General features: G+C 72.0%; 47 protein-coding genes, 2 pseudogenes and 1 riboswitch (1 of these 50 cut by a window edge). Of the genes and pseudogenes, 16 read left to right on the plus strand and 33 right to left on the minus strand.

The window, feature by feature from the left end:
* The first annotated feature begins 23 nt into the window (after positions 1 to 23).
* The 6 genes from KHP12_RS23795 to KHP12_RS23820 all read left to right on the plus strand — a co-directional run bounded on the left by KHP12_RS23795 (position 24) and on the right by KHP12_RS23820 (position 5,669).
* Positions 24 to 596 (plus strand): 2-oxo-4-hydroxy-4-carboxy-5-ureidoimidazoline decarboxylase, encoded by a 573-nt coding sequence (locus KHP12_RS23795; protein WP_086881040.1) that lies wholly within the window; start codon positions 24 to 26, stop codon positions 594 to 596.
* A gap of 156 nt (positions 597 to 752) precedes the next feature.
* Positions 753 to 1,133: a succinate dehydrogenase, cytochrome b556 subunit gene (gene sdhC, locus KHP12_RS23800; protein ID WP_037953444.1), complete on the plus strand. Its 381-nt coding sequence runs from the start codon at positions 753 to 755 to the stop codon at positions 1,131 to 1,133.
* A 5-nt stretch (positions 1,134 to 1,138) separates the two neighbouring features.
* On the plus strand, positions 1,139 to 1,609 hold the full coding sequence (locus KHP12_RS23805) for a succinate dehydrogenase hydrophobic membrane anchor subunit (RefSeq protein ID WP_037953443.1): 471 nt from the start codon (positions 1,139 to 1,141) through the stop codon (positions 1,607 to 1,609).
* Between the two features lie 24 nt (positions 1,610 to 1,633).
* Positions 1,634 to 3,388, plus strand: a complete 1,755-nt coding sequence (gene sdhA / locus KHP12_RS23810) for a succinate dehydrogenase flavoprotein subunit (RefSeq protein ID WP_086881039.1) — start codon at positions 1,634 to 1,636, stop codon at positions 3,386 to 3,388.
* Positions 3,388 to 4,161, plus strand: coding sequence for a succinate dehydrogenase iron-sulfur subunit (locus tag KHP12_RS23815; RefSeq protein WP_037953437.1), 774 nt, complete (start codon positions 3,388 to 3,390; stop codon positions 4,159 to 4,161). Before sdhA ends, KHP12_RS23815 begins: the two co-directional genes overlap by 1 nt.
* 161 nt (positions 4,162 to 4,322) lie before the next feature.
* Positions 4,323 to 5,669 (plus strand): VanZ family protein, encoded by a 1,347-nt coding sequence (locus KHP12_RS23820; RefSeq protein WP_211833688.1) that lies wholly within the window; start codon positions 4,323 to 4,325, stop codon positions 5,667 to 5,669.
* Positions 5,670 to 5,699: 30 nt separating this feature from the next.
* On the opposite strand, the gene KHP12_RS23825 is transcribed toward KHP12_RS23820, so the two are convergent.
* Positions 5,700 to 7,283, minus strand: coding sequence for a metallophosphoesterase (locus KHP12_RS23825; protein WP_211833690.1), 1,584 nt, complete (start codon positions 7,281 to 7,283; stop codon positions 5,700 to 5,702).
* Between the two features lie 83 nt (positions 7,284 to 7,366).
* Positions 7,367 to 7,618, minus strand: coding sequence for an SCO4848 family membrane protein (locus tag KHP12_RS51255; protein ID WP_037953585.1), 252 nt, complete (start codon positions 7,616 to 7,618; stop codon positions 7,367 to 7,369).
* Between the two features lie 10 nt (positions 7,619 to 7,628).
* Here KHP12_RS51255 and KHP12_RS23830 point away from each other — a divergent pair, with 10 nt between their 5' ends.
* Positions 7,629 to 9,065: a D-alanyl-D-alanine carboxypeptidase family protein gene (locus KHP12_RS23830; RefSeq protein WP_372455220.1), complete on the plus strand. Its 1,437-nt coding sequence runs from the start codon at positions 7,629 to 7,631 to the stop codon at positions 9,063 to 9,065.
* Positions 9,066 to 9,157: 92 nt separating this feature from the next.
* Here the strand turns inward: KHP12_RS23830 and KHP12_RS23835 are convergent, their stop codons facing one another.
* Complete coding sequence (locus tag KHP12_RS23835; RefSeq protein WP_086881045.1) at positions 9,158 to 10,183, minus strand: YihY/virulence factor BrkB family protein; 1,026 nt, start codon at positions 10,181 to 10,183, stop codon at positions 9,158 to 9,160.
* 171 nt (positions 10,184 to 10,354) lie between these two features.
* Here KHP12_RS23835 and dprE2 point away from each other — a divergent pair.
* Positions 10,355 to 11,080, plus strand: a pseudogene (gene dprE2 / locus KHP12_RS23840) (decaprenylphospho-beta-D-erythro-pentofuranosid-2-ulose 2-reductase); the annotation flags it as partial.
* A 25-nt stretch (positions 11,081 to 11,105) separates the two neighbouring features.
* Here the strand turns inward: dprE2 and KHP12_RS23845 are convergent.
* A complete protein-coding gene (locus KHP12_RS23845; protein WP_086881035.1) occupies positions 11,106 to 11,705 on the minus strand; it encodes a 2'-5' RNA ligase family protein in 600 nt (199 codons plus the stop codon).
* Between the two features lie 251 nt (positions 11,706 to 11,956).
* Positions 11,957 to 12,970, minus strand: coding sequence for a tryptophan--tRNA ligase (trpS, locus tag KHP12_RS23850; RefSeq protein WP_086881034.1), 1,014 nt, complete (start codon positions 12,968 to 12,970; stop codon positions 11,957 to 11,959).
* 76 nt (positions 12,971 to 13,046) lie between these two features.
* Between trpS and KHP12_RS23855 the strand changes: the two are divergent.
* A pseudogene (locus KHP12_RS23855) lies at positions 13,047 to 13,601 on the plus strand (RNA polymerase sigma factor); the annotation flags it as partial.
* A gap of 338 nt (positions 13,602 to 13,939) precedes the next feature.
* Here the strand turns inward: KHP12_RS23855 and glyA are convergent.
* The gene (gene glyA / locus KHP12_RS23860) at positions 13,940 to 15,211 is read right to left on the minus strand and encodes a serine hydroxymethyltransferase (RefSeq protein WP_037953576.1); all 1,272 of its coding nucleotides are present in this window, start codon (positions 15,209 to 15,211) and stop codon (positions 13,940 to 13,942) included.
* A gap of 39 nt (positions 15,212 to 15,250) precedes the next feature.
* Positions 15,251 to 15,348: riboswitch (ZMP/ZTP riboswitch) on the minus strand.
* 32 nt (positions 15,349 to 15,380) lie between these two features.
* Here glyA and rocD point away from each other — a divergent pair.
* Positions 15,381 to 16,601, plus strand: a complete 1,221-nt coding sequence (rocD, locus tag KHP12_RS23865; protein ID WP_211833692.1) for an ornithine--oxo-acid transaminase — start codon at positions 15,381 to 15,383, stop codon at positions 16,599 to 16,601.
* 45 nt (positions 16,602 to 16,646) lie between these two features.
* Here the strand turns inward: rocD and KHP12_RS23870 are convergent, their stop codons facing one another.
* The 3 genes from KHP12_RS23870 to pdxR form a co-directional block, all read right to left on the minus strand.
* Complete coding sequence (locus KHP12_RS23870) at positions 16,647 to 17,834, minus strand: glutathionylspermidine synthase family protein (RefSeq protein ID WP_211833694.1); 1,188 nt, start codon at positions 17,832 to 17,834, stop codon at positions 16,647 to 16,649.
* Positions 17,835 to 17,849: 15 nt separating this feature from the next.
* Positions 17,850 to 18,200 (minus strand): hypothetical protein, encoded by a 351-nt coding sequence (locus tag KHP12_RS23875; RefSeq protein WP_086881031.1) that lies wholly within the window; start codon positions 18,198 to 18,200, stop codon positions 17,850 to 17,852.
* Positions 18,201 to 18,326: 126 nt separating this feature from the next.
* On the minus strand, positions 18,327 to 19,898 hold the full coding sequence (pdxR, locus tag KHP12_RS23880; RefSeq protein ID WP_211833696.1) for a MocR-like pyridoxine biosynthesis transcription factor PdxR: 1,572 nt from the start codon (positions 19,896 to 19,898) through the stop codon (positions 18,327 to 18,329).
* 46 nt (positions 19,899 to 19,944) lie between these two features.
* On the opposite strand from pdxR, the gene KHP12_RS23885 reads away from it, so the two are divergent.
* Positions 19,945 to 20,418, plus strand: a complete 474-nt coding sequence (locus KHP12_RS23885) for a carboxymuconolactone decarboxylase family protein (protein WP_086883192.1) — start codon at positions 19,945 to 19,947, stop codon at positions 20,416 to 20,418.
* A gap of 128 nt (positions 20,419 to 20,546) precedes the next feature.
* Here the strand turns inward: KHP12_RS23885 and KHP12_RS23890 are convergent, their stop codons facing one another.
* The 15 genes from KHP12_RS23890 to purN form a co-directional block, all read right to left on the minus strand.
* Positions 20,547 to 21,524 carry an ABC transporter substrate-binding protein gene (locus KHP12_RS23890; protein WP_086883193.1) on the minus strand — a complete coding sequence of 326 codons (978 nt, stop codon included), beginning with the start codon at positions 21,522 to 21,524 and terminating at the stop codon, positions 20,547 to 20,549.
* A gap of 1 nt (position 21,525) precedes the next feature.
* Positions 21,526 to 23,547: an ABC transporter permease gene (locus tag KHP12_RS23895; RefSeq protein ID WP_246643179.1), complete on the minus strand. Its 2,022-nt coding sequence runs from the start codon at positions 23,545 to 23,547 to the stop codon at positions 21,526 to 21,528.
* Between the two features lie 46 nt (positions 23,548 to 23,593).
* Positions 23,594 to 24,694, minus strand: a complete 1,101-nt coding sequence (locus KHP12_RS23900) for a quaternary amine ABC transporter ATP-binding protein (RefSeq protein ID WP_037953412.1) — start codon at positions 24,692 to 24,694, stop codon at positions 23,594 to 23,596.
* On the minus strand, positions 24,694 to 26,280 hold the full coding sequence (locus KHP12_RS23905; protein WP_211833697.1) for a GMC family oxidoreductase: 1,587 nt from the start codon (positions 26,278 to 26,280) through the stop codon (positions 24,694 to 24,696). Before KHP12_RS23905 ends, KHP12_RS23900 begins: the two co-directional genes overlap by 1 nt.
* 207 nt (positions 26,281 to 26,487) lie before the next feature.
* Positions 26,488 to 27,990: an aldehyde dehydrogenase family protein gene (locus KHP12_RS23910; protein WP_086883195.1), complete on the minus strand. Its 1,503-nt coding sequence runs from the start codon at positions 27,988 to 27,990 to the stop codon at positions 26,488 to 26,490.
* A 220-nt stretch (positions 27,991 to 28,210) separates the two neighbouring features.
* Positions 28,211 to 29,029, minus strand: coding sequence for a serine/threonine kinase C-terminal domain-containing protein (locus KHP12_RS23915; protein ID WP_244202996.1), 819 nt, complete (start codon positions 29,027 to 29,029; stop codon positions 28,211 to 28,213).
* 151 nt (positions 29,030 to 29,180) lie between these two features.
* Positions 29,181 to 29,972, minus strand: coding sequence for a serine/threonine kinase C-terminal domain-containing protein (locus tag KHP12_RS23920; protein ID WP_244202997.1), 792 nt, complete (start codon positions 29,970 to 29,972; stop codon positions 29,181 to 29,183).
* Position 29,973: 1 nt separating this feature from the next.
* Positions 29,974 to 30,435: a hypothetical protein gene (locus KHP12_RS23925; RefSeq protein WP_086883205.1), complete on the minus strand. Its 462-nt coding sequence runs from the start codon at positions 30,433 to 30,435 to the stop codon at positions 29,974 to 29,976.
* Entirely contained in the window at positions 30,422 to 32,080 is a 1,659-nt protein-coding gene (locus KHP12_RS23930) for an AbeC-like domain-containing protein (protein ID WP_244202998.1), read from the minus strand. Before KHP12_RS23930 ends, KHP12_RS23925 begins: the two co-directional genes overlap by 14 nt.
* A gap of 373 nt (positions 32,081 to 32,453) precedes the next feature.
* Complete coding sequence (locus KHP12_RS23935; protein WP_037953399.1) at positions 32,454 to 33,443, minus strand: malate dehydrogenase; 990 nt, start codon at positions 33,441 to 33,443, stop codon at positions 32,454 to 32,456.
* Between the two features lie 353 nt (positions 33,444 to 33,796).
* Positions 33,797 to 34,861, minus strand: coding sequence for a helix-turn-helix domain-containing protein (locus KHP12_RS23940; RefSeq protein WP_086883198.1), 1,065 nt, complete (start codon positions 34,859 to 34,861; stop codon positions 33,797 to 33,799).
* 401 nt (positions 34,862 to 35,262) lie between these two features.
* Entirely contained in the window at positions 35,263 to 35,733 is a 471-nt protein-coding gene (locus KHP12_RS23945; RefSeq protein ID WP_244202999.1) for a DUF3017 domain-containing protein, read from the minus strand.
* On the minus strand, positions 35,723 to 36,610 hold the full coding sequence (locus KHP12_RS23950) for a bifunctional methylenetetrahydrofolate dehydrogenase/methenyltetrahydrofolate cyclohydrolase (RefSeq protein ID WP_086883199.1): 888 nt from the start codon (positions 36,608 to 36,610) through the stop codon (positions 35,723 to 35,725). Before KHP12_RS23950 ends, KHP12_RS23945 begins: the two co-directional genes overlap by 11 nt.
* A 177-nt stretch (positions 36,611 to 36,787) precedes the next feature.
* Positions 36,788 to 38,353, minus strand: coding sequence for a bifunctional phosphoribosylaminoimidazolecarboxamide formyltransferase/IMP cyclohydrolase (gene purH, locus KHP12_RS23955; RefSeq protein ID WP_086883200.1), 1,566 nt, complete (start codon positions 38,351 to 38,353; stop codon positions 36,788 to 36,790).
* Positions 38,350 to 39,006: a phosphoribosylglycinamide formyltransferase gene (gene purN / locus KHP12_RS23960; protein ID WP_037953387.1), complete on the minus strand. Its 657-nt coding sequence runs from the start codon at positions 39,004 to 39,006 to the stop codon at positions 38,350 to 38,352. Before purN ends, purH begins: the two co-directional genes overlap by 4 nt.
* A gap of 401 nt (positions 39,007 to 39,407) precedes the next feature.
* Here purN and KHP12_RS23965 point away from each other — a divergent pair, with 401 nt between their 5' ends.
* Complete coding sequence (locus tag KHP12_RS23965) at positions 39,408 to 40,241, plus strand: hypothetical protein (protein ID WP_086883201.1); 834 nt, start codon at positions 39,408 to 39,410, stop codon at positions 40,239 to 40,241.
* A gap of 78 nt (positions 40,242 to 40,319) precedes the next feature.
* On the opposite strand, the gene KHP12_RS23970 is transcribed toward KHP12_RS23965, so the two are convergent.
* The 8 genes from KHP12_RS23970 to KHP12_RS24005 form a co-directional block, all read right to left on the minus strand.
* A complete protein-coding gene (locus KHP12_RS23970) occupies positions 40,320 to 42,182 on the minus strand; it encodes a cell division protein PerM (protein ID WP_086883202.1) in 1,863 nt (620 codons plus the stop codon).
* A 208-nt stretch (positions 42,183 to 42,390) separates the two neighbouring features.
* Positions 42,391 to 43,275: a succinate--CoA ligase subunit alpha gene (sucD, locus tag KHP12_RS23975; protein ID WP_037953384.1), complete on the minus strand. Its 885-nt coding sequence runs from the start codon at positions 43,273 to 43,275 to the stop codon at positions 42,391 to 42,393.
* Between the two features lie 21 nt (positions 43,276 to 43,296).
* A complete protein-coding gene (gene sucC, locus KHP12_RS23980; protein ID WP_037953381.1) occupies positions 43,297 to 44,469 on the minus strand; it encodes an ADP-forming succinate--CoA ligase subunit beta in 1,173 nt (390 codons plus the stop codon).
* 347 nt (positions 44,470 to 44,816) lie between these two features.
* The gene (locus tag KHP12_RS23985) at positions 44,817 to 46,136 is read right to left on the minus strand and encodes a hypothetical protein (RefSeq protein ID WP_211833699.1); all 1,320 of its coding nucleotides are present in this window, start codon (positions 46,134 to 46,136) and stop codon (positions 44,817 to 44,819) included.
* Positions 46,137 to 46,234: 98 nt separating this feature from the next.
* Positions 46,235 to 47,110, minus strand: a complete 876-nt coding sequence (locus tag KHP12_RS23990; RefSeq protein WP_143678371.1) for a hypothetical protein — start codon at positions 47,108 to 47,110, stop codon at positions 46,235 to 46,237.
* 168 nt (positions 47,111 to 47,278) lie between these two features.
* Positions 47,279 to 48,658, minus strand: a complete 1,380-nt coding sequence (locus KHP12_RS23995; RefSeq protein WP_244203281.1) for a VWA domain-containing protein — start codon at positions 48,656 to 48,658, stop codon at positions 47,279 to 47,281.
* Positions 48,655 to 51,213, minus strand: a complete 2,559-nt coding sequence (locus tag KHP12_RS24000; protein WP_086884979.1) for a DUF5682 family protein — start codon at positions 51,211 to 51,213, stop codon at positions 48,655 to 48,657. Before KHP12_RS24000 ends, KHP12_RS23995 begins: the two co-directional genes overlap by 4 nt.
* Positions 51,210 to 52,355, minus strand: a complete 1,146-nt coding sequence (locus KHP12_RS24005; protein WP_037953373.1) for an ATP-binding protein — start codon at positions 52,353 to 52,355, stop codon at positions 51,210 to 51,212. Before KHP12_RS24005 ends, KHP12_RS24000 begins: the two co-directional genes overlap by 4 nt.
* Positions 52,356 to 52,492: 137 nt before the next feature.
* Between KHP12_RS24005 and KHP12_RS24010 the strand changes: the two genes are divergently transcribed.
* Positions 52,493 to 53,959, plus strand: a complete 1,467-nt coding sequence (locus tag KHP12_RS24010; RefSeq protein ID WP_210609416.1) for an SWIM zinc finger family protein — start codon at positions 52,493 to 52,495, stop codon at positions 53,957 to 53,959.
* Entirely contained in the window at positions 53,956 to 55,767 is a 1,812-nt protein-coding gene (locus KHP12_RS24015; RefSeq protein ID WP_211833701.1) for a DUF5691 domain-containing protein, read from the plus strand. The genes KHP12_RS24010 and KHP12_RS24015 overlap by 4 nt, the downstream gene beginning before the upstream one ends.
* A gap of 34 nt (positions 55,768 to 55,801) precedes the next feature.
* On the opposite strand, the gene icmB is transcribed toward KHP12_RS24015, so the two are convergent.
* Complete coding sequence (gene icmB, locus KHP12_RS24020) at positions 55,802 to 56,212, minus strand: coenzyme B12-dependent isobutyryl CoA mutase small subunit (protein WP_037958269.1); 411 nt, start codon at positions 56,210 to 56,212, stop codon at positions 55,802 to 55,804.
* Positions 56,213 to 56,702: 490 nt separating this feature from the next.
* Here icmB and KHP12_RS53440 point away from each other — a divergent pair, with 490 nt between their 5' ends.
* Complete coding sequence (locus tag KHP12_RS53440) at positions 56,703 to 57,047, plus strand: hypothetical protein (RefSeq protein ID WP_372455221.1); 345 nt, start codon at positions 56,703 to 56,705, stop codon at positions 57,045 to 57,047.
* A gap of 31 nt (positions 57,048 to 57,078) precedes the next feature.
* On the plus strand, positions 57,079 to 57,671 hold the beginning of the coding sequence (locus tag KHP12_RS24030; RefSeq protein WP_425574592.1) for a M23 family metallopeptidase. Its footprint extends 1,120 nt past the window's final position; 593 of the gene's 1,713 nt are visible here — the first part of the coding sequence; its start codon is at positions 57,079 to 57,081; its stop codon lies off the right edge, out of view.

Genomic DNA, 57,671 nt, shown 5'->3' on the forward strand with positions numbered 1-57,671 from the left:
GTTTCTCCCGGGCGTCCGTTCCCATGCGCGCCTCATGCGTGTCCGAGGAGTCCACGCTGTCCAGGTCCAGGTCCCGCGCCGCCGCCTCCCGCCTCGACCGGCTCAACACCGCCCCCGCCGACGCGGCCGAGGCCGCGCTACTCGCCTGTTGCGGCAGCCGCCGCTGGGCCCGGCTGATCGCGGCCCACCGACCGTACCCGGACCTGGATGCGCTGCTCGCCGCCGGGGACGAGGCCAGCTATGACCTCACCCCCGCCGATCTGGACGAGGCGCTCGCGGACGAGTCGGTCGTCGGCCATGAGCTGCCGCCCGCGGACAGCCTGGGGGCGCTGGCCGCGCACACCGCGCTCCAGGCCGCCCACGACGCGTACGAGCGTCGATTCGGTCACGTTTTCGTCATCTGTCTGGATGGTCTGCTGCCCGAGGAGCGACTGGACCGGCTGCTGACCGGGATCCGGGACCGGCTGGGCAACGAGCGCGAGCGGGAGCGGGACAACACCGCCGAGGAGCTGCGGCGCATCGCCCGCGGCAGACTGGTCCGGCTGACCGGACATCGGTCCCGTTCACCGGAAGTGCCCGGGTTCCGGATCGCGTGATCGCCCGTCCGTGCTTGATCGATCACACTTGAGCCCCCCGGAGCAACCCTCCGACAACACGTCGGTACGATGGCCAGGGCCGGTGGACCGTACCCGGCCGGGCCCGACCGACCCCGAAGCCGGCAGGCCCCAATCCCGCTTCCGGAGGGTTTTTCCGTGCCGGCTGGAACGCTGTACCGCGGCCGGGAAGGCATGTGGTCCTGGGTGGCTCACCGAGTCACCGGCGTCCTCATCTTCTTCTTCCTGTTCGTACACGTGCTGGACACCTCGCTGGTCCGCGTCTCGCCCGAGGCGTACGACGACGTGGTCGCCACGTACAAGAATCCCGTCGTGAACCTGATGGAGTACGGCCTGGTGGCCGCCATCCTGTTTCACGCCCTCAACGGCCTTCGCGTCATCGCCGTCGACTTCTGGTCCAAGGGCGCGAGGTACCAGCGTCAGATGCTCTGGGGCGTCGTCGGTATCTGGGTCGTGCTGATGGCCGGTGCCTTCTACCCGGTCCTCCAGCACACGCTGCGCGAACTGTTCGGGAGCTGACGCACATGTCCGCCGAGACCACCACCCCCGCGAGCGACGCGGTCAGCGCGTACGACGTGGACCACCCGGCCCCGGTCATCGAGCCGCCGCGGGCCCGCACCCGTAAGACGCCCAGGGCGACCCGGACGAACTTCGAGATGTACGGCTGGCTCTTCATGCGCCTGTCCGGCGTCCTGCTGGTCGTCCTGGTCCTGGGCCATCTGCTGATCCAGCTGGTGCTGGACGGCGGTGTCACCAAGATCGGCTTCGCCTTCGTGGCCGGCCGCTGGGCCTCGCCGTTCTGGCAGGCATGGGATCTGATCATGCTCTGGCTCGCCACGCTGCACGGCGCGAACGGCCTGCGCACGATCATCAACGACTACGCGGAGCGGGACAACACCCGCCTGTGGCTGAAGGCGCTGCTCTACACGGCGGCGGGATTCACCATCGTGCTCGGCACTCTGGTGATCTTCACCTTCGACCCGAACATCCGCTAGGCCCCGGGGCTGAGGTATCCACTCATGAAGATCCACAAGTACGACACCGTCATCGTCGGCGCCGGCGGGGCCGGGATGCGCGCGGCCATCGAGTCGACCAAGCGCAGCCGCACCGCGGTGCTCACCAAGCTCTATCCGACCCGGTCCCACACCGGCGCCGCGCAGGGCGGCATGGCCGCCGCCCTCGCCAACGTCGAGGAGGACAACTGGGAGTGGCACACCTTCGACACGATCAAGGGCGGCGACTACCTGGTCGACCAGGACGCCGCCGAGATCCTGGCGAAGGAGGCCATCGACTCGGTCCTGGACCTCGAGAAGATGGGCCTGCCGTTCAACCGGACCCCGGACGGCACCATCGACCAGCGCCGCTTCGGCGGTCACAGCCGCAACCACGGCGAGGCCCCGGTCCGCAGGTCCTGCTACGCCTCGGACCGCACCGGCCACATGATCCTCCAGACGCTGTACCAGAACTGCGTCAAGGAGGGCGTGGAGTTCTACAACGAGTTCTACGTCCTGGACCTCCTGATGACCGAGGTCGACGGGGTCAAGCGCACCGCCGGTGTGGTGGCGTACGAGCTGGCCACCGGTGAGCTGCACGTCTTCCAGGCGAAGGCCGTCGTCTTCGCCTCCGGCGGCTGCGGCAAGTTCTTCAAGGTGACCTCCAACGCCCACACCCTCACCGGTGACGGCCAGGCGGTCGCCTACCGGCGCGGGCTGCCGCTGGAGGACATGGAGTTCTTCCAGTTCCACCCGACCGGCATCTGGCGCATGGGCATCCTGTTGACGGAAGGCGCCCGCGGTGAGGGCGGCATCCTCCGCAACAAGGACGGCGAGCGCTTCATGGAGAAGTACGCGCCGGTCATGAAGGACCTCGCCTCGCGTGACGTGGTCTCGCGGTCGATCTACACGGAGATCCGTGAGGGCCGCGGCTGCGGCCCCGAGGGCGACCACGTCTACCTGGACCTCACCCACCTGCCGCCGGAGCAGCTGGACGCCAAGCTGCCCGACATCACCGAGTTCGCGCGGACGTACCTCGGCATCGAGCCGTACACGGACCCGATCCCGATCCAGCCCACCGCGCACTACACGATGGGCGGCATCCCGACCAACGTCCAGGGCGAGGTGCTGGCGGACAACGACACCGTCGTGCCCGGTCTGTACGCGGCCGGCGAGGTCGCCTGCGTCTCGGTGCACGGCGCCAACCGCCTGGGCACCAACTCGCTGCTCGACATCAACGTCTTCGGCCGCCGGGCGGGCATCGCCGCCGCGGAGTACTCCGCCACGGCCGACTTCGTCGAGCTCCCGGAGGACCCGGCCGGATTCGTCCAGGCACAGGTCGAGAACCTGCGCGACGCGACCGGCACCGAGCGGGTCACCGAGGTCCGCAAGGCGCTCCAGGAGACCATGGACAAGAACGTCATGGTCTTCCGCACCGAGCAGACGCTCAAGGAGGCCGTCGAGGAGATCGGCCACCTGCGCGAGCGCTTCAAGAACGTCAGCGTCCAGGACAAGGGCAAGCGGTTCAACACCGATCTGCTGGAGGCCATCGAGCTCGGCAACCTGCTCGACCTGGCCGAGGTCATGGCCATCTCCGCCCTGGCCCGCAAGGAGTCGCGCGGCGGCCACTACCGCGAGGACTACCCGAACCGCGACGACGTCAACTTCATGCGGCACACCATGGCGTACCGAGAGGTGGGCGCGGACGGCTCCGAGTCCATCCGCCTCGACTACAAGCCGGTCGTGCAGACCCGCTACCAGCCGATGGAGCGTAAGTACTGATGAGCACCCCCACGCTTGAGAAGTCCGACCAGGCTCCCGAGGCGGCCGACGCCACCGCCTCGCACCTGATCACCGTCACCTTCCGGATCCGGCGCTTCAACCCGGAGGTCTCGGACCAGGCGGTCTGGGAGGACTTCCAGATCGACCTGGATCCGAAGGAGCGCGTCCTCGACGGCCTCCACAAGATCAAGTGGGAGCTGGACGGCACCCTGACCTTCCGCCGCTCCTGCGCCCACGGCATCTGCGGGTCCGACGCGATGCGGATCAACGGCCGCAACCGGCTGGCCTGCAAGACGCTGATCAAGGACATCAGCCCGGAGAAGCCCATCACGGTCGAGCCGATCAAGGGGCTCGCGGTCCTCAAGGACCTGATCGTGGACATGGAGCCGTTCTTCCAGGCGTACCGCGATGTGATGCCCTTCCTGATCACGACGGGCAACGAGCCGACGCGTGAGCGGCTCCAGTCCGCCGAGGACCGCGAGCGGTTCGACGACACCACCAAGTGCATCCTGTGCGCCGCGTGCACCTCGTCGTGCCCGGTGTTCTGGAACGACGGCCAGTACTTCGGCCCGGCGGCGATCGTCAACGCGCACCGCTTCATCTTCGACTCGCGTGACGAGGGCGGTGAGCAGCGGCTGGAGATCCTGAACGACAAGGACGGCGTCTGGCGCTGCCGTACGACCTTCAACTGCACGGAGGCGTGCCCGCGAGGGATCGAGGTCACGAAGGCCATCCAGGAGGTGAAGCGCGCGCTGATCACGCGGCGCTTCTAGGAAGGCTACGGGCGAGGGCCCCGCTTCCCGGGTTTCCGGGGGCGGGGCCTTTGTCGTTTCGGCCTTTGTCATTCCGGCCTTCGTCATTCCGGCCTTCGCCGTTTCGGTGGGCGCTGGGGAACTATGCACAGTGGGTATACACATCGCGTATAGTCGTGCTCATGGCCACCGCCTACGTCCTCCCGATCAAGACCGCTGCCGCGCTCTTCCCTCTGCTGGCGCTCTTACTGTTGCTGCCGACAGCCGTCGCCCTGTACCGCCGCCACGGCGTGATGTCCCGGGGCCGGGCCCTGTCGCTGTACGGCTTCCTCTACTACTCCCTCACGGCCCTCTGCATGACGATCGTGCCGCTGCCGAAGCAGACCCCCGATATGTGCCGGCGGTTCGCGATGGTGGCCCATCCGCAGTGGGTGCCCGGGAACACCTTCAGAGACATCTGGAAGGAAGCGGACCACAAGGTCGGGCTCAACGCGCTGGTCCTCCAGAACCCCGCCGTCGCCGGAACCGTCTTCAACCTGCTGCTCCTCCTGCCGCTCGGTGTCTTCCTGCGCTATCACTTCCGGCGCTCGCTGCCCGCCACCGCCGCGATCGGCTTCGCGGTCTCGCTGTCCTTCGAGCTGACGCAGTGGACCGGGGTGTGGGGTCTCTACAGCTGCCCGTACCGGCTGTTCGACGTGGACGACCTGATCGTCAACACCGCCGGGGCGATGGCCGGCTGGCTGCTGGCCGGGCCGGTCGCGCGGATGCTGCCGACGCTGGAGACGCTGGACGGGCGGGCCCTGGCGGCGCGGCCGGTTCCGTTCGGGCGGCGGCTGACGGCACTGGTCGTGGATGTGGCCGGATATGTCGTCGTCTCGGTGTTCATCACCGCCGTGATCTACCGGGGCAGGTCGGCCCCGACGGGGATGCTGGTGGGAATCTTCGTGGCCTGGTTCGTGCTGCTGCCGCTGGCTACGGGGGCGACCCCCGGAAAGCGGCTGTTGCTGCTGAAGCTGGTGGCGGACGACGACGGCCCGCTGGTCGCCTGGCGGCTGACCCTGCGCGCGCTGCTGCTCGGGGCGCTGGTGATGCCGTTCCTGGCGGGGCTGTTCCTGGCGGTGCTGACCCTGCTGAACGAGCCGTATCCGGCCCGCCTGTACGCCAGCGCCCGTGACTCGGGCACGCAGGGCGCGGCGGCGATTCTCATGGCGCTGAGCCCCGTTCAACTGCTGGCGGTGATGGCCGGGTTCACCCTGACGGCGGTGTGCGTACGGAAGACGCTGCGCCACCCGGACCGGCTGGCCCCGCACGACCGCCTCTCGGGCATCCGCAACGCGACGCTGCCGCACCGGCGGGCGGTGCTGGCGGCGGCGCGGGGCGCGGGGCAGGCTGCCGACCAGGCCCCGCTCGCGGTGGCGCGGGCGGACGCCGAGGCACCGGCGGCCGCACCCGGCCGCCCCCTGGCCACCCTGGTCACCACCGGCCCGGGCCCGGCGGAGGCGCAGCGGCCCGCCGTCAGCTCCCGCTGACGCGGGGCGGGCTGATGTGACGGCGATCGCTCAGGCGCGGGTCGAGGCGAGCTCCACGACGGTGACGTCCGGGGGCGCCCCGACCCGTACCGGCGGGCCCCAGGCGCCCGCGCCGCGGGTCACATAGAGCTGGGTGTCGCCGTACCGGTCGAGCCCGGCGGCGGTCGGGTTGGCGAGCTCGGCCACATAGTTGCCGGGCCACAGCTGACCGCCGTGGGTGTGGCCGGAGAGCTGGAGATCCACGCCCGCCTTCACCGCGTCGTGGATCACCACCGGCTGATGGGCGAGCAGCACCGAGGCGCGTGAGCGGTCGCGGTCGCCGAGCGCCTTGCCGAAGTCGGGACCGTGGCCCTCGCCCTCGCCCGCGACGTCGTTCACCCCGGCGAGATCGAAGCCGGGCAGCTCGGTGCGCTCGTTCTCCAGGGGCCGCAGGCCCAGCTCGCGGACGTGGTCCACCCATTCGGCGGCGCCCGAGTAGTACTCGTGGTTGCCGGTGACGAAGTAGCTGCCGTGGCGGGCGCTCAGCCCGCGCAGCGGCTCGGCGGCCGGGCCGAGGTCGGCCACGCTGCCGTCCACGAGGTCGCCGACGACGGCGACGAGGTCGGGGTTGGTGCGGTTGACCGCCTCGACCACCCGCCAGGTGTGGTCACGGCCCAGGATCGGCCCGAGGTGGATATCGCTGACGACGGCGATCCGGAAGCCGTGCGCCCGGCGCGGCAGCTTGGCGAGCGGCACGGCGATCCGCTTGACCCGCGGCCCGCGCAACACGGTGTACGTCCCGTACCCCACCGTCCCGGCCGCCACGGCGGTGGCCCCGACGGCGACGGCCCGCGCGACGAAGAGACGGCGAGAAGAGGACGCGGGGGCGGCGCCCGCGAGGTCCGCCGCGCCGCCCTTGACGGCCGACTGTGCGGTGGACTTGGCGGCCGGCTGTGCGGTGGGCTTGGCAGCCGGCTGTGCGGTGGACTTGACGGCCGACTGTGCGGTGGGCTTGGCGGCGTCGCCCTCAGCGACCTTGGCCGCCCCTGCCACGGCGGGCCCCGCCGCCCCCGCCGGGGTCTCGATGGCCCCGTCGGCGATGGCCTCGGCTTCACTCACCACAGCCGCGCCCAGGCCATCTCCGGCCGCTGGGCCCGCGCCGCCTTCGGCCGCCGCGCCCTCGCGGCCGCCCGTGCAGACGGCCGCCGGAGCGGGAGCGGGAGCGGCGGCGCCGCTGTCGTCGGCGAACGCCGTCGGCAGCCCGCCTGGCGGGCCGCCTGGCGCCTCCGGGCCCTCGGTCGACCGCACATCAGCGGACTTGTTCAGCCAGGCGCGCAGCAGGGGGCGTACCGCCTCGCCAACCAGCAGTGCCAGGGTCAGGTACAGGAGCAGCGCGAGCCAGAGGTAGCCCGGCCAGGCGAGGGCGCGCTGGAGGGGGAAGGGCGCGCCCGCGCGGCCCGCGATCAGCGCGCCGACGCTGATCAGTGGCAGCGCGAAGGCCGCCGCCGTGCCCGTACGGCGCGCCCATCCCCCGCGCGCCGTCGTATCGCGGACGAGCCGCCGCCACACGTACCAGTGGACGCCGGTCAGCAGACCGACGACGACCAGTGCGAGCAGGACGTAGAGCACGACCATCCCCGGTCCCCTCCCCTAGCCACTACGCGACTGCCTGCCACGGCTGCCTGCCGCACAGCTGTCTGCCACGGCTGCCTGAACGGTTACTCGGAGGCGTCGTTCCGGCGCAGGGCGCGCACACCACGCAACCCGATCACCCCGATCGCCGTCCCCAAGAGAAACGAGGTGATCGCGAGCAGCAGATGCACCCAAAAGTACGCGGTGGGGTCACCGGAGTCGTCGAAGGCGAGTCCGCTGGCGTCCTTCCACAAATTTTTGACAAAGGTGAACCAGATGACCCAGCTCCAGACCCCGAAGGCGAGCAGGAACCAGGACACGGGGCGGCTGAGCTTCATGGTCTCCAGTATGGGCACGGCCTCCCATACCTCCACGCGGGGGTCTGCCGTCAATACGTCGGCACTGCTGTCGCTCTCCTCAGCGACGCCAGGTACGTTCACCTCCGTGCCCACACCTTCCTTCACCAGCACTCACGTCCGACACAGCACCCGTAAGAGCACCGGCGAGAGTACCGACAAGATCTCCGGCAAGAGCCGAACCCCCGCCCGCCGCGCCGTCGCCCCGCTGGCCGCCACCGCCGCCGCCCTCCTGCTGTGCGGTCCGCTCGCCGCCGCTCCGGCGCACGCCGCCGACCAGCCGGGCGGCTCCACCGACGCGGTCAAGCCGCCCGCGCACATGTCCACGGTGGGCGGGAAGCGGCTCGGCCGCCCCGACACCCAGGTGGACCCGAAGCCGGGCGCGCCCGCGCTGCCCAAGGGGCTCAGTGGGAAGTCGTGGCTGGTGGCCGATGCCGAGTCGGGCGATGTGCTCGCCTCGCACAACGCCCACTGGCAGCTGCCGCCCGCGTCCACGCTGAAGATGCTGTTCGCGGACACCCTGCTGCCGAAGATGCCGAAGACGAAGACCCACAAGGTGCAGCTGTCCGACCTGGAGGGCATGGGTGAGGGCAGCAGCCTGGTCGGGGTGAAGGAGAACTACACCTACTCGGTCCACGACCTGTGGCTCGGCGTCTTCCTGCGCTCGGGCAACGACGCGGTCCATGTGCTGTCGGCCATGAACGGCGGGGTCCCGGCGACCGTAAGGGAGATGCAGGCACACGCGAAGCACCTGAACGCCCGGGACACCCATGTGGTCACCCCGGATGGCTACGACGAGAAGGGCCAGGTCAGCAGCGCGTACGACCTGACCCTGTTCGCCCGCTCGGGACTTCAGAAGGCGGATTTCCGGGAGTACTGCTCGACGGCGACCGCGCAGTTCCCCGGTGTGTTCCAGAAGGACAAGAAGGGCAAGAAGACCCGCTCCAGCTTCGGCATCCAGAACACCAACCGGCTGCTGACCGGCCTCGGCGTCGAGCCCTACAAGGGCATCGCCGGGGTCAAGAACGGCAACACCACGAACGCGGGCGCCACCTTCACCGGGGTCGCCCAGCGGGGTAACCGGGTGCTGCTGGTCACCGTCATGAACCCGCAGGAGAAACAGCCGAACGAGGTCTACAGGGAGACCGCGAAGCTCTTCGACTGGGGGTTCAAGGCGTCGGGCTCGGTGAACCCGGTCGGCACCCTCGTCCGGCCGGGCGCGGCGGGCGCGAACCACTCCTCGGCTGGTGGCGAGGACGGCCATAAGCACGCCCAGGCGTCCGTCTCGACGGACAACGGAAGCTCCGGCGGTATGTGGACCGCGATGGGCATCACGGGCGGCTCCCTGGCGCTGCTGGGCGCGGTGGCCTTCGGGGTGCACCGCCGCTGGCCGCTCCCGGAGCTGGTGCGCCGCCGCTCGCGCGACTGAGCGAAGCCCTTACGGCCACCGTGGCCGCCTTACGGCCGCCGTAGCGCCTTACGCGGCCGCCGTGGCCGCCTTACGGTCGCCGCCGTCCGTTGTCACGCCGCCGCCGGCGGGCCTTCCGGCCTGCCGGCGCGGTGCTTTTCGACCTCCGGCTCGGGCCGCCCCGACGGCCCGGACGGCTCGGGCGACCCGGACGGCTCCGACGGCTCCGACGGCTCCGACGGCTGGGCCTTGTCCGCCTCGGCCGCCCATTCCTCCTCGTGCTCGGCCTGGGCGGCGGGCGGGGTGGCGGTCCAGGCCGCGCAGTACAGCGTGAGTTTCGCGGTGAAGTTGATCCACAGCAGCAGCGCGATGGGCACCCCGAACGCCCCGTACATGCTCTTGGCGGCGACATCCTTCAGATAGCTGCTGAGCAGCAGCTTGAGCAGTTCGAAGCCGATCGCCCCGATGAGCGCGGCGACCACGACCGTGCGGCGGGGCGGCTCCACGCCGGGGAGCCAGGTCAGCACGTAGCACAGCAGCAGGAAGTCGGCGCCGACGGCGATGAGGAACGCGGCGACCCACAGCAGCCAGCCGCCGACCCCGTTCTCGGGGATGCCGATGAGCCGGGCGACCCGGCCCACGGCGGTGGCGGCCAGGGCGGACACGGCGAACGAGACGAGCGCCACCCCGCCCAGCCCGACCAGCACGTACGCGTCCTTGACCTTGCGCACCAGCGGATTGCCGGGGTCCTCCTCCAGCTCCCATACGGCGCGCAGGCACTCGCGCAGCGAGCCCACCCAGCTGATGCCGGTGAACAGCAGCAGGGCGCCCGCGACGACCCCGATCGTGCCGGCGTTCTGGACGAGTGCGCCCAGGTCGAGCTGGCCGGAGATACCGGGGATCTGCTGGGCGAGCTTCTTCTGGAGCTGCGCCATCTGCGACTGGCTGAGCGTCGCCGCGCCGATCGCCGCACCGACGGCGATGAGCGGGAAGAAGGCGAGGAAGCTGGTGAACGTGATCGCGGCGGCCAGCCGGGTCCAGTGGACGCGGTCGAGCCGTTCGTACGTACGCCAGGCGTGGGTGTGCATCAGCCAGGCCAGGGCGGGGCCGACGACAGGCAGCCGGGTCAACGATTCCATGATCAGCAACTACCCTTCTGCGCGTTGTCACTCCTCGGCGCGCCGGGCGCGCGGTTTCGGATATCCGGGTTCCCCGGACCGGCGCTCCCCTCATCACTCTTTTCGGTGAGGGCGGACATACGGACGCACGATCACTCCATATGCCCCGGATCGGCGGGATAAGTTCCCTCCATGAAGGACGTCGTCGGTTCCCCGCAGTCGCTGCTCGTCCTGGGCGGCACCTCCGAGATCGCCCTGGCGACCGTCCGCCGCCTGATCACCCGGCGCGCCCGCACGGTCTGGCTGGCCGGCCGTCCCTCACCCGCCCTGGAGTCGGCCGCGCGGCAGCTGCGGGACCTCGGTGCCGACACCCTTACGGTGCCCTTCGACGCGCTCGCCCCCGAGGCCCACGAGGTGACCCTGGGCAAGGTCTTCGCCGAGGGCGACATCGACCTGGTGCTGCTGGCCTTCGGCGTCCTGGGCGTCCAGGCGCGGGACGAGACCGATCCCCAGGCAGCGGTCCGGATCGCCCGGACCAACTACACCGGCGCCGTCTCCGCGGCCCTGATCTGCGCCAACGCCATGCGCCGCCAGGGCCATGGCTCACTGGTGGTGCTCACCTCGGCCGCCGCCGGACGGCTCCGCCGCACCGACTTCGTCCACGCCTCCGCCAAGGCCGGGCTCGACGCGTTCGCCCGGGGGCTGGGGGACACGCTGCGCGGCACGGGCGTCCATGTGATGGTCGTACGCCCCGGCTTCGTCCGTACGAAGCTCACGGCCGGGCTGCGGCCCGCACCACTGGCCACCTCGCCCCAGGCGGTCGCGAAGGCCATCGAGGAGGGGCTGCGGCGGCGCGCCCCGGTCGTCTGGGCACCGGGCGCGCTGCGGCTGGTGACGGCCGCACGCCGCCTGCTGCCCCCTGCGTCTCCCGGCTGCCACTCGGCTAACGAGAGGGCGCCGCGGGGCGCGAGAGATCCACCTGACGGGGCACCACGGGCGGTACACCGCCCGGCTGTTCATCCGCCCCGAAGGGATATTCGCGGTCCAGCCGCCAGACCCCGTCCGCCCCCTGCTCGTACAGCGCGAAGCCGGTGATCGTCCAGGCGGCCTCGTACTCCTTGAGCTCCGCGAACGCCCGGTCCATCGCCTCCTCGTCGATGCCGTGCGCGACCGTGACATGCGGGTGGTACGGAAACTGGAGCTCACGCGCGCACGGCCCGGACTCCGCCCGGATCCGCTCCTGGAGCACCGCGCACTCCTCCGCGCCCTCGACGATCCTGACGAAGACCACCGGCGAGAGCGGCCGGAAGGTGCCGGTGCCCTCCAGCCGCATCGGGAACGGCCGCCCCTCGGCCGCGACCCGCGCCAGATGGTCCTCCACGGCGGGCAGCGCCGCGACGTCGACCTCGGTCGGCGGCAGGAGGGTCACATGCGTGGGGATGCCATGGGCGGCCGGGTCCCCGAAGCCCGCGCGCCGCTCCTGGAGGAAGCTGCCGTACGGCTCCGGGACCGCGATCGAAACGCCGAGCGTTACGGTCCCCACTGCGTTCTCCCTCCTGGCCCTCCCGGGCTGCTGGGTTCTGGCCGCTGCACCCGTGTCAGTGTGGCGGCTGCGCCGCCCTCGCGGCTAGATTCCTCGGTCCTTTGGCACACCCGTCCAAAGGCCCCCTGGTCAGGGGGTCGGACCGGTGTGTTCCGCTGTCCGCGCGGGTCCATATGACGCGGGTCCGTATGAATACGTGCGCGGGGCGCGCCGTGCTCACCGGGTGGTGCCCACGGCGCTCGGCGTGGCGCTCAGCGCGCCGCGGGCAGGAAGCCCACCTTGTCGTAGGTGGCGGCCAGTGTTTCGGCGGCGACGGCTCGGGCCTTGTCCGCGCCCTTGGCCAGGATTCCGTCCAACGTCGCGGGGTCGCCCAGGTATTCCTGGGTCCGCTCGCGGAACGGGGTGACCCACTCGACCAGCACCTCGGAGAGGTCGGTCTTGAGCGCGCCGTAGCCCTTGCCCTCGTAACGGCGCTCCAACTCCGCGATGGCGGTGCCGGTCAGGGTCGAGTAGATGGTCAGCAGATTGCTGACGCCCGGCTTCTTCTCCTCGTCGAAGCGGATCTCCGTCTCGAGGTCGGTCACCGCGCTCTTGATCTTCTTCGCCGAGACCTTGGGCTCGTCGAGGAGGCTGACGATGCCCTTCGGCGTGGACGCCGACTTGCTCATCTTGATCGTCGGGTCCTGGAGGTCGTAGATCTTGCCCGTCTCCTTGACGATGTACGGCTCGGGGACGGTGAAGATCTCGCCGAAGCGGCCGTTGAAGCGGTCGGCCAGATCGCGGGTGAGCTCGATGTGCTGGCGCTGGTCCTCGCCGACGGGGACGTGGTTGGCCTGGTAGAGCAGGATGTCCGCGACCTGGAGGATCGGGTAGGTGAAGAGGCCGACGGTGGCCCGGTCGGCGCCGTGCTTGGCCGACTTGTCCTTGAACTGCGTCATCCGGGACGCCTCGCCGAAGCCGGTGAGACAGTTCATCACCCAGCCGAGCTGGGCGTGCTCGGGCACATGGCTCTGGATGAAGAGCGTGCAGCGGTCCGGGTCCAGACCGGAGGCGAGCAGCTGGGCTGCGGCGAGCCGGCTGTTGGCGCGCAGCTCCGCCGGATCCTGCGGCACGGTGATCGCGTGCAGGTCGACCACGGTGTAGAACGCGTCGTGGGTCTCCTGCAACGCGACGTACTGCCGGATCGCGCCGAGGTAGTTGCCGAGGTGGAAGGAACCTGCTGTGGGCTGGATACCGGAGAGCGCACGGGGACGATCGAGGGCCATGGCACCCATTCTCTCAGGTGTGGAACCAGACTCCGTCCGCCGGTGTATGAGATGTGTGAGGACTGGTGAAGCACAGATCATCGCGCGGGTCCGGGCCGGCGACGCCGAGGCGTATGCCGAGCTGGTGCGGGCCCATGCGCCGATCGCGCACCGCACCGCCCGGCTGCTCGGGGCGGGCGCGGATGCCGAGGATGTGGTGCAGGACGCCTTTGTGAAGGCGTATCTCGCGCTCGGGCGGTTCCAGAGCGAGGCGGCGTTCCGCCCCTGGCTGCTGCGGATCGTCGCCCATGAGACGAGTAACGCGGTGCGCTCGGCGCGCCGGAGACGGACGGCGGCGGACCGGGAGGGGGCGCTGCTGGCCGGGGCCGAGCCGGTGATACCGGAGTCGGCCGATCCGGCGGCCGTGGCGCTGGCGGGCGAGCGGCGGGCGCGGCTGCTGGCCGCGCTGGAGGAGCTGAGCGAGCCACAGCGGCGGGTGGTGGTCCACCGCTATCTGCTGGATCTGGACGAGGGGGAGACCGCGGAGGCGCTGGGCTGGCCTCGCGGCACGGTGAAATCGCGGCTGAGCCGCGCCCTGAGACGGCTGGAGCGGCTGCTGGGGCCGTCGGAGACGCCGGAGAGCGAGAGGGAGACGGCCGATGGGATGGAGTGGGGAGGCGACGGAGATGGCCGAGGGAGGGCTGCCCGGAGAGCTGCGGGCGCTCGGACGGGGGCCGGGGATACCGCCGTCCGGCGGACCGTCGCGGCGCGGCGTGTCGCAGGCGGGCGGCGTGGAGCCGGAGGACGGCGCGCCCCCGGGGGCATCGGAGGGCGGCGTCCCGCCGGGGGGCGGGGAGACGCTGGTCGAGCGGGTGCTGGCCCGGATCGTGGGCCTGCCGGTGCCGGTGGCCGACGACGACCGGATCCGGGAGGAGCAGTGGTGGCGGCCGCTGCCCGGCCTGGAGGCCGGGCAGGGCCCCGCGCCGGGGGTCAGCCGGTCGGCAGACCGGGCGCCGGGTAGGCCGCCATCAGCTCGGACACCTCGGCCCTGATCTTGGTGAGGGCGCCCTCGTCACCGCTCCCCGCGGCGGTCACCCCGCGGTCGATCCAGTCGGCCACGGCGGGCATGTGCTCGGTGGACAGACCGCGCGAGGTGAGAGAGGGGGTGCCGATCCGGATACCGGACGGGTCGAAGGGCTTGCGCGGGTCGTACGGGACGGTGTTGTAGTTCACCACGATCCCGGCCTGGTCCAGGGCCTTGGCCGCGACCTTGCCCGGCACCTCCTTGGGCGTCAGGTCCATCAGGATCAGATGGTTGTCGGTGCCGCCGGAGACCAGCTCGAAACCGCGGGCGAGCAGTTCCTCGGCGAGCGCCTTGGCGTTGGCGACCACGGCTCGGGCGTAGTCACGGAAGGCGGGCTGGGCGGCCTCGTGCAGGGCCACCGCGATGGCGGCGGTGGTCTGGTTGTGCGGACCGCCCTGGAGCCCGGGGAAGACGGCCTTGTCGATGGCCTTGGCATGGGTCTCGCGCGACATCAGCATCGCGCCGCGCGGACCCCGGAGCGTCTTATGAGTGGTGGTGGAGATGACATCGGCGTACGGGACGGGCGAGGGATGGGCGCCGCCCGCGATCAGACCGGCGATATGCGCGATATCGGCCACGAGCACCGCGTCCACCTCGCGGGCGATCTCCGCGAAGGCGGCGAAGTCGATCGTGCGGGGCACCGCCGTGCCACCGCAGAAGATCAGCTTGGGCCGCTCCTTGCGGGCCAGCTCGCGCACCTGGTCGAAGTCGATCGCGCCGGTGTCCTGCCGCACCCCGTACTGGACACCGCGGAACCAGGCGCCGGTGGCGGAGACGCCCCAGCCATGGGTGAGATGGCCGCCCATGGGCAGTGACATGCCCATCACGGTGTCACCGGGCTTGGCGAAGGCCAGATAGACCGCGAGGTTGGCGGGCGAGCCGGAGTAGGGCTGGACATTGGCGTGCTCGGCGCCGAAGACGGCCTTGGCCCGGTTGATCGCCAGGGTCTCCACCTGGTCGATGACCTGCTGGCCCTCGTAGTAGCGGCGGCCCGCGTAGCCCTCGCTGTACTTGTTCTGGAGCACCGTCCCGGAGGCTTCCAGGACGGCGGCGGAGACATAGTTCTCGCTCGGGATCAGGCGCAGGGTCTCGGACTGCAACAGCTCCTCGGAGCCGACGAGCGAGGCCAGTTCGGGGTCGGCGGCGAGAAGGGCGGGATGGGACAGGGGCAGGCTCATCGAGTCCTCCGGGGCGATCGGTGACGGTCCGGTCGTGTCCCGGGGTGCCCAGGCGGGCGGCACCTCGTGGCGCTGTGGCCGCGCATCGCTTCCTCGTGGTCGGTTCCACGCTCGGCTCGCCAGTCACGATGCGCACCCCCACTCTAGCTAGTGAGACAAGGAGGACAAGATGGGACCGGGACGCTCCGCGGAGCGGGCCATCGCCGCCGCCGAGGCCCATGGCGCGCACAACTACCACCCGCTGCCGGTCGTCGTCGCGTCCGCCGAGGGCGCCTGGATGACCGATGTCGAGGGCCGCCGCTATCTCGATCTCCTCGCCGGATACTCGGCGCTCAACTTCGGGCATCGCAACCGCCGGCTGATCGAGGCCGCCAAGGCCCAGCTGGACCGGGTCACCCTCACCTCGCGCGCCTTCCACCACGACCGCTTCGGCGCCTTCTGCTCCGAGCTGGCCGAGCTGTGCGGCATGGAGATGGTGCTGCCCATGAACACGGGCGCGGAGGCGGTGGAGACGGCCGTCAAGACCGCCCGCAAATGGGGCTATCGGATCAAGGGCGTCCCGGACGGCCGGGCCAGGATCATCGCCGCCGGGAACAACTTCCACGGCCGGACGACCACCCTCATCAGCTTCTCCACCGATCCCGAGGCCCGTGCCGACCACGGCCCCTTCACCCCCGGGTTCTCGATCGTGCCGTACGGGGACTTGGCGGCGATGGAGGCGACGCTCGACACCGCGCCCGAGGAGACGGTCGCCGTACTGCTGGAGCCGATCCAGGGTGAGGCGGGGGTGGTGGTGCCGCCGCCCGGCTATCTGGCCGGGGTCCGGGAGCTGACCCGGGAGCGGAATGTGCTGTTCATCGCCGATGAGATCCAGTCCGGCCTCGGCCGGACCGGCACCACCTTCGCCTGCGAGCACGAGGGCGTGGTCCCCGACGCCTATGTGCTGGGCAAGGCGCTGGGCGGCGGGGTGGTGCCGGTGTCGGCGGTGGTGTCCTCCCGCGAGGTCCTCGGGGTGCACCGCCCCGGGGAGCACGGCTCGACGTTCGGCGGCTCCCCACTCGGCTGCGCGGTCGCCCTGGAGGTCATCGCCATGGTGCGGACCGGGGAGTTCCAGCGGCACTCGGCCGCGCTGGGCGAGCTGCTCCACCGGGAGCTGGGGCTGCTGCGGGGAAAGGGAGTCCAGGAGGTGCGCGGCCGGGGGCTGTGGGCGGGGGTGGACATCGATCCGTCGCGGGGCACCGGGCGGCAGATCTCCGAGCGGCTGATGGACCGCGGAGTGCTGGTCAAGGACACCCATGGCGCCACGATCCGGATCGCCCCGCCCCTGGTGATCAGCGAGGAGGATCTGGAGTGGGGGCTGGAGCAGCTGAGGGCGGTGCTGGCCGAGTGAGCGCGTACGGCACGGTCCCCGTACAGCTCCGTGATCCCGCGCGGCTCAGAGGATCACATGGGGAATGAAGCGCGCGTACTCATCCGTCACCAGCCCAGCCGACTCGCGGATGCCGAGCCCCGCCGACTCGCCCTCGACCACCCAGGCGCCGAGCACCACGCGGTTGCCGTCGAAGTCGGGCAGCGGCGCCAGTTCCTGGTAGCAGCACGGCTCGTCACGTACGACGGGCTCCTCGCCCGGCGGATGCACGGTGACCCCCGCGCCCTCGCGGCCCAGCAGCGGTTTGGCCACATAGCCGGTGGTGCGGGCCAGTTCCCGGGGGCCGTCGAGGTAGGCGGGCAGCAGATGGGGGTGGTCCGGGAAGAGCTCCCACAACACGGCCAGCAGCGCCTTGTTGGACAGCAGCATCTTCCAGGCCGGTTCGATCCACAGGGTGGATCCGGTGCCGCCCCCGTTGTCCAGCGTGTCCAGCACATGCGGGCCGAACCGGTCGGTGGCCAGCCACTCCCAGGGGTAGAGCTTGAAGCAGCTCCGGATGAAGCGGAACCGCTTGTCCACGAAGCGGCCCGACAGCCGTTCCCAGCCGATGTCCTCCATGGAGATCGCCTCGGTGCTCAGCCCGGCCTGCTCGGCCGTCTCCCGGAGATAGGCCACCGTCATCAGGTCCTCGCCCAGCTCGTCCCCGGCCGAATGGGCGAAGTACAGGGGCGTCCCCGGCGGCAGCAGCGCCGCCTGGGTGCGCCAGGCGTCCACCAGCCGTTCATGGAGGGAGTTCCACTGGTCGGCGCCGGGGAAGCGGTCCTCCATCCAGAACCACTGGGCGCTGGCCGCCTCCACCAGCGAGGTGGGTGTGTCGGCGTTGTACTCCAGCAGCTTCGCCGGGCCCGACTCACCGTCGTAGCGCAGATCGAACCTGCCGTAGACGCTGGGCTGTTCGGCCCTGCGGTGCCAGGACTCGGCGATCAGCCCGGCCAGCCGTGGATCGTCGATGCCGAGGTCGGCGAAGCGGCCGGTCTCGACGATATGGGCGGCCGCCGCCAGCGACATCCGGTGCAGCTCCTCGACGACCTCCTCCAGCGCCTCGACCTCGGGCAGCGAGAAGGCGTAGTAGGCGCTCTCGTCCCAGTAGGGGCGGAGCGAGCCGTCCGGGTAGCGGGTCAGCGGATAGATGACCCCCTGCTCCTCCACCGTGGACTGCCAGTCGGGGCGGGGGTCGATGGTGTGGCGCTTCATCGTGGGCCGGCCCGCTCAGCCGCCGCTGGAGCCCGAGCAGCCGAAGCCGCCCCGGTCGGCCGCCTTGCTCTTGTCGAAGGTGCCGTAATCCGCCCACCGGCCGCTGACGTCGGAGTCGTAGTACCACTCGCCATCGACGCCCGATGTGCCCCGGCTCTTCTTGCCCTTGCCGCCCGTGGTGGACGAAGAGCCCTTGCAGGCGCCGGAGTCGACGACCCGATAGCCGTTCACCGCGTCATAGCTGTTCCGGTCCACACAGCGCTTGTCCGGTTCCGAACCACAGGAGGTGAGCGCCGCCGCCAGCGCGCCCATACCGCCCAGTATCACGGTGCTCGACCGAAGCCGCCGCGTCGTCTTCCGTTCCATCCCCGTCTCCCCGTTCCTCTCCCCCGAGGCCGTCATCGCCTCCGAGGCAGTCGTCCCGCTCGAGCCGTCCTCTCCCCGGGCCCCGGGACCGCGACCGCCCACCTTAGGGCAACGGCGGCGTGGCCTTCATGGCAGCACCCGGCACAGTGCCTCCAGGGCGCCCGTGAAGGCGTGGTCGGGCGGGGCGCCATAGGCGAAGACCAGCGCGTCCGGCTGCCCGTCCGGATCCGGTCCGGGCTCGTCCGGCTGCCGCTGCTCGCGGTAGCGGTAGCGGGACAGCCCCTCCAGGGCGAGGCTCTGCCAGGCCGCGCCCTGCACCACGGACCGCTCGGTGCCCGGCGGCAGTTGGAGCACCGCGTGCAACCCCGCCGCGATGCCCGTGACCCGCACCCGCGGGGCGCGTTCGGCGAGCGCCGCCACCAACTGGTCGCGGCGCCGCCGGTAGCGCATCCGCATACCGCGCACATGGCGGTCGTACGCACCGGAGTCGATGAACTCCGCGAGCGTCAGCTGATCCAGCGCGCCCGACTGCCACTCCCCCGTTCCCTTGACCGCCAGGACGTCGTCCAGCAGATGGTCCGGCACCACCATCCACGCGAGCCGCAGCGCGGGTGCCAGGCTCTTGCTGGCGGTGCCCAGATAGACCACATGCTCGGGGTCGAGCCCCTGGAGTGCCCCGACCGGGTGACGGTCATAGCGGAACTCCCCGTCGTAGTCGTCCTCCAGGATCAGCCCGCCCACCCGCGACGCCCAGTCGACCACGGCGGCGCGCCGGTCGGGGTGCAGCGAAACCCCGGTGGGGAACTGATGCGCCGGGGTGAGCAGAACGGTCCGGAGCCCGGCCGACCGGTCCAGCTCCGCCGTCCGCACGCCCTGCTGATCGACCGGCAGCGGCACGGTGCGCAGCCCGGCCCCGCGCATCACGTTCCAGTGGACGTCGAGCCCGTAGGACTCCACGCCCACCTCACGGTGTCCGGCCTTCGCCCGCACCCTGCTGAGCAGGGCCAGCCCCTGGACGAACCCGGCGCAGACCACGATCCGTTCGGGCGCGGCCCGCACCCCGCGGGCACGCGCCAGATAGTCGGCCAGGACCCGCCGCAGCTCGGGCCGTCCGGCGGGGTCGCCGTAGCCGAAGGCCTCGTTCGGCGCGGCGGTCAGGGCGCGCCGGGCCGCGGAGAGCCAGGCGGACCGGGGGAAGGCCGAGACATCGGGCTGACCGGCCCGCAGATCGTAGGTGGGCCGGGTGGCGGCCACCGCGGCGGGAGGCGGTGTGCGCGGCGGCGCGGGCTCCGGCGGCACGACGCGCCGGGCGACCCGGGTGCCCGAGCCCTGCCGGGCCGTCAGCCAGCCCTCGGCCACCAGCTCCCCATAGGCGTCGGCCACGGTGTTCCGGGCGATGCCGAGGTCGGCGGCGAGGGAGCGGGAGGAGGGCAGCCGGGTGCCCGGGGCGAGCCGCCCGCCGCGGACGGCGTCGCGCAGGGCCCGGATGAGAGCGTCCCGCACCCCGGTCCCGCCGCCCCGCGGCAGATCCAGATGGAGATCCGCCCCCGGCCCAGCCGGACCCCCCGCCCGCTGTCCGGGGCCGTCTGCCCGCTGTCCAGGGCCGCCCGCCCGCTGTCCAGGGCCGCCCGCCCGCTGTCCGGGGCCATCTGTCCGCTGTCCGGGTTCGCCCCTCGGAGTGGCCCATGAATCCGCCATGGAAATGGACCATACCCCTGGGCCGCCCGGCCTCTAGCGTGGAGCCATGACGACCGGTACTTCGCACGCACACGGCCCCCGGATGCAGTTCGCCAAGGCCGCCCCCGAGGTCTACAAGGCCATGGTCACCCTGGACGCGGCCGCCAGGAAGGGCGTCGACCCGACGCTGGCCGAGCTGGTCAAGGTCCGTGCCTCACAGCTCAACCACTGCGCCTTCTGCATCGACATGCACACCAAGGACGCCCGCGCGGCGGGCGAGTCCGAGGACCGCCTGTACCTCCTCAACGCCTGGGAGGAGGCCGACGACCTCTACACCGAGAAGGAGCGGGCCGCCCTCGCCCTGACCGAGGCCGTCACCGTCCTGACCGACGGCTTCGTCCCGGACGAGGTCTACGAGCGCGCCGCCAAGCACTTCGAGGAGCGTGAGCTGGCCCAGGTCATCGCCCTGATCTTCACCATCAACGCCTGGAACCGCATCGGTGTGACCACCCGCATGGCCCCCGGCGCCTACAAGCCGTAAGCACCGAGCGGCGTTCGGGGAGCCGGTGACGCTCCCCGAACCGCTCGGCCGCACACTCGACACCGCGGGCTTCCTCAAGCCATCCGGAGTAATCCGGTCGCCCATGCTGCCCTGAGCACGATCAGGGCTCAGGGCAGCCACTTCTTCCAGACGTCCGGATGCGCCTCGACCCACTTCTTCGCGGCGTCCTCGGGTGACATCCCCTGCGAGGCGATCAACTCGGACACCTCGTTCTGGTCCTTCTTGGTCCAGTGGAACTTCTTCAGGAACGCCGCCGCCTTGCCACCCTTCTTCGCGAAGTCCGCGTTCAGATACTTCTGTAGCGGTGTGGTCGGGTAGGCGCAGTCGAAGGAGTCGGGGTCCTTGGCACCCTCGTCAGCGCACTTGTCCGTGTACTTGGGCAGCTTGACCTCGACCATCGGCACCTGGTTGAACAGCCACTGCGGCTCGTACCAGTACGCCAGGAACGGCTTCTTGGCCTTGGCGAACTGCTTCATCTGGGTGATCTGCGCCGCCTCCGAACCCGCGAAGACGATCTGGTAGTTCAGCTTCAGGTTCTTCACCAGCGCCTTGTCATTGGTGACATAGGACGGTGAACCGTCCAGCAGCTGGCCCTTGCCGCCACTCTCCGCGGTCTTGAAGGTCTTCGCGTATGTGTTGAGGTTCTTCCAGTCCAGGACGTCCGGATGGGCGTCGGCGAAGTACTTCGGCACCCACCAGCCGATATGGCCGGTGACGCCGAGCCCGCCGCCCGGCACGATCGTCTTCTTGTCCTTGACGTAGCGCTGCTCCTGGTCCGGATGGCCCCAGTCCTCCAGGATCGCGTCCACCCGGTCCTGGCTGAGCGCGTCCCACGCCGGAACCTCGTCCACCTGGACGGTGTCGACGCGATAGCCCAGCTCATGCTCCAGCAGATACTGGGCGACCGCGACATTGGACTGGGCGCCGACCCACGACTGGACCGAGAGCGTGACGCTCTTCGCCCCGCCCACATTGGCGTACGGCGAGGACTGCTTGGTCATGTCCGCCGCGCCGCAGCCGGTCGCGGTGAACACGGCCGCGATCCCGGCGGCGGCCATCAGCAGCCGAGTGCGGGTGCGAGCCATCTCAGGCCCCCTTCCTGTCGCGGCGCGACGTCGGCTGGGTGACCCGGTCCAGCATCAGACCCAGGCAGACGATGGCCGCGCCGGCCACCAGACCGGTGGCCAGATCGCCCTGGGCCAGGCCGAACACCACGTCGTAGCCGAGCGCGCCCGAGCCGACCAGACCGCCGATGATCACCACGGCGAGCACCAGCACCACGCCCTGGTTGACGGCGAGCAGCAGCGCCGGGCGGGCCAGCGGGAGCTGGACCTGGCGCAGTTGCTGCCCCTGGGTGGCACCGAGCGAACGCGCGGACTCCAGCGCCGCCGGATCCACGTTCCGCAGCCCCTGGGTGGTGATGCGGATGACGGCGGGCAGCGCGTAGACGATGGCCGCGGCCGCCGCCGGGGCACGGCCGACGCCGAACAGCGCGACCACCGGGATCAGATACACGAACTGCGGCATGGTCTGGCACACGTCCAGCACCGGCCGCAGCAGCCGCTCCAGCCGGGTGGACCGCGCGGCCGCGATGCCGATCGCGAAACCGAGCACCAGCGTGACGAAGACGGCCGCCAGCACCTGGGAGAGGGTGTCCATGGACGGCGCCCACACCCCGAGCACACCGATCGCTGCCATGGCGGCGGTGGCGGTCAGGGCGGTGGCCCAGGTGCCGATCAGCCAGGCCAGCGTCGCGACGATCAGCAGCACCGCGTACCACGGGAGGCCCTGGAGCCCCTCGCGCAGCGGGTCCAGGATCCACTTGACGTAGTCCGAGGCCCAGTCGGCGGTGCCGCCGACGACCGGCACACCCGTGTAGAGGTGGTCGACCATCCAGTCCTTGAACTGGTTGACGGGCTCCTCGATGGGGACGGTCCAGCCGGTCGGCCAGGTCTGGGACCCGGCCAGCCGTCCGACGAGGGTCACCGCCACGGTGATCACCCCGACGCCCGCCCAGGCGGGCCAGCCGCGCAGCAGCCGGGGCCCGCCCTCGGCCGGGGGCTCGCCGAGGCGCTCGCCCGCCGACGCCGTGGTGCGGTCCATCACGACGGCGAGCAGCACGATCGGGAGGCCGGCGGCCAGCGCCTTGCCGACGTCCACGCTGGACAGCGCCTGGTAGACGCGGTCACCGAGACCGCCGCCGCCGATCACCGAGGCGATGACGGCCATGGACAGCGCCATCATGATCGCCTGGTTGACGCCCAGCAGCAGTTCCTTACGGGCCAGCGGCAGCCGGGCCGACAGCAGCCGCTGCCGCCAGGTGGCGCCGAGCGAGGCCACCGCCTCCAGCACCCCGGCGTCCGCGCCGCGCAGACCGAGGGCGGTGAGCCGGGCCATCGGCGGGGCCGCGTAGATCACGGTGGCCAGCACCGCGCCCGGTACGCCGATGCCGAAGATCAGCACGACGGGCAGCAGATAGGCGAACGCGGGCAGCACCTGCATGGTGTCCAGAATCGGGCGCAGCGCCCGGAACGCCCGTTCCGAGAGCCCGCCGGCCAGGCCCAGCAGCCCGCCGATGACGACGGACGCGGTGACGGCGACGGCCATCAGCGCGAGCGTCTGCATCGTCGGCACCCACATGCCCAGCAGCCCGCACACGGCGAAGGACACCAGGGTCGTCACCGCGACCCGCACCCCGGCGACCCGCCAGGCCACCAGGGTCGAGGCGGCGGTCACCCCGGCCCAGCCGAGGGTGAGCAGCACGACGTAGACGGCGCGCACGCAGATGATGACCACGTTGCTGATGTGGCCGAAGAAGTAGAGGAAGATCCAGTGGCTGTCGCGGTTGTCGATGATCCAGTCACTGGCCTTGCCGAGCGGCTCGGAGACATCGACGGTCAGCGCGTCCGGCCAGCTGCCGCTCGCCCACTTGGCGTGCGCGAGGGGCACCAGCACGGCGGCGATCACCACGAGCACCGCCAGCTTGCGCGCGGCATGGCTGTGCACGACGGCGCTCAGCAGGGACGGGCGCGTCTCGTCCGCCGCCGTCCCGGTGGCCGCCGGTTCGGTGGCGGGGTCGGTGGAGGGGCGGGTGGCGGTGGCACTCATACGCGCCCCCCGGTGCGGCCTGGCGGAGAGAGGGTCGAGGTGGGGCTCATGCCGCGGCCACCTCCTTGCCGTCCAGGCCCGCGACGACGCTCAGCAGACAGGCGTGGTCGACGACGCCCAGGCAGCGGCCGCCGTCCACGACGCGCGCGGGGCCGCCGGTGCGGGCCACGGCCTCGATCGCGTCGGCGACCGTGGTGCCCGGGGCCAGCGCGGGCCCGCCGTCCTGCTCGTCGGAGGTCGCGGGGCGCATGGCGCGGCGCACGGTCAGCACCTGTTCCCGCGGCACATCGCGGACGAAGTCCCGTACGTAGTCGTCCGCCGGGGAGCCGACGATCTCCTCCGGGGTGCCCAGCTGCACGATCCCGCCGTCGCGCATCAGCATGATGCGGTCACCGAGGCGCAGCGCCTCGCTGAGGTCATGGGTGATGAAGACCATCGTCCGGCCCTCCTCGTGGTGCAGCCGGATGACCTCCTCCTGCATATCGCGGCGGATCAGCGGGTCGAGCGCGCTGAACGGCTCGTCGAAGAGCAGCACCTCGGGGTCGACGGCGAGCGCCCGGGCCAGGCCCACCCGCTGCTGCTGACCGCCGGAGAGCTGGCCGGGGCGGCGGCGCTCGAGGCCGGTGAGGCCGACCTTCTCCACCACCTCGGCGGCCTTGGCCCGGCGCTCGGCCTTGCCCACGCCCTGGATCTCCAGCCCGTAGGCGACGTTGTCCAGGACGGAGCGGTGCGGCAGCAGCCCGAAGTGCTGGAAGACCATGGCGGCGCGGTGCCGGCGCAGATCGCGCAGCCGGGCCTTGTCCATGGCCAGGACGTCCTCCCCGTCGATCTTCAGAGTGCCGGAGGTGGGCTCTATCAGCCGGGTGAGGCAGCGGACGAGGGTGGACTTGCCGGAGCCGGACAGCCCCATGACCACGAACACCTCGCCCGGCTGGACGTCGAAGGAGACCTCGCGGACGGCGGCGGTGCAGCCGGTGCGGGCGCGCAGCTCACCGGCGGACAGCTCGGCCTCGGCGGAGCCGGGGATCCGGTCGGCCTTGGGACCGAAGACCTTCCACAGGTCGCGGACCGAGAACACCGGGGTGCGCTCGCCGCTCTCGGGGATCCTGGGGGTGTCGGGCGTCTCGGGGACCACGGTCGTAGCCATCACGCCTCACCTCCCGGCTGATGCGTGGCAGCTCGGTCATCGGACCTGTGCCGGTCCCGATCGCGCTCCTCGAACAGCAGCTCAGCGCACTTCTCGCCCACCATCAGGACTCCGATCATCGGGTTCACGGCCGGCATCGTCGGGAAGACGGACGCGTCGGCGATACGGACGCCGTTCAGGCCCCGGATCCGCAGATCGGGGCCGACCACGGCGAGTTCGTCCGACGTGGCACCCATACGACAGGTGCCCGCCGGGTGGTACACGGTGTGCGCGACCTTGCGGGCGTACTCGCTGATCTCCTCGTCCGAGGTGATCTCCGGGCCCGGGAACACCTCGCGCTTGAGCCAGCTCGCCAGCGGTTCGGTCTTGGCGATCTCACGCGCGACACGGATGCCGTCGACCAGCGTGCGGCCGTCGTAGTCCTCCTCGTCCGTGAAGTACCGGAAGTCGAGGGCGGGCTTGACGGACGGGTCGGCGCTGGTGAGGTAGAGCCGGCCGCGGCTGCGCGGCTTGGGGATGTTGGGGGTCATCGACACGCCGTGCTCGGGCTTTTGGTAGCCCAGCCGCTCCGGGTTGTCGGTGAACGGGATTTGGTAGAAGTGGAACATCAGGTCCGGGCCCCGGGATTCGGGGTCGCGCCGGATGAACAGCCCCGCGTCGGAGTCCATCGCGGAGTTGTCCGGAATCGGACCGTCCGTCTCCCATACGATGACCGACTCGGGGTGGTCGAGCAGGTTCTCGCCGACGCCCGGCAGATCGTGGACGGCGGGGATGCCCAGCGCCTCCAGATCGGCCTTGGGCCCGATACCGGAGTGCATCAGCAGCCGCGGGGTGTCCACGGCGCCCGCGCAGACCAGGACCTCGGTCTCGGCCCGGACCAGGATCTCCTCGCCGTCCTTGGTGCGGACGTGCACGCCGGTGACCCGGCCGGTGTCGTCCAGCTCCAGCTTGTACGCCCAGGTCTCCAGCATCAGATGGAGGTTGGGCCGGTCCAGGAACGGGTGCAGATAGGCGACCGACGCCGAGGAGCGCTTGTTGCTCTCCGGGTGGTACGCGAGGTCGAAGAAGCCGACGCCCTCATGGAACGGCTTCTTGTTGAACCCCTCGACCCGCGGCACCCCGGCGGCGGCCTGGGCGGCGTCGACGAAGTCCCGCGCGATCGCGTTCCGGTCCTTCTCGTCCACCGGGACGATGTTGTTGCGCAGCCGCCGGAAGTACGGGTCCATGGACTCCGCGTCCCAGCCCTCGGCGCCGGCCTCGGCCCACTCGTCCCAGTCACCGGGCAGCGGCTTGAAGGAGATCAGGGTGTTGTGCGAGGAGCACCCTCCGAGCACCCGCGCCCGGCTGTGCCGGATATGCGAATTTCCGCGTGGCTGCTCGGTGGTGGGGTAGTCGTAGTCCAAGTCGCCGCCGAGCAGGCCGAGCCAGCGGCGCAGGGTGAGCACGTCAGGCCGGTCGACATCCGACGGTCCGCCCTCGATGACGGCGACACGGATGTCCGGGTCCTCGGTGAGCCGGGAAGCGATCACCGAGCCTGCGGTGCCGCCGCCGATCACGACGTAGTCGTATGCGACAGGTACGGACATGTGGGGTTACTCCTCGCGGTCTTACCCAAACGGCTCGCGCCGGTGCGGGCCGGGGGCTGCTGCCGCCCCTGGGGTGGGGTGTTGCCGGGTGCCTTACGTGCCTACGGGCTTCTCGCCGCCGGTCGCCGCGATCGGGCGCGGCCGGGTCCGGGCCCCGGGGGACGAGTCCGGGCCCGGCCGTGCCCCGGGCGGGGCCGGCGGCGGGGTTCAGCCGGCGAACCAGCGCACCGGGCTCGGCCGCAGGTTCTCGTAGACGTGCTTGGTCTCGCGGTATTCGTCAAGGCCCGCGGGACCGAGCTCGCGCCCGACCCCGGACTTGCCGAAACCGCCCCATTCGGCCTGCGGAAGGTAGGGGTGGTAGTCGTTGATCCACACGGTGCCGTGCCGCAGCCGGGCGGCGACGCGCCGCGCCCGGGCGGTGTCGGCGGACCAGACGGCGCCGGCCAGTCCGTACTCCGTGTCATTGGCGAGTGTGACTGCCTCGTCCTCGGTTTGGAAGGACTCGACCGTCAGAATCGGCCCAAACGTTTCCTCCCGTACCACCCGCATCTCGCGGTGGCACTGGTCGAGCACGGTCGGGAGGTAGAAGTACCCGGTGGCCGGGCGGACCTCGCTGGGCTCCGGCTGCTTGCCACCGCAACGCAGCAACGCGCCCTCCTCGAGGGCGGACGCCACATACGCCTCGGTCTTGTCCAGCTGCTGGGCCGAGACCAGCGGACCGCATTCGACACCGTCCTCGGTGCCGCGGCCCAGCTTGATCTTCTCCGCCCGGCGGGCGAGCTCGGCCACGAACCGCTCGCGCACCGACTCCTCGATGATCAGCCGGGCACCGGCCGAGCAGACCTGGCCGCTGTGGATGAAGGCGGCGTTCAGGGCCTGGTCGACGGCGGTGTCAAAGCCCTCGGCGGTGGCGCAGGCATCGGCGAAGACCACATTGGGGTTCTTGCCGCCGAGCTCCAGCGCGACTTTCTTGACCGTCGGCGCGGCGGCCTGCGCGACCTTGGTGCCGCTGACCAGGCCACCGGTGAAGGAGACCAGATCCACATCGGGGTGCTCGGACAGCCGGGCGCCCACGGGGTCACCCGCGCCGGTGACCACATTGGCCACCCCGGCCGGCAGCCCGGCCTCGGCCAGCAGCTTCACCAGATGGACGGTGGACAGCGGAGTCACTTCGCTGGGCTTGATCACAAAGGTGTTCCCGGCGGCCAGCGCCGGGGCGACCTTCCAGCTGGCCTGGAGCAGCGGATAGTTCCAGGGGGTGATCATCGCGCAGACACCGACCGGCTCATGGACCACGACGCTGTGCACATCGGGGGTGCCCGCGTCGACCACGCGCCCGGCCGACTCGCCCGCGACCAGATCGGCGAAGTAGCGGAAGGCGTTGGTCACGTCGTCGACGTCGACCCGGCCCTCCTCCAGGGTCTTGCCGGTGTCACGGCTCTCGATGAGCGCGATCGTCTCGCGGTCGCGCTGGAGCAGGTCGGCGACGCGGCGCAGCAGCGCCGCCCGCTCGGCCACCGGCGTCCCGGGCCAGGGACCCTGGTCGAAGGCGCGACGCGCGGCAGCGATCGCCGCGTCGGTGTCCTCGGCACCACCCTCCGCGACGACGGCGAGGGTCTTGGCGTCCGCGGGGTCGAGGACCTCCCGCTGCGCCCCGGATGCGGCTGCCTGCCACACCCCGTCCACATGAATGGTCTCGACTGCCGCCACGTGATTTCTGCCTTCCGGTTCCGCGTGCTGTGCCACTGGTCCAAGCCAGCAACATGGACCCCTAACCGGAAGGCGGGAACCTATGCGCGATTCGCAAGAGAAAGTGGGCCGGCTCACGTGATCCGAAGGCAAAACCGGCCCCACGACTCATGATCGGCCTGTGTGTCAAGAGGTCGTGCGGTCAAGAAGTGGTTCGGGTCACAACGGGGCCGGGGGGTGATCACGACGCGGTGCAGTAGGCGGTCGGGCAGAAGGTGTCCACCGCCGTCTGGTGGACCTCCCGCTCCTCCACCCGGTCCCCGGCCCCGGAGGGGCCGTTCACCAGCACCGCGTACATGGTGCCGTTGGGGGCGGCGAAGCGGCGGTCGAGCATCCGGCGGTGGCCGTCGCTCTTGGACTCGTATGTGTACTCCAGCTGGACCGGGTCCATGGCGGCCGAGCCCAGCCGGGTGAGGGCGATCTGCTCGTAGTCGCGGTGGGTGGAGGCGATCCGCTCGGCCTCCTGGGCGGACTCGTACGGCGTCGACTCGGGGCCGTGCAGCTCAAAGATCTGGATCACGGTGCTGTCGTCGGGCGAGGTGTAGTAGACGCTGGGGCCCTCGGCCGTCCGCCGCCATCCGTCCGGGACCGCGAGGTGGTACCCGGCCGGGTCGGCCTGGGTGCTGTAGCCCGCGGGCGGGGCGCCGCCCGTCAGGGAGGGTGAGGACGGGGTGCCGAACGGCGTCGCGGACGGGGACCCGGAGGGCGCCCCGGTCGGAGGGGCCGTGGGGAGATCGGTCGGGAGATCGGTCGGCCCGCTGGTCTCGGGGCCGGGCGAGGGGTAGAGATCGCTCGGCTGGGAGGCGTCCCCGCTCGGCGCGGCCGTGGGGCTCTCGCGGTCCCAGGGCAGCGGACCCGCCTGATTCCGGGAGGTCCCATCGCCCCCGAAGGCCACCCATCCGGAGAACGCGATCCCCGCGACCAGGAAGATCGTCACCGCCAGCGCCCGTAGCACCCGCCTGGCGTCCTGCCCCGGCGCTCCCCCGTTGTGCATGCTCATCTATGCCCCCCGATGATGGATCTCTGCTCCCATATGCGGATAAGCCGTGTCGGCCCACATCGATGTACCCGGTCCGGGGGCCGCCCCACCCCCTGTCACCGCACCGATACGTGCCCGTCGCCCGGCCGCCGGTCAGGTGGCCGGGCGACGGTCAGGTGGCCGGGCAGTAGGCCGTGGGGCAGAAGGACGCCAGCACGATGCCCTGCCGTTCCCGCTGCTTCGGCCAGTCGTCGGCCGGACCCGCGACCAGCACCGCGTACTGCACCCGGTCCGGGCCGGTGAAGGCCCGGTCGAGTATCCGGCGCGGGCCGTACTTGGCGCTGCGGTAGCCGTACTCCAGCTCCGCGTCCGCGTCATCGCCGGGCCCGAGCCGCTTGAGGTCATACCGCTTGTAGCCGGGGTTCTTCTTGAGCCCCGTCTCGGCTTGGCTCAGCGCCTCGTAGGGCGTGATGTCGGGCTCGGTCAGCGCGAAGACCTGGATCAGACTGCCCCCGTCGGACGACTCGTAGAACACCCCGGTGTCGCGCTTGACCCGCTGCCAGCCCGTGGGCACATCCAGCCGGAACCCCTCCGGGTCGGTGGTGCGCACATAGTCCGCGGGCGGCCCCTGGGTGCTGTCCTCGGACACCGAAGGCGGTGCCGAGGTCGGCTCCGTGTACGGCCCCGACGACGCCGAAGGCTGCTCGGCCGACGGCGACCAGGACGAGGCCGAGGGCGAACCGCCGTCCGCCCGGGGCTTGTCATCCCCGCCGCCCGACACCAGCTTCCAGGCACCGAAACCGATCCCGCCGACCAGCACCACGGCGAGCACCGCCAGCAGCACCGTGCCCAGATGCGGATTGGGTGGTCTTCGGCCCGGGGCCGGCGGCTCCGCGCCCGCTCCCACCCAGCGCTGCGCCTCCTCGTCCCATCGACGGCCCCCCTCGCCGCCCGGGGTGCTCATCTCACCCGCCCAACAGCGCGCCGACCGCCTGTCCGACGGCGACGCCCGAGGCGAGCATGCCGACACTGGCGCTCGCGTCCTGCAACATCACCCGGATCCGGGCCAGTCGGCCGGCCCCGGCCCGGCCGGTGCGCTGGATCTCGTCCTCGGTCCGGTCCAGCTCGTCGGAGAGCGCGCCGACCTCCGGGCTCGGGACCACCCGCCGCAGATCCTCGGCAAGCCGGCGAACGGCCTCCAGCAGCTCCTGATAGGCGGGGTCACAGGGGGCCTCGGCCTGACGTCCGTTCACGATGTGGTTGTGGTCGCCGAAGCCGATGGCGCTGCCCTGCACCTTGCCGAACCGGATGTTTCCGAACGTGCTCCCGCCGCCTGCCGCCGGGGTCGTGCCGCCACCGCTCGCGTCCGCCGCGTGGTCCGCGCCGCCGCCCATGTCGCTACCGTCCTCCGTGTCAGCCATCGCCATGGCCGCCTCCCGCTCCATTGCTCCCGGTGGTATTGCTGATGGTGTTGTGGTCACCGAAGCCGAAGGCGCTGTGCTCCGCGGACTCGATGAAGACTCCGCCGCCGCTCACGTTGATGACCTTCTGCTCGAACTCACCGGTCTCCCAGCCGGCTTCGTCGAGCGCCCTTCGCACGCCGTTGGCCACGCGGTCCTCGACGCTCTTCAGATAGCGGCTGACATCCATCTCCTGGAAGAGCGATGCGCCGGCGTCGCTGCCCAACTCCCGCACCGAGACCCAGGGTCCGTCGGGGATGGCCGCCTCATAGCCCCCCGCGTACATCCGCCAGAGGAAGGCGGCCGAGCGGAAGGCATAGATGATCGCCCGGCCCGCCGCCGTGGGCGTCCGCCCCAGCGCCCAGATCGCCTTGCCCGGCAGCCCGCCGCGGCGGTGGGAGTCGGAGAGCCGGTCGACCGCCCGGAAGTCCGGGCGGATCGGGCGCAGCACATGCGGGGCGAACTCCAGCATCAGCATGCCGCCCTGCGTATGCACCCGCACGAAGACCGTGATGACGACCTCTTCCCGCCATGCGCCGACGCGGATCCGCAGAAAGTGCCGACGGATCTCGCCGCCCTCCTCGACGGCCTCAGCCCGCTCCCGCGCGAAGTCCGCCTCGCCATACGGCACGAAGGAGCGGCTCCGTAATCCGGTGACCTTGAGGAAGACGCATTCGTCGAGCTCCAGGCCGCGCAGCCGGTCACGGCTCTCGGCGACGGCGCGAGCGGCGCCCTGCACGGGAATGCCCTGCGCGGGAGTGGTGCCTTGCGCGGGAGTGGTGCCCTGGACGGAGGCGATGCCCTGGGCGGACGGAGTGCGCAACTTCTCGACCAGCGGCCGGATCCGCTCCAGGATCACGCGGTTGTCCAGCGGCACCGGATCGCCGCCCTCGCGCGGCCGCAGCTCCACGGCGAGGGTCCAGGTGTCATGGGCGGTGCCCGCACCGAGGAAGGGGTGCCGATCGTGGTAGAGGATCACCGGTGAGTACTGCTCACGGCGGATCAGGGCCCGCACCCGCTGGAAGCGCCCGCCCTCGAACCGCTCCGCGGGGTCCGCGGCGGGGTCGGCGAAGGTCTCCGGCTCCAGATCGGTGGCCAGCACCCGGGCCACATGCTCACGGTGCAGCGCGACCGCGGCGGCCATCGCGGCCGGGATCACCAGCGCGAACCAGGCAGCTGTGGTGTCCGACCCGGTGACCAGGATCGGCGCGAAGGCCTGCAACACGCCCGGATCGGACTGCCCGTCCGTGAGCGCCTGCGTCAGGGCGGAGAACACATAGGACAGCAGAGTCAGACAGCCGAGCGCCCGCAGCACCGCGGCCGCCCGCCGCCGGGTGAGGGTGACCCCGTCCGCTCCGGGATAGTCGGCTCGGAAGGCGCCCATGGCGCCGCCCCTGGCCCAGGCCGCCAGCAGGAGCAGCGCGCAGGAGAGCAGGAAGAGATAGAAGAAGCCCTGGGCCAGCAGGAAGTCCAGCACCCACAAGGACACCAGCAGCGCGGTCCAGCACGCCTCCAGACGGCGCGCGCGCAGCGCGTGCGCCAGCACCCGGACCGCGTCGATGCCCAGTGAGGGCGCCACGGCGCGCTCCTCGTGGACATACAGCTCGTCCACGACCGCGTCCCGGAAGTCGTCGTCCAGATAGGCGCCCGCGCATAACAGCCGGGTGGCCTCGCTGGTGGCGTGAGGAGAAGCGTCGGCGGCAGTACGAGAAGAAGGGACGGGCGGTGGCGGCTCCGCCCGCGACCGCGGCAGACGAGCGGAGTGACCCCCTACCGAAGGATCAACACCGGCAGAAGAATCAGCACCGGCAGAAGAATGATCACCGCGCGTATTGGCCATGTTTCCCCCCGAGGCCGTAGCAACTGCCTCCACGGTAGGGGAAGATGGCCCGCGATTACAGTTCATGGCCGAAGGGTCACACTCCGGAGTGAATACCGGAATGTGACCCTTCGGAAACGGCCGCGCCGGGGCGGGCCGGGGCGCGTCAGATCAGGCCGAGGTTCCGCACGGCCTCGCGCTCGTCCTCGAGCTCCTTCACCGACGCGTCGATGCGGGACCGCGAGAACTCGTTGATGTCCAGGCCCTGGACGATCTCGAACTTCCCGTTCTTCGCGGTGACCGGGAACGAGGAGATCAGGCCCTCCGGCACCCCGTACGAACCGTCGGAGACCACACCGGCGGAGGTCCAGTCGTCGGCGTCGGTGCCGTTGACCCAGGTGTGGACGTGGTCGATGGCGGCGTTGGCGGCGGAGGCGGCCGAGGAGGCGCCGCGCGCCTCGATGATCGCGGCACCGCGCTTGGCGACGGTCGGGATGAAGGTGTCGGCCAGCCACTGCTCGTCGCTTACGACCTCGGCGGCGTTCTTGCCCGCGACCTCGGCGTGGAAGACGTCCGGGTACTGGGTGGCGGAGTGGTTGCCCCAGATGGTCAGCTTCTTGATCTCGCTGACCGGGGCGCCGGTCTTCTTCGCCAGCTGCGACAGCGCGCGGTTGTGGTCCAGCCGGGTCATCGCGGTGAAGCGCTCGGCCGGTACGTCCGGCGCGGCGGCCTGGGCGATGAGGGCGTTGGTGTTGGCCGGGTTGCCCACGACCAGGACCTTGATGTCGTCCGCGGCGTGGTCGTTGATGGCCTTGCCCTGCGGCTTGAAGATGCCGCCGTTGGCCTCCAGCAGATCGCCGCGCTCCATGCCCTTGGTGCGCGGGCGGGCGCCGACCAGCAGTGCGACGTTCGCACCGTCGAAGCCCACGTTCGGGTCGTCGGAGATGTCGATGCCCTGGAGCAGCGGGAAGGCGCAGTCGTCGAGCTCCATCGCGGTGCCCTCGGCGGCCTTCAGCCCCTGCGGGATCTCCAGGAGGCGCAGTTTGACCGGCACGTCCGCGCCGAGAAGCTGACCGGAGGCGATGCGGAAGAGCAGCGCGTAGCCGATCTGGCCGGCCGCGCCGGTGACGGTGACGGTGACGGGAGTGCGGGTCATGGCGGTCTCCTGCGCTGTGTTGTCAGTCCAAGATCTCTTGGTGTCGAGATACTTGCGTCAGGCTATCCGACGGCACCTGACCCACGTTCTCTCGGGCCATTGTGTAACCGCTCACCGTGCGTTCCGGACCACCGCGCAGATGGGATCACCGCACAGGCGGGATCACCGGGCACTTTGGCGGCCGCCTGCCAGGAGGGGGAGTGCAGGCGGCCGCCCAGTGCCGCACCCGTGGGGGGGCTCGGGCAGCGCCTGCCCCGATTCCCCCGGCTCATTCCCCCCGGTTTCACGAATTCCTCCGGACGGGCTCTGGACCAGCTCCGGGCGGCCTCTCGGACGGGCCTCGCCCCCGCCGCTCAGCCCCGGCCGCCAGAGGCCGTGCAAGCGCGCGTACCGCCGCCCAGGGCGGCGCACGCGGTGGCCCGCGCGGCGGAGTCCACCGGGATCATCTTGGTGTAGGCATCGCCGTCTGCGCCGACCCTGGCGCTCTGCGAGCGGGCCGCGCCGCCGTTCGCGCCCGGCGCCTTGACCTGGATGACATCGCCCGGGGCGGCCCGGGCGACCCGGGCCCAAGCCGCCTTGCAGGTCTCGCTGTAGCGGACCTCGACATACGCGGTGCCAACGGTGACGTCAGCCGCCGTCGTCGCGGCAGCACCGCACCCCATGGCCTGCGGATCCTGGCCGGTGCAGTCCTGCCCGGCGCACTTCACACCCTCCGGAAGCTGCTGACGCGCGCTGGTGGCCGGTGCGGTGGTCGGCCGCTCCCCGCGCTTCTCGCCGTCGCCGCCCGCGTCGAGCAGCAGGACGGCACCGGCGACGAGCAGGAGCGCGCCCACGAGCCCCCCGGCGAACAGCGCGGCGACACGCTTCCGCCCCCTCGGGGAAGGCGACGACGGAGGGGACGGCGCGGGCGACGGCGGCTCGGCGGAGTCCGGTGCCTGCCCGGCAGACGCCGCGCGAGCCGGGAGCACCGGAGCCGACGCGACCAAGGGCTGCTCCGGATCGGGCGGTTCGACCCTCGGCCACTCGTTCCCCGGGGAGTGGCCGTTCTTCCGGGCGTCCATCCCCCGCGCCGCCGGGTCGAACCGCTCGATGGCGGCCCGCGCCCGCGCGACGCCGATGGCCTCCATCGTGACGTCGTGCCGCATCCCGGAGCGGCTCCAGGCCCGCTCCGCCAGCTCCCACAGCGTGCCGAGGTGGTGGACGTCGGCGCCGGTGGCCTCGGCCAGGGCCTCCACCGCGCCCCGCGGGGGCAGCAGCCGTCCGTTGAGGTAGGCCTCCCAGGAACTCTTGCTGTAGCCGGTGCGGTCGGCGACGGCGACGACGCTCAGCCCGCTGCGCTCGACAAGCGTGCGCAGCCGGCCGGTGAACTCCCGGACCTGCGGATCGAGTTCCTCCGGTAAGTCCCTCCAACGAGGCATTGCCTCCCCCTGTCCCCCCGCACGTACCTGTCAATCTCCCGCGCCGCGGCCGCTGTTGGCGTCCTCGAGCCCCGAACTGACTACCCAAAGGGATGCCTTGCCCCAGGATGTCAGCTCTTCAGGTGGAGGCGCATCGGAGCATTTCGTGCACCAGTACGCACTCCCTCACACCCGGCGCGTCGTTGCACAGCGGAGACCTCGTGCTGGAACGGTCACTTCCGCGCTACAGGGTTCCCACGCTCATTGATCCGGCACAGCTCACGCACAACCCTGATGACCAGGCGGTCCGTCCTTCTTCGGGGGAGAGGGCGGACCGCCGCCGGACCGTTGGGATCCGGCCACAACGACGGCGGCCCGTCCTTCCACGGGGGAGAGGACGGGCCGCCGTTTCACGTCGTCGGCTAGCGCACCGTGAAATGCACCACGTCGTCAAGGAACGGGATCGACACCCAGGGATCCGGCTGGGCCATCAGGGACAGCAGCACGATCGCCGCGCCCAGCAGTCCGTAGGTCAGCATGTCGGTGAAGCGCGACCGCACCGCGAGCATCCCCACCTCGGGCAGCGCCCACCGGAAGAAGGCGCCCGCCAGCAGGGACAGCCCGATCAGCACCGTGCCCGCGCGGAAGGCGTCCAGGGCGACGATCAGCAGCCCCAGGCCCACCCCGCCCATCACCGTGAGCAGCGGCCACTGCCGGGCGGGCGCCGGGGCGGCACCGGGCGCGGCCCGGCCGCCGCCCTCCGGACGCGCGGTGTCCCGGGTGATCAGCGGGAAGCGGCGCGACCTGCGGATGAACCGGCCGGGCCCCGTCGGCGGCGCGGGCGGCTCCTGCTGCTGCTCCCCGGCCCCCGGCTCGCTCGCCTCAGCCGTCATGGCCGGCACCGGCGTCGGCGGCCGCCTTCGCGTCCCGCTCCGCGGCCTCCACCACGTTGACCAGCAGCTGGGCGCGGGTCATCGGGCCGACCCCGCCCGGGTTCGGCGAGACCCAGCCCGCGACCTCGGTCACACCGGGGTGCACATCGCCGGCGATCTTGCCGTGCTCGTCCCGGCTGACGCCCACGTCGAGCACCGCGGCGCCCGGCTTGACGTCCTCCGGCTTGACCAGGTGCCGCACCCCGGCGGCCGCCACGATGATGTCGGCCTGGCGCAGGATCGCGGGCAGGTCGCGGGTGCCGGTGTGACAGAGGGTGACCGTCGCGTTCTCCGAACGGCGGGTCAGCAGCAGCCCGATCGACCGGCCGACGGTGATGCCGCGGCCGACGACCACCACATGCGCGCCGTTGATCTCCACGCCGTGGTGGCGCAGCAGCTGGATGACGCCCTGGGGCGTGCACGGCAGCGGACCGCTCTCGTTGAGCACGAGGCGGCCGAGGTTCATCGGGTGCAGCCCGTCGGCGTCCTTGACCGGGTCGATCAGCTCCAGCACCCGGTTGGCGTCGATGCCCTTGGGGAGCGGCAGCTGGACGATGTAGCCCGTGCAGGACGGGTCCTCGTTGAGCTCCCGGACCGCCGCCTCGATCTCCTCCTGGGTGGCGGTCTCGGGCAGGTCGCGCCGGATGGAGGCGATGCCGACCTCGGCGCAGTCGCGGTGCTTGCCCGCCACGTACCACTTGCTGCCGGGGTCCTCGCCCACCAGCACGGTCCCGAGGCCGGGATGGATGCCCTTGGCCTTCAGCGCCTCCACGCGGCTGACGAGATCGGACTTGATCGCGGCTGCGGTTGCCTTGCCATCGAGAATCTGGGCGGTCATGGCTTCATCCTCCCGGATGCGGGGACGTCGGATCCAATCAGGGGCCGGTCGGGGCCGGACCGGCGAAGGCCGCACCCCGTGATCCGGTCGGGGTGCGGCCTCCTGTGCTCACTCAGCGGTCGCCCGGTGCTCACTCGGCGATCGCCCGGTGCTCGCTCGCCGGCACTCGGTAGTCGCTCAGTGGAAGAAGTGGCGCGTGCCCGTGAAGTACATGGTCACACCCGCCTTCTGGGCGGCCTCCACCACGGCCTCGTCACGGACCGAGCCGCCCGGCTGCACCACGGCCTGCACGCCCGCCTCGGCCAGCACCTCGAAGCCGTCCGGGAACGGGAAGAAGGCGTCGGAGGCGGCGTACGAACCGGCGGCCCGCTCGGCACCGGCCCGCTCGACGGCCAGCTTCGCCGAGTCCACGCGGTTGACCTGACCCATGCCGACGCCGACCGTGGCGCCGCCCTTGGCGAGCAGGATCGCGTTGGACTTCACCGCGCGGCAGGAGCGCCAGGCGAAGGCCAGCTCGGCGAGGCCGTCGGCGTCCAGCGCCTCGCCCGTGGCGAGGGTCCAGTTGGCCGGGTCGTCGCCCTCGGCCTGGAGGCGGTCCTTGACCTGGACGAGCGTGCCGCCCTCGATGGGGCGCTGCTCGGCGGCCTCCGCCGGCGACTCCGCGCAGCGCAGCACCCGGATGTTCTTCTTACGGGCGAGCGCCTCGACCGCGCCGTCCTCGTACGCCGGGGCCACGATCACCTCGGTGAAGATCTCGGCTACCTGCTCGGCCATGGCGACCGACACCGGGCGGTTGACGGCGATCACCCCGCCGAAGGCCGACAGCGGGTCGCAGGCGTGCGCCTTACGGTGCGCCTCGGCGACGTCCGTCCCGACCGCGATCCCGCACGGGTTGGCGTGCTTGATGATCGCGACACAGGGCTCGGTGTGGTCGTACGCGGCCCGGCGGGCGGCCTCGGTGTCCGTGTAGTTGTTGAACGACATCTCCTTGCCGTGCAGCTGCTCGGCCTCCGCGAGCCCCTTACCGCTGCCATCGGTGTAGAGGGCGGCGGGCTGATGCGGGTTCTCGCCGTAGCGCAGCACGTTCTTACGGGTGACGGTGGCACCCAGGAAGTCCGGGAAGGAGGAGTCGTCCGCCGCCGCGTAGTCGGCCGCGAACCAGTTGGCCACCGCCACGTCGTAGGCGGCGGTGTGCTGGAACGCCTCGGCCGCCAGCCGCTTGCGCCGCTCCAGGTCGAAACCGCCCTCCGCGGCGGCCTCGAGGACGTCGCCGTACCGCTCGGGGTTGACGACCACGGCCACGGACGGGTGATTCTTGGCGGCGGCCCGGACCATGGAGGGGCCGCCGATGTCGATCTGTTCGACGCACTCGTCCGGCGCGGCGCCCGAGGCGACCGTCTCGCGGAACGGATAGAGGTTGACCACGACCAGCTCGAAGGGCTCCACGCCCAGCTCCCGGAGCTGCTCGCGGTGCGAGTCGAGCCGCTGGTCGGCCAGGATGCCCGCGTGGACGCGCGGGTGCAGCGTCTTGACGCGGCCGTCGAGACACTCGGGGAAGCCGGTCAGCTCCTCGACCTTGGTGACCGGGACCCCGGCGGCGGCGATCTTCGCGGCCGTCGAGCCGGTCGAGACGAGCTGGACACCCGCCGCGTGCAGCCCTCGGGCCAGCTCCTCGAGACCCGTCTTGTCGTAGACGCTGACCAGCGCGCGGCGGATGGGCCGCTTGGTACCTTCGGCGGTCACGGGATCCTTACCTTTCGTCCCTCTATGCGGTAGCCGTGACGGGCCAGACGCCCCACGACCTCGACGAGCAGCGAGCGCTCGACTTCCTTGATCCGCTCATGGAGAGCGGACTCGTCGTCCTCGTCCCGGACCTCGACCACGCCCTGGGCGATGATCGGACCGGTGTCGACGCCGTCGTCGACGAAGTGGACGGTGCATCCGGTCACCTTCACACCGTGCGCGAGCGCGTCGCGCACGCCATGGGCGCCGGGAAAGCTGGGGAGCAGCGCGGGATGGGTGTTGACGCAGCGGCCGCCGAACCGGGCGAGGAACTCCTGGCCCAGGATCTTCATGAACCCGGCCGAGACCACCAGGTCCGGCTCGTGGGCGGCGGTGGCCTCCGCCAGGGCGGCGTCCCACTCGGCGCGGCCGGCGTGGTCCTTGACCCGGCACACGAACGTGGGGATCCCGGCGCGCTCGGCGCGCGTCAGGCCCTCGATGCCGTCGCGGTCGGCGCCCACGGCCACCACCTCGGCGCCGTACCGGGCCACACCCTCGGCGGCGATGGCGTCGAGCAGCGCCTGGAGATTCGTGCCGGAGCCGGAGACGAGGACGACGAGGCGGACCGGGCGCCCGGGGCGCGCAGGACTGGCGGGGGAAGGCGGGGAGGCCACGGCGGGGCTCTTTCTCGCGGGCGGTGCTGCCGTTTGTGTGGTCGTACAAGGTCGCGGACTCATCAATTCCGGGGAACTCTACGAAGCCGCCGACCGTCAGCAACGATACCGGCACACGAAGCGGCCCCCAGGGGACGGGGGCGGGCACGGGAGGTAGCGTCTGGACTGCGAATGCAACAGACGCCACTGACGCCGTGGGAACGACCGCCGCACCCGCGCCCCGAGCCGTACGGCACCGGCCGTACTCGCGCCGTACGGCACCAGGCCGTACCCGCCCCGGCGTGCAGGACGACGACACAAGGGGAAGACACACTCCACATGCCGGACCGACGCCGCCGCGCGGCTCATCGCCTCACTCCGCCCCCCGCCCAGGCCCGGGGGCGGCGATGAGGCGCGCCCGCATGTCGCGCACGACGCCGCTGCTCCGGGAGCAGCAGTCGTCGTCCTCCTCGTCCTCGTCCGCCCCCGACGGGCCGAACGGGGACCAGCACGAGGACAATCCGTTCGCCCCGCCGCCCGAGGGCAGGCCGGACCAGCCCTGGCGGCCCCGCCACCGGCCGGACGGCTCCGGCGGGGAGAGCGGCGAGGGCCGCCCCGGGGCCCAGGGCGGCCAGGACGGGCCGGACGGCGACCAGAGCGGTGAGCAGCCGCAGCAGCCCCCGGCCTGGGGCAGCCAGTGGAGCAGCCGCCAGCCCGGCCGCCAGAGCGGCGGCTTCGGCGGCGCCCCGGGCTCCAACCGCCCCTCCGGCCCCGGCGGGCCCGGTGGCCCGCGCTGGGACCCCAACGACCCGGCCCAGCGACGCGCCCGGTACGCGCTGCTCTCGGGCATGTGGGCGTTCTTCTTCGCCCTCTTCAGCCTGCCGCAGATCGCGCTGCTGCTCGGGGTGCTGGCCCTGTACTGGGGCATCAGCTCGCTGCGGGCCAAGCCGCGCCGTACCGCGCCGGCCCCGGCCGCGGCCGCGCCCCTGAACGCCCCGCCCCCGCCTCCGGGCGCCGCCCGGGCACCGCTGCCCGCGCCCGGCAGCGGCCCGGCGAAGCCGCAGTCGACGGCGGCGATCAGCGGTCTGGTGACGGGCGGGCTCGCGCTCGCCATCGTCGCGGCGACGTTCAGCTTCCAGGTCGTCTACAGCGACTACTACACCTGCGTGGACGACGCCCTTACGCAGACCTCGCGGCACGACTGCGAAACCTTGCTCCCCGAGCAGCTCCGCCCCCTGCTGAGCACGCAGGACTGACGGCGCCGGGGCCCGCGCGCCGACGGCTCCCGACCGCCTTACGGTTGGCGCCCGCGCGGCGGAAGGCTCGCGACCGCCTTACGGTTCGCGGCGGGCGTCGTCCGGCGGCGGCGAGGGCTCCGTGCGCGAGGGGTTCGGGGCGGGCTGTGACTCGGCGGGCGGCTGCGGCTCGGGAGCGCGCTTCCGGCTCAGCGCCCAGCGGCGCGGACGGACCGCCCCGGTGGCGTCCGGGGTGCCCGCGGGCGTCGCGAGCCCGGCCATCGTGCCCACACCGGTTTCGCGTCCTGTCTCCTGTCCCGTCTCCGCACCGGCGCCGGTGGCCGCCTTACGGTTCCGCTTGCGGTCGGCGCCCGACGCGCCCGGGCGCAGCCACTGCCACCATGGCTCGGCCATCGCCTCCCGCACCTCGGCGGACTCCATGGGCGACACCGTGGGCAGCACCGCCGCCCGTGCCTCCGCCTCGGCCGCGGCCCGCGCCGCACGGGCCGCCTTGGCCTCCGCACGGGCCTCCCTGGCCGCCGTACGGGCCTGTGCGCGGGACGTCCGGCGCTCCGCCCGCGCCGCCTTCCACTCCGGCCAGGAGGCCCTGGTGGGGACGCACAGCCGGTACCAGCGCAGCACCATCGCGCCGGGCACCCCGATCACTCCCGTCCAGGCCAGCGTGATCATGCCCGTGCGCCACCAGCTCGGGCCGAGGTCGGCGAGGATGCCGATCCCCAGCGCTCCGCCCGAGACCCCGGCCAGCAGCGCCATCGCGGCCGCGCAGCCGACCGCCGCCAGCGCGGCGAGCACCAGCGTCTCGGCCCAGCCCCAGGGCGGCCTGGGCTCGCCCTTGCCGGGCCGCCGCACCGCCGCGATCCCGATGAACCAGGCCACCGACACCCCGGCCGCGATCCCCGTGAGCCAGACCAGCGGCCCGCCGGAGCCGTCCGTGGGCAGCGCGGCGACCAGGGGGAAGTGCGGCAGCTGGGGGTAGGAGGTGATGCCCAGCGGCGCGACCACACTGCCGCCGCCGACCGTGAACCCCGCCCCGACCCCGTACGCGGCGCCCCAGACGATCGCGTTCGGCAGCAGCGCCAGGCTCACCAGGAGCACCGCGAACCGCCCCGACCACACATCGCTGAGGTTGAGGAAGGTCACCTGCACGGCGCCCGCGTGGCTCAGCATCGACGTCGCCGTAAGGAGCGCACCACTGCCGAGCAGAACGACGAGACCGCTGGTCCCGGCCCGTAGCGCGGCGGTCAGCCGGCGGCGCCGGCACCAGCTCCGCGCGGCCAGGAACGCGGCCGCCCTTACGGTCCATTCGGCGCCGGGGAGCCGCCGCAGTCTCTCGCTCACCCGCTCGGGCAGGCGGAGCGGGAACCGTCCGTCGGCCGTCCACACGCCGACGGCGGCGATGGCCCCGGCGACAACCGGCAGATGCAGCAGCGCGCTGAGCGGGTCGACACGCAGCGGCCCGGTCGAGGCGTACACCGCGGCAGCGGTGCCCACCAGCAGATAGCCGCCGGTCACCCAGGCGAAGGCGGTGCGCGGATCGACGACGGACTCCTCGGGCACCCACTGCCCGTCGCCCTCGTCGGCCTCCGCCTGGTAGACGGCGTGCTGGGCGGCCCGGTACAGCAGCCAGCACGGCACCACGCTGAGCAGCAGCGGAGTCAGCCCGACCGGCGCCGTGTGGCCGGAGAGCGTCTCGGTGCGCACGAGGTCGGCGCCATGGCCGAGCAGCCACAGGTCGGCGGCGACATGCAGGGCTCCGTCGGGGCTGCTCTCGGGGGACGAGGAAGTGATCCACAGCAGCAGTACGACCACGGCGAGCGTGCCGAGGCCGAGCCCCGCGGCGACCACACCGCCGAGGAACGCCTCCCTGATGGCGGAGGAGCGCCGGGGCGCTGAGCGGTCGCGTGCGGACACCGACGGGCTGCGATCGGTCGTATGCGTCACATGACCATGCTGCCAATAACAGCCGTTTCATCCCTACATCAAGGGTTTGGTCGCCGTGTCGCGGCTAGTCCGCTTATGCGTCTTTTATAGAGTCATGGGACGGATGAGTGGCTTGCCGCGTTCCGACCGGGTATCCGTCGCCCGGGAACACCGCGGGCCCGCACCACCACGAGGTGGTACGGGCCCGCGGCATCGAGCCGTGGCGGCGTCAGCCGGCCAGCGCGGCGCGCGCCAGGCGCGCGGTCTCGGACGGGGTCTTGCCGACCTTCACGCCCGCGGCCTCGAGGGCCTCCTTCTTCGCCTGGGCGGTGCCGGAGGAGCCGGAGACGATGGCACCCGCGTGGCCCATCGTCTTGCCCTCGGGGGCGGTGAAGCCCGCCACATAGCCGACGACCGGCTTGGTGACGTTGGCCTTGATGAAGTCCGCGGCCCGCTCCTCGGCGTCGCCGCCGATCTCGCCGATCATCACGATCAGGTCGGTGTCGGGGTCGGCCTGGAAGGCGGCGAGGGCGTCGATGTGGGTGGTGCCGATGATCGGGTCACCGCCGATGCCCACACAGGACGAGAAGCCGATGTCCCGCAGCTCGTACATCATCTGGTAGGTCAGCGTGCCGGACTTCGACACCAGGCCGATCCGGCCGGGCTTGGTGATGTCGGCCGGGATGATGCCCGCGTTCGACTGACCCGGCGTGATCAGACCCGGGCAGTTCGGGCCGATGATGCGCGTCTTGTTGCCCTTCTTGCCCGCGTAGGCCCAGAAGTTGGCAGAGTCGTGGACCGCGATGCCCTCGGTGATCACGACGGCGAGCGGAATCTCGGCGTCGATCGCCTCGATGACCGCGCTCTTGGTGAACTTCTCCGGGACGAAGATGACCGTGACATCGGCGCCGGTGGCGTCGATGGCCTCCTTGACGGAGCCGAAGACCGGGATCTCGGTGCCGTCGAAGTCCACGGTGGTGCCGGCCTTGCGCGGGTTCACGCCGCCGACGATGTTGGTGCCCGAGGCAAGCATCCGCCGGGTGTGCTTCTGCCCTTCGGACCCGGTCATCCCCTGGACGATGACCTTGCTTTCCTTGGTGAGGAAGATAGCCATGGTTTCTGGTGACCTCGTCCCTTACTTTGCAGCCAGCTCGGCGGCACGCTCGGCCGCGCCGTCCATGGTGTCCACCTGCTGAACGAGCGGGTGGTTGGCATCGGTGAGGATCTTGCGACCCAGCTCCGCGTTGTTGCCGTCGAGGCGCACGACCAGCGGCTTGCTGACGTCCTCGCCCTTGGACTTCAGCAGCTCCAGGGCCTGGACGATGCCGTTGGCGACCGCGTCACAGGCGGTGATGCCACCGAAGACGTTGACGAAGACCGACTTGACGTCCGGGTCGCCGAGGATGATCTCGAGACCGTTGGCCATCACCTCGGCGGAGGCGCCACCACCGATGTCGAGGAAGTTGGCGGGCTTGACGTTGCCGTGGTTCTCGCCCGCGTAGGCGACGACGTCGAGGGTGGACATGACCAGACCCGCGCCGTTGCCGATGATGCCGACCTCGCCGTCGAGCTTGACGTAGTTGAGGCCCTTGGCCTTGGCGGCCGCCTCGAGCGGGTTGGCCGCGGCCTTGTCCTCGAGCGCCTCGTGCTCCGGCTGCCGGAAGGCGGCGTTCTCGTCCAGGGAGACCTTGCCGTCCAGCGCGATGATCTTGCCGTCTTCGGTCTTGACCAGCGGGTTGACCTCGACGAGCAGGGCGTCTTCCTTGATGAAGACGGTCCACAGCTTCTGGAGGACCGCGACGACCTGGTCCGCGATCTCGGCCGGGAACTTCGCGGCGGCGACGATCTCGGCGGCCTTCTCCTGGGTCACGCCCTCGATGGCGTCCACCGGGATCTTGGCGAGCGCCTCGGGGTTCTGCTCCGCGACGACCTCGATCTCCACGCCGCCCTCGACCGAGGCCATGGCGAGGAAGGTGCGGTTGGTGCGGTCCAGCAGGAAGGAGACGTAGTACTCCTCCTTGATGTCCGCGGTCTGGGCGAGCATCACCTTGTGGACCGTGTGGCCCTTGATGTCCATGCCCAGGATCTGGGTCGCCTTCTCCACGGCGTCGGCCGGGTCGGAGGCCAGCTTGACGCCGCCGGCCTTACCGCGGCCGCCAACCTTGACCTGCGCCTTGACGACCGCGCGGCCGCCCAGGCGCTCGGCCACCTCGCGCGCCGCCTCAGGCGTGTCGATGACTTCACCGGCCAGCACCGGTACACCGTGCTTGGCGAAGAGGTCCCTCGCCTGGTATTCGAACAGGTCCACGCGCGTCCGTCCCTTTTCCATGGATATCGCGGTCGTTATCAGCGCGGGCGTGCCGCGGGGGCAGCGTGACGACGCGATCTGTAACGAGGGCGGCACACGTTCGCCGGGTACGCGGCATGTCCGCCTCGCAGGTTATCTCCGTGGGCCGTGCGGCCCTAAATCGCAGATCACACTGGAGCGGTGATTACGGTCACAGATCGCGACCGTTTCCATCTATCTCCGTACGACAACCGGGCAGCCCCCTCCCCAACGAGGACTGCCCGGTCGATGACGCTTGCCTTACGGTTTTACGGTTTCGCAGCCTGCTCGGTCTTCACGGCCTGACTGTCTGACGCCCGCCGGAGCGATCAGACGGTCGGGAGCGTGCCCGGAACGGTCGGCAGCTGGGCCGGGACGGAGGGCAGGTCGGCCGGGACGGTCGGCAGGTCCGCCGGGAGCTGCGGCAGGTCGGCCGGGACGGTCGGCAGGTCGGCCGACAGCACCGGGAGGGCCGGGATGTTGGCGACGTCGGTCAGGTCGGTGGGCACCGCCGGGAGCAGGCTCAGCGCACCGTCCTTGGCGTTCCCCACGGTGGTCTGGGCGTTCGCGACCACACCGGTGGCCAGGTCGTGGGCGAACGGCACGGTGGTGCCCGCCACGTCCTGCGCGAACGGAACGGCGGTGGACGGCACGCTCACCACGACCGGCACCAGGCGGTCGACGGTGTCCTGGGCGGCCGGAACCACGTTGGAGGCGGTGCCCAGCGCGAAGCCCTCGGCGCTGCCGGTCACGACGTCCGCGTACGGGGTGGTGCGGGCCACGGCGTCGTCGGCCAGCGCACCGGTGTCACCCACGGTCCGCTCGGCGACCGGGACGACCTTGACCACGAGGCGGTACACGGCGGGCGGCAGCACGTCCGGGGCCACGCCGTCGACGACCGGCTTGGCGGTGCCGACAGCACCCTGCACCTTGCCGGTCAGCTCCTCCGGGCGGATACCGGCGCCGGAGAGGGAGGCGAGCAGGTCATTGGCCGAACCCGGGGCGGTGGGCAGCTTCGGGGTGGCGGGGAGCTCGGTGGGCAGCCGGCCCGTGACGCCGTCGACGTTCGGCAGCGCGCCGGTGGGCAGCGTGGAGGTGTCGGGCAGGGTGCGCAGCGAGCCGAGGCCGGGCACGACGCCGGGGACCTCACCGGTGGGCAGGTCGAGGTCGGTGGTCTTCTTGACGGTCTTCTTGACGGTCTTCTCGACGCCCTTGACGGCCTTGTGGGCCTTCTTGACGACCTTGTCCGGCTTGCCGGCGACGTCGCCGGTCAGGCCGTCGGTGGTGTGCTCGACGGTCTTGGTGACATCCGAGACCCGCGGCAGGTTCTCGGCGCCGGGGACACGGTCCCGCACCGGGGCCGTGACGCCGTCGACGGTGGAGGCGGCGCCGTCCACGGTCTTCTTCGCGGTGTCGGTCACCTTGGAGGTGTCGGCCACGCCGCCGGTCACACCGTCGACCGTCTTGGTCACCTGGTCGGTCGACACGGTCTTGTTCACCGTCTTGGTCACGCCGTCCACGGTGCTGGTGACACCGTCGGTGGAGGGCACGGCCGGGTTCTCGGCGGCGGAGGCGGCGGCCGAGCCGAGGGCCCAGATACCGGTGGCGGCAGCGGCTACGAGGATGGAGCGGCGAAGGTTGTTGCGCATGCTGGAGGAAGTCCTTCGAAAGTCAAGAGAGGTTTCGGACGGGCAGACCTGACCCGCCCCCGCGCGGCAGGTCTCAACAGACGGGGGTGAGGTCTGCCCTAGCCGGGGAATTCGAGGACTTCGTTGAACCGCTCGCGCGTCGGCGCCGAGCTCTCCGCGCGGACCGTACCGGGCTTCAGCCCGAAGGACGGCACGCCGGACGGCGGAAGAGCGGCCTGGGTGTTCCCACCACGGGAGGCGCCGCTGTCGCCGGTGTACTGGGAGGTGGCCCCGAGCGGGGACCGCGGAAGGGGCAGCGGCGCCGGGGCGCCACCGTCCGGACCGGTGTCGGAGACCGCCGCCCGGACGACGGGCCCGTGCCCGTCGTGGGAGACGGCCGCGTCGTGGTGCGCGAGGACAGCCTGGGCGTATGCCCCGGGCCCCATCGGCTCCGGCGCCGCGGGCGCCGCCTTGTGCAGGGTCGCCGGCTCGGCCTCGGCCGCGTGGGGCTCGGCCGCAGGGCCGTGGTGCGCCGCGGAGTCCTGGGGGCCCACGCCGATCGCGTCACCGATGCCGACCTCGGGAAGGCGCACCGGCAGCTCACCGCTGGTGGCGCCGCCGACCAGGTCGTCTATCGGCTTGGTGATCTTCTGCGCCTGCCGCTCGACCGGCTCCTGGATGGGCCGCACGGCTTCCTGTACGACGTCCTGGGCCTTGTGCGTGGTGCGCCCCACCACCGGCGGTGCGTGCCGCTCCATCTGCTGCCGCGCCCGCTCGACACCCGAGGGGTCGAGCAGCCGGGACACGTGGGAGCGGTCGACCGACGCGCCGGTGGCCTCGCCCTGGTCGCTCCGCTCGGCGGCCTGAGCGCTGCCACCGAAGAGGAACGCCAGGGCGAGGAAGCCACCGAGGAAGAGCGCCGCCAGCAGCGCCCGCCGCGCGGCCACCGTGCGCGGCAGGCGCACGGCGACAGGCATGGCGGACGTGACAGACACGAGCGGGGCCTTCCCTGAGTACGAGGCGTACAACGGGCACGTAAGCGTGGCGAGATGGCTTGTGGGCCGCCGGAACAGGACGACATCGCCAACCGGATGGCTGGATTCATGTCCTGGGCGACGGGGATGATCCTTGCACGAGCCACAGGGGTCGGCGCAAGCCCAGGATCACTGATGCATCGCCATGTCCGGTATAGGCAGTTGGCGTCGTTCGATGGCCGCGGCCATCACGTCCGGGAAGAGATCGGGGGTGCAGGCGAAGGCGGGCGCGCCCAGCGCGGCGAGCGCCGCCGCGTGCTCGCGGTCGTAGCTCGGCGCCCCCTCGTCGGACAGCGCGAGCAGTGTCACGAACTGCGTCCCGGACGCCTTCATCGCGGCGACGCGACTCAGCATCTCCTCGCGGATGCCGCCCTCGTAGAGGTCGCTGATGAGCACGACGACGGTGTCGGCGGGCCGGGTGATCTGCGCCTGGCAGTAGGCCAGCGCGCGGTTGATGTCGGTGCCGCCGCCGAGTTGGGTGCCGAAGAGGACGTCCACCGGATCGTCGAGTTCCTCGGTCAGATCGACCACGGAGGTGTCGAAGACGACCAGCCGGGTGGCGAGGGAGCGCATCGAGGCGAGCACGGCGCCGAAGACCGAGGCGTAGACCACGGACGCGGCCATCGACCCCGACTGGTCGACGCACAGCACCACGTCCTTCTTCACCCCGCGCGCCGCCCGGCCGTATCCGATGAGCCGCTCGGGGACGACCGTCCGGTGATCGGGCAGGTAGTTCTTGAGGTTGGCCCGGATGGTGCGGTCCCAGTCGATGTCCCGGTGGCGCGGGCGGGTGATCCGGGCCGAGCGGTCGAGCGCTCCGGTGAGGGTGGCGCGGGTGCGGGTGGCCAGCCGCTTCTCCAAATCCTCGACGACCTTACGGACGACGGCCCGCGCGGTGTTCTTGGTGGTCTCCGGCATCGCCTTGTTGAGGGACAGCAGCGTGCCCACGAGATGGACGTCCGCCTCCACGGCCTCCAGCATCTCCGGCTCCAGCAGCAGGGCGGACAGCCCCAGCCGGTCGATGGCGTCGCGCTGCATGACCTGGACGACGGAGGTGGGGAAATACGTACGGATGTCACCGAGCCAGCGGGCCACTTGGGGCGCGGAACCGCCGAGCCCGCCGGAGCGCGCGCCGCTCCCGGCGCCCTGGGAGCCGCCGCTGCGCCCGGCCGCCGTGCCGCTGCCGCCCGCGCCGTCGCCGCCTCCGGAGCCGTAGAGGGCCTCCAACGTGCGGTCCATGGCGGCGTCGGCCCCGCTGAGCGAGCAGCCGGTGCCGTCGGCGCCCTGGCCGCCGAGCACCAGCCGCCAGCGCCGCAGCCGTTCCTGGTCGGTCCGGGGGTGGGCGCTCGGGGGGCTGTCCTGACCGGGAGCGGCGCCGCCGTGAGGGTCGGCGCCGCCGTGGGGGTCGGCGCCGCCGTGAGGGGCGGCATCGACATGAGGGGCGGCATCGACGTGAGGGGCGGCATCGACGTGAGGGGCGGCAGCAGCGTGAGGGGCGTCGTGCGTCATCGGGCTGCCTCCATGGTGTCGTTGGCGTGCGGGACGGGGTCGAGGCCCAGCAGCAGCCGCACCGTCGGTACGACGGCCGCCGCGCGGTCGGTGTCCAGCCCGGGGCCGAAGCCGGGTGCGGCGGGGGCGCCTTGGCCGCCGGCGCCGGTGGACCCGTCGGCCACGGGGCCCCGGCGGACCAACTCGCCCAGGGTGCGGCGCACGCCGGTGTCATACGCGGAGAAGGTGCGCCGCAGCAGCGGCAGGACGTCGGTGAATGCCTCGGCGGGAACGGAGATCAGCCAGCGGTCGACCAGGCCGAGCAGCCGCTCGTCGTGGACGAGCAGCATGCCGCCGCCCGCGCCGCCGCCGATGAACCCCTCGATCCAGGAGGCCGCTTCGGGCGGCTGGGTGCCGGGCGAGAGCGCGAGCCCCATCAGCCGGGCCGCCTCGTCCTCGGCGAGCCGGCCGTCGTCCAGCAGCAGCCGCGCGGCGCGGCCCCGGATGAGGCCGGGGGTGGCGGGGGCGCCGTCCCGCCCGGCGAGGTTGCGCAACATGGCCGCCCAGCGGGCCCGCAGACCATCAGCGGCGCGGGACTCGGCCGACCGCGTCTCCGCTGTCGACATGTCGGCCGTCGATATGTCGGTCTGCGTGTGTGCCCGCGTGTGCGGCTGCGTGTGTGGCCGCGTCCCGGCTTCCGTTCCGGTCGTCTCCGTTTCCGACAGCAGGGCGATCGCCCGGTGCACGGCCTCCATATGGCGGCGCATCTCGGCGGCACCGTCGGCGTCGAGACCGACGCAGGCGGGCGGCAGCCCGACCAGGATCCGCTCGGCCAGCCCCACCGCGACCTCGCCGAGCGCGGCCGTGTCGGTGCCCCGTACGTCCCCGTAGCGCACCGAGCGCACCAGGGCGGGCAGGGCCTGGGCGAGATGGCCGACGTCCGCGTCGAGCGCGGCCCGGTCGGCGAGCGAGCGCATCACGACGGGGAGGGCCGCGGAGAGCCCGGCGAGCAGACAGCGCTCGGCCAGCTCGGTCACCTCGGCGAGCCCCTTGGCGCTCCGGGCCTCGGTCTCCGCCTTGGCGGTGGCCGCCGACAGCACCGTGGTGCCCCACACCCCCGCCTCGGCGACCCGCACCGCCAGCTCCGGCTCCCACCGCAGCCGCCAGGTCTCCCTGAAGGTGCCGGTGCTGCCCCGCGAGACGGCCGGGGTGCCCCAGTCGACCCCGAGCAGCCGCAGCCGGTGCAGCAGACGGCTGCGTCCCGCGTCGGTCTCCTTGCGCAGATCCAGCTCCAGCTCGCGCTCCAGCGCCTCGGGCTTGAGCCGCAGCGAGCGCTGGGTGCGCGTCAGATCGCGCTGGAGCGGCACCGCCGGAGCCGACTCGGGGACTTCGCCCAGGATGTCGCCGACCACGAGCCGGTCCCGTACGAGCGCGATCGGCACATCGGAGCCGTCGCACATCACGGCCCTTACGGCGTCGAGGGTCTCGGCGAGCCCGGCGAGCGGACGTCCGCGCATGGCGGCCAGGGTTTCGGCCAGCCTTACGGCCTCGATGACATGGGCCGAGGACACCCCGAAGTCCTCGTCCCGCAGCAGCCCGGCGACCTTGGTGAGCCAGCGCTCGACCGGCCGGTCCGGGGCGTGGAAGAGATGGTCGTACCAGCCGGGCGAGGTGATGCCCGCCCCGTATCCGCTGTGCCGGGCCAGCCGACGATGCGTCCACGGCACCCAGCTGATCTCGGTCTTGACCTTGGGCAGCCCCTTGAGGAGCTTCCGGTCGGCGGTCGCGGTGGTCCGCTCCCCCAGCGCCGGTACGTGCCACGCCCCGCAGACGACCGCCACCTCGTCCCCGAACTCCCGCCGCGCCTCACGCAGCCGCAGCCGCATATGGGCCTCGCGCACGGCGTCGTCCTCGTGCCCGCCGTGCCCGTACTCGGCGCGCAGCGCCTCCATGGCCTCCGCCACGGCCGTGAACGCCTCAGCGCCGCCGGTGCCGCGGTGCTCGATGACGTCCTCCCACCAGCGCTCCGGGTCGTCGTATCCGGCCGCCTCGGAGAGGACGGCCAGCGGATCGACGCGCATCCGCTCGGCGGAGGCGGCGGCCGGCGCGGCCTGGTCGGCCTCGGCCTCGGTCTCGGTCTCGGTGGCAGGCGGACCGGCCGACTCGGACGGACCAGCCGGGGCGGGCTCAGCGGCCGGGGCGGGCTCGGCCGCCGGGGGCTTCTTCGCCGCCATGGCCAGCGAGTTGGCCGCCGGAAGGTCGATGAACCGCACCGGAACCTCATGGGCCAGCGCCCACTGGATGGCCGCCCACTCCGGGGAGAACCCGGCCAGCGGCCAGAACCCGGCGCGCCCCGGGTCGTCCGCGGCATGGGCGAGCAGCGCCACCGGCGGACGCATGTCCTTCTCAGCGGCGAGCCCCACGATCGCGTCCGCCTCCGGCGGCCCCTCGATCAGCACCACGCGCGGTGGGCACGCGTCCAGCGCGGCCCGCACCGCCCGCGCCGACCCGGGCCCGTGGTGCCGCACGCCCAGCAGCAGCGGGCCCGCGGCCCGCGCCCGTGGGGCGCCCGTCATGCGGTCACCTCTCGGCACGCGCGGTAGAAGTCCTTCCAGCCGTCGCGCTCGCGGACCACCGTCTCCAGGTACTCCTGCCAGATGACGCGGTCGGCCGCCGGGTCACGGACGACCGCGCCCAGGATGCCCGCGGCCACATCGCCCGACCTGAGCACGCCGTCGCCGAAGTGGGCGGCGAGGGCGAGGCCGCCGGTGACCACGGAGATGGCCTCGGCCGTGGACAGCGTGCCCGAGGGCGACTTCAGCTTCGTACGGCCGTCACCGGTCACTCCGTCGCGCAGCTCGCGGAAGACCGTGACCACCCGGCGGATCTCCTCGACGCCCTCCGGGAGCTCCGGGAGCTCCAGCGAGCGGCCGATCTGGGCGACGCGGCGGGAGACGATGTCGACCTCGTCCTCCGGGGTCGCGGGCAGCGGCAGCACGACCGTGTTGAAGCGGCGGCGCAGGGCGCTGGAGAGTTCGTTGACCCCGCGGTCGCGGTCGTTGGCGGTCGCGATCAGATTGAAGCCGCGGACCGCCTGGACCTCCTCCCCCAGCTCCGGGATCGGCAGCGTCTTCTCGGAGAGGATGGTGATCAGCGTGTCCTGCACATCGGCCGGGACGCGGGTCAGCTCCTCCACGCGCGCGGTCATGCCGTCCGCCATCGCGCGCATCACCGGGCTGGGCACGAGCGCGTCCCGGCTCGGGCCGTGGGCGAGGAGCTGGGCGTAGTTCCACCCGTACCGGATGGCCTCCTCGGGCGTCCCGGCGGTGCCCTGGACCAGCAGGGTCGAGTCACCGCTGACCGCCGCCGCCAGATGCTCCGAGACCCATGTCTTGGCGGTGCCGGGCACGCCCAGCAACAGCAGGGCGCGGTCGGTGGCGAGGGTGGTGACGGCGACCTCGACGATGCGGCGCGGGCCCACGTACTTGGGTGTGATCACGGTGCCGTCGGGCAGCGTGCCACCGAGCAGATAGGTGGCGACGGCCCACGGCGACAGCCGCCAGCGGGCGGGGCGCGGGCGGTCGTCGGCGGCGGCCAGCGCGCTCAGCTCGGCGGCGAAGGCGACCTCCGCGTGTGGACGCAGCGCTTCCGCGGCTCCGGCGGCCTCGGCCGCCCCGCTCGTATCGGTGGATTCGGTTCCGGGCACAGTGACGGTCACAGCTCCCCCACGACTCGTTTCCTCGTTCCGTTTCCGGACGCGTGAACCACACTGCACCACCCCACTGACAACCGGCCCTCCGTCAGCGAACGCCCAGGTCAGGGCGATTGTCAGTGGGTGCCCGTACCGTCGCAGACATGAATCCGCAGGGGGAACGCTGGACGGCGGAGCAGGTGCTGGCCCTGGCGCCTGACGCCGCGTCGCGCACGGCGGGCGGCAGGCTCGCCGCGGCCGGCAAGTGGTCGGGCGCGGGCGCACACGGGCCGGCGGTGTGGGGGCTGTGCTCGGGCAGCGGCAGCAAGCCGTACCAGACGGTGGTCGATCTGAACGGGCCCGGTTATCGGTGCAGTTGCCCGAGCCGGAAGTTCCCGTGCAAGCACGCGCTGGGTCTGCTGCTGTTGTGGGCGTCCGGCGAGGGGGGCGTGCCCGCGGGCGGGGAGTCGCCGGAGTGGGCCGAGCAGTGGCTCGGCGACCGGCGGGAGCGGGCCGAAAAGCTCGCCGCCGGGGCCCGGGATGGGGGCCCGGGCCCCGGCGGCGGGTCGGGGGACGGCGCGGGGAAAGGGGGGAGCGGAGGCGCGGCCGATCCGGAGGCGGCGCGCCGCCGCGCCGAGCGGCGGGCCCAGCGGATCGCCGCGGGTGCCACGGAGTTGGAGCGGCGGCTCGCCGATCTGCTCCGCGACGGTCTGGCCTCCGCCGACCGCGCCGGGTACGGGGCGTGGGACGAGACGGCCGCGCGGATGATCGACGCCCAGGCTCCGGGTCTGGAGGCGCGGGTGCGGGAGCTGGCGGCGATTCCGTCGTCCGGTCCGGGGTGGCCCGCCCGGCTGCTGGAGGAGTGCGCGCTGGCCCACCTGCTCAACCAGGGCTTTCTCCACCTGGACCGCCTTCCGGAGAAGCTGGCCGCCACCACGCGCACCCGCGTGGGGCTCACGACACCGGTGGCCGAGCTGCTGGCCACGGAGGAGGCGATCCGGGACCGCTGGCTGGTCCTGGGCCGCCAGGACGGCACGGACGGCAGGCTGACCACGCGCCGGATCTGGCTGCGGGGCGAGCGTACGCACCGTATGGCGCTGCTGCTCTCGTTCAGCGCCCCCGGCCAGTCCCCCGAGCTCGCGCTGCCCACCGGCCTGGTGCTCGACGCGGACCTCGCGTATTACCCGGCGGCCCGGCCGCTGCGGGCGGCGCTCGGCACCCGGCACGAGGAGGTGGCGGAAGACCCGCCTCCTACGGCGCCTCCGGCCGCTGCGGGGTGCGATATGCCGCGCGCCCCCGAGGGGTGCGATGTCGAGACCGCGCTCGCGGCCTATGGGGCGGCGCTCGGGGAGGATCCGTGGCTGGACGGCTGGCCGGTGGTGCTCGCCGATGTGGTGCCGGTCCCGGGGGACGAGGGATGGCAGCTGGCGGATGAGCGGAGCGGCTCGGCACTGCCCGTCGATCCGCGCTGCGCGGGGCGCACGGATCTGTGGCAGCTGATGGCGATATCCGGCGGTGGCCCGGTCACCGTCTTCGGTGAGTGCGGCCATCGCGGCTTCTCCCCCATCACCACCTGGGATCCGACCCCCGTCTCGCTCATCGGCACGGCAGCGCAGGGAGGCACCCGTTGACCAGTACGACGCCCGTCGCGTCCAGCACGTCCACCGCGTCCAGCACATCCGCCGCGTCCACCGCACCCAGCACTTCCGTCGCGTCCACCGCGTCCACCGCGTCCTGGGACGATCTTGTCGCGGCCGCGCTGCTCGGGACCGAGCGGCGCACCCCGCCCGTCGCGCCGCGCCCCGGGCAGAACGCGCCGTCCGCCCTGCTGGACGCGGCCGCGCTCAGCACGGTGCGGCGGCGGGCCGGGCTGCGGCCCGCACCCGCCCGGCCGGGGCCGGGCCGGGCGCCCGAGGATCCGCGGCCGGCGCTGCCCACGGCCGCCCGCAGCAGGCTGGCGCTGCTGCTCGCCGACCGTTCGGCGCCGGGGCGCGGCGGTTCGCGCTCCGCACCCGACCTCGCCGAGCTGCTGCCGCAGTGGCTCGCGCTGGCCAATCACCGCGGCTATCGCGTGCCCGACGCGCTGCTCCCGGCGCTGCTCGACGCGGCCCGCGCCCGCACCGATCTGCGGGCCGAGGCGCTGACGCTCGGCGGGCCGCGTGCGCTGTGGCTGGCCCGGCTCAACCCGGACTGGAGGTTCGCGCTGCGGGGCGCGGCGGGCCGGGCGTCCGCGGCGCACCCGGAGCCGTCCGAGGCCACCGCCGCACCGGACGAGGAACAGCGGCTGTGGGAAGAGGGGTTGTTCGCCGAGCGGGTGTCGCTGCTGGCGGCGGCCCGCCATCGCGACCCGGCGGCGGGGCTGGCGCTGCTCAGCGGCACCTGGTCGACCGAGCGGGCCGAGGACCGGCTGATGTTCCTGGACTCGCTGCGCGACGATCTCTCCCCGTCCGATGAGCCGTTCCTCGAACAGGCGCTGTCCGACCGCAGCCGGAACGTCCGGGCGACCGCCGCCGAGCTGCTCTCCGCCCTCCCCGGCTCGGCGCTCGCCGCGCGCATGGCCGAGCGGTCGCGGAGCTGTGTGTCACTGACCGCGGATGAGCCGACCGCGGATGAGCCGACCGCTGATGCGCCGCCCGTCGAGGGGTCGACCGCCGAGGGGTCGGCCCACGACGGGCTGACCGCCGACGAGCCGACGGCGGCCGGACGGACACCCCGGATAACCGTCCGCCCGCCGGACGAGTGCGACAGCGGAATGCAGCGCGACGGCATCGTGCCCAAGCCGCCCTCCGGCCGGGGGGAACGGTCCTGGTGGCTGGGTCAGTTGGTGGAGGCGACCCCGCTGGACCGCTGGACCGAGTGGTTCGGCGGACGCGGTCCCGCCGAAATCGTGGCGCTGCCCGTCGCGGACGGCTGGCAGGCGGATCTCCACGCGGCCTGGTGCCGGGCCGCCGTGCGGCAGCGCAGCGCCGAGTGGTGCCGTGCGCTGCTCGGCACCCCGGCGGTCGCGCCGGTCACCGCCGGGGAGGCGGCCCCCGCCGCCTGGCGCGACCCGGCGAAGCTGCTCTCCGCGCTGCCCTCCCGGGAACGGGCGGAGTGGGTGGCCGAGTTCATCGCGTCCCATGGCCTGTCCGACGCCTTCCGGCTGCTCGGGGTGTGCGCGGTGCCCTGGGCCGAGCCGCTGGGCCGGGCCGTCGTCGACGCCCTGGACATCGCCCGGGACGCGGGCAGCTACCCCTGGAGCTTCAGCGGCATCATGGGCCTGGCCGAGCGCTGCCTGGACCCGACCCAGGCGGACCGCCTCGAAGTGCTGACGGCGATACCGGACGAGAGAGAGGGAGCGGCCCCGGGAGCCGGGGGCTACTGGGCGGAGGCATTCCAACGCCTGGTGGGCACGCTCCGGCTCAGAGAAGCGATGCGAGCAGAGCTCGACCCGACGTGACCCGGACACCCCGGGGCGAGAGCGGTGCGGCGGCTCAGGCGGCTACCGGGCGGACGTTTTCGCGGACCCAGTCGACGATGGCTGTCGTGGTCGCGCCCGGGGTGAAGATCTCCGCGACGCCCAGTTCCTTGAGCGGGGGGATGTCCGCCTCGGGGATGATCCCGCCGCCGAAGACCTTGATGTCCTCCGCGTCGCGCTCCCGCAGCAGCTCCAGCACCTTGGTGAACAGGGTCATATGGGCACCGGACAGAATGGACAGCCCGATCGCGTCGGCGTCCTCCTGGATCGCGGTGTCGACGATCTGCTCGGGGGTCTGATGGAGCCCGGTGTAGATGACCTCCATGCCCGCGTCGCGCAGTGCCCGCGCGATCACCTTCGCACCACGGTCGTGGCCGTCCAGCCCCGGCTTGGCCACCACCACGCGGATCGGACCGGTCACACCCATCGCAGCCTCCAAACCGTCGCGGCCTCGCCCACATCGACGTGAACGAACGTTATCCCCAGCATCCCCTACCCGGCAGTTTCGCGGCGCGCGGCGAGGGGGAAATCACACGTGGGACACGTTCACTGAGGGCCGCACCCGTACCCGCATCCGCATCCGCGCGCGTCGCACACCGCGCACCGCGCATCCGCCGCGCGGACGCCGCATACGCTCGGGCCGGCCACCTCAGGGGAGCCGCAGCGGGGACCGTCGCACCGCGCAGCGCCGCCACGAGCCGCATGGCGCCGCGGTGCGACGGGCGGTCCCGCGTCATGCGGTCACAGCGCCATTCACCGTGCGGTGCCGGGCATCCCCGCACGGCGGCACACGTATCGCGCCCCTGTTGTCCGCACATCCGCTCGTGCGTCAGATGTGCCCGGACTCCTCGGTGATAACGGAGTTGCGGCAGCCTGCCCCCGATTGCCATACGTGATTCATCGCTTTCTGGAGCGATGTGGATCAGTTGATGATCCCGAAGGAGGCGGCCCGGATAGACCATCCGGATGTGATCTCCCAGAACATCCGCGTCAACGGAATCGGACATCTCGCCCTGGCGGTGCATTTCTCCGTCGCCGCCCGTAACCACGAGGCCCTGGACGCCGCCAACGCGGCGCCGACGGACGTCTCCGGCGCGGTTCCCGATGGTTCAGAAGCCCCGGAATTGCCGAACGTCAATCGAACATCCGGCCAAGGAAGCACGTACAGTCAGCCGAAAGACGGCCAAATGCCCTTTCCCGAGATACTCAAAACTCACGGAAGATTGTCGCTGCCGCGTACTGCCGGGTACAGTCGCCGCTAATTCTCCTGCAGCCGAGGCGAAAGAGAAGTTGGTGGTGAACGACCGTCACCCGTCGGGGGCCTCTCCGACCGTCCCCGCTCCCGACGCCTCGTATCCGTACGGCGAGGCTTACGGTCAGCGGCAGGACACAGCGCACGGCTACGCCGGGTACGACGGGTACTCCACCGGCAGCTTCGCCCACCTGGCCACCGCCTACGGGGACGGTGACCCGCTCTTCGGCACGCTTCCGGGCGCCTACGACGACGGGCAGGGCACCCACAGCGGTCAGTACGACGCTTCGCAGTGGGCCACGGCCGACCAGCACCACCAGACCGGCTCGTACGCCACCGGCCACTACGACCTGGGCCACGACTCGGGTCACCACGACACCGGTCACTACGACACGGCCCATTACGACTCCGGCGCCTACGACACCACCGCGACGTGGGCCGCCTCCGGCTATCACCTGCCGACCGGCATCCCCGCCCAGCAGGACGCCGAGACCGGCGCCCAGTGGGACATCGGCGCCTGGGACACGGACGCCACCGGCCACACCGAGCTGCCGGAGCAGTGGGATCAGGGGGCGGGGTACGAGGCCGAGGCGTACACCTCGGGCGTGGACACCGGTCAGACCCAGGTCTGGGA

This window comes from Streptomyces asiaticus, assembly GCF_018138715.1.
GTDB classification, from domain to species: Bacteria; Actinomycetota; Actinomycetes; order Streptomycetales; family Streptomycetaceae; genus Streptomyces; species Streptomyces asiaticus.

Bases quoted from the DNA above. Each gene is read 5' to 3' on its own strand.
- KHP12_RS23835 (WP_086881045.1), bottom strand. From the start codon at position 10,183: ATGGAATCGTTGACCCGGCTGCCTGTCGTCGGCCCCGCCCTGGCCTGG.
- KHP12_RS23895 (WP_246643179.1), bottom strand. From the start codon at position 23,547: ATGAGTGCCACCGCCACCCGCCCCTCCACCGACCCCGCCACCGAACCG.
- KHP12_RS23965 (WP_086883201.1), top strand. From the start codon at position 39,408: ATGTCGCGCACGACGCCGCTGCTCCGGGAGCAGCAGTCGTCGTCCTCC.
- KHP12_RS23935 (WP_037953399.1), bottom strand. From the start codon at position 33,443: ATGACCCGCACTCCCGTCACCGTCACCGTCACCGGCGCGGCCGGCCAG.
- KHP12_RS24010 (WP_210609416.1), top strand. From the start codon at position 52,493: ATGAATCCGCAGGGGGAACGCTGGACGGCGGAGCAGGTGCTGGCCCTG.
- KHP12_RS23995 (WP_244203281.1), bottom strand. From the start codon at position 48,658: ATGACGCACGACGCCCCTCACGCTGCTGCCGCCCCTCACGTCGATGCC.
- rocD (WP_211833692.1), top strand. From the start codon at position 15,381: ATGGGACCGGGACGCTCCGCGGAGCGGGCCATCGCCGCCGCCGAGGCC.
- KHP12_RS23890 (WP_086883193.1), bottom strand. From the start codon at position 21,524: ATGGCTCGCACCCGCACTCGGCTGCTGATGGCCGCCGCCGGGATCGCG.
- KHP12_RS23885 (WP_086883192.1), top strand. From the start codon at position 19,945: ATGACGACCGGTACTTCGCACGCACACGGCCCCCGGATGCAGTTCGCC.
- KHP12_RS23985 (WP_211833699.1), bottom strand. From the start codon at position 46,136: ATGCGCAACAACCTTCGCCGCTCCATCCTCGTAGCCGCTGCCGCCACC.
- KHP12_RS23900 (WP_037953412.1), bottom strand. From the start codon at position 24,694: ATGGCTACGACCGTGGTCCCCGAGACGCCCGACACCCCCAGGATCCCC.
- icmB (WP_037958269.1), bottom strand. From the start codon at position 56,212: ATGGGTGTGACCGGTCCGATCCGCGTGGTGGTGGCCAAGCCGGGGCTG.
- KHP12_RS23825 (WP_211833690.1), bottom strand. From the start codon at position 7,283: ATGGTCGTGCTCTACGTCCTGCTCGCACTGGTCGTCGTCGGTCTGCTG.
- sdhA (WP_086881039.1), top strand. From the start codon at position 1,634: ATGAAGATCCACAAGTACGACACCGTCATCGTCGGCGCCGGCGGGGCC.
- KHP12_RS23870 (WP_211833694.1), bottom strand. From the start codon at position 17,834: ATGAAGCGCCACACCATCGACCCCCGCCCCGACTGGCAGTCCACGGTG.
- KHP12_RS24000 (WP_086884979.1), bottom strand. From the start codon at position 51,213: ATGACGGGCGCCCCACGGGCGCGGGCCGCGGGCCCGCTGCTGCTGGGC.
- sucD (WP_037953384.1), bottom strand. From the start codon at position 43,275: ATGGCTATCTTCCTCACCAAGGAAAGCAAGGTCATCGTCCAGGGGATG.
- pdxR (WP_211833696.1), bottom strand. From the start codon at position 19,898: ATGGCGGATTCATGGGCCACTCCGAGGGGCGAACCCGGACAGCGGACA.
- KHP12_RS23925 (WP_086883205.1), bottom strand. From the start codon at position 30,435: ATGGCGATGGCTGACACGGAGGACGGTAGCGACATGGGCGGCGGCGCG.
- KHP12_RS23815 (WP_037953437.1), top strand. From the start codon at position 3,388: ATGAGCACCCCCACGCTTGAGAAGTCCGACCAGGCTCCCGAGGCGGCC.
- glyA (WP_037953576.1), bottom strand. From the start codon at position 15,211: ATGAGCCTGCCCCTGTCCCATCCCGCCCTTCTCGCCGCCGACCCCGAA.
- KHP12_RS23805 (WP_037953443.1), top strand. From the start codon at position 1,139: ATGTCCGCCGAGACCACCACCCCCGCGAGCGACGCGGTCAGCGCGTAC.
- KHP12_RS23820 (WP_211833688.1), top strand. From the start codon at position 4,323: ATGGCCACCGCCTACGTCCTCCCGATCAAGACCGCTGCCGCGCTCTTC.
- KHP12_RS23875 (WP_086881031.1), bottom strand. From the start codon at position 18,200: ATGGAACGGAAGACGACGCGGCGGCTTCGGTCGAGCACCGTGATACTG.
- KHP12_RS51255 (WP_037953585.1), bottom strand. From the start codon at position 7,618: ATGAAGCTCAGCCGCCCCGTGTCCTGGTTCCTGCTCGCCTTCGGGGTC.
- KHP12_RS23795 (WP_086881040.1), top strand. From the start codon at position 24: ATGCGCGCCTCATGCGTGTCCGAGGAGTCCACGCTGTCCAGGTCCAGG.
- KHP12_RS23940 (WP_086883198.1), bottom strand. From the start codon at position 34,861: ATGCCTCGTTGGAGGGACTTACCGGAGGAACTCGATCCGCAGGTCCGG.
- KHP12_RS23830 (WP_372455220.1), top strand. From the start codon at position 7,629: ATGGGCACGGCCTCCCATACCTCCACGCGGGGGTCTGCCGTCAATACG.
- KHP12_RS23950 (WP_086883199.1), bottom strand. From the start codon at position 36,610: ATGACCGCCCAGATTCTCGATGGCAAGGCAACCGCAGCCGCGATCAAG.
- KHP12_RS23920 (WP_244202997.1), bottom strand. From the start codon at position 29,972: ATGAGCACCCCGGGCGGCGAGGGGGGCCGTCGATGGGACGAGGAGGCG.
- KHP12_RS23915 (WP_244202996.1), bottom strand. From the start codon at position 29,029: ATGAGCATGCACAACGGGGGAGCGCCGGGGCAGGACGCCAGGCGGGTG.
- trpS (WP_086881034.1), bottom strand. From the start codon at position 12,970: ATGGCCCTCGATCGTCCCCGTGCGCTCTCCGGTATCCAGCCCACAGCA.
- KHP12_RS23945 (WP_244202999.1), bottom strand. From the start codon at position 35,733: ATGACGGCTGAGGCGAGCGAGCCGGGGGCCGGGGAGCAGCAGCAGGAG.
- KHP12_RS23905 (WP_211833697.1), bottom strand. From the start codon at position 26,280: ATGTCCGTACCTGTCGCATACGACTACGTCGTGATCGGCGGCGGCACC.